The sequence below is a fragment of the Bacillus sp. PK6-026 genome, from assembly GCF_054161455.1.
The window spans coordinates 3,082,084-3,139,754 of record NZ_CP096418.1 but is presented as its reverse complement, the minus strand read 5'-3'; the positions used below and the strand labels follow the sequence as shown (position 1 = coordinate 3,139,754).

Here is a 57,671-nt window from a genome sequence, read left to right as displayed (position 1 = left end):
AAGCTGGGAAAAGATATCGGTATCCTTCTTGATACGAAAGGTCCGGAAATCCGCACGCACACAATGGAAGGCGGTTCAATCGAACTGGAAGCGGGTTCTCAGCTGATCGTGTCAATGGAAGAAGTCATCGGTACGCCTGAAAAAATCTCAGTTACATATGATGGGTTGATTCACGATGTATCAATTGGTTCAACGATTTTGCTTGACGATGGATTGATCGGACTTGAAGTCACAGATGTCAACAAGGACAAGCGTGAAATCGTCACGAAAGTAATGAACAGCGGAACGCTGAAAAACAAAAAAGGCGTGAATGTGCCGGGCGTCAGCGTCAATCTTCCGGGAATTACGGAAAAAGACGCTAACGACATTGTGTTCGGTATCGAGCAGGGTGTTGATTTTATCGCGGCATCTTTTGTGCGCCGTCCGTCGGATGTTCTTGAAATCCGCGAACTTCTTGAAGAGCACAATGCGGCAGATATTCAAATCATTCCAAAAATCGAAAACCAGGAAGGCGTTGACAATATCGATGCCATTCTTGAAGTATCAGACGGTCTGATGGTCGCACGTGGAGACCTTGGTGTTGAAATCCCTGCTGAAGAAGTGCCGCTCGTTCAAAAAGAACTGATCAAAAAATGCAATGCGCTTGGCAAGCCTGTTATCACGGCTACCCAAATGCTCGACAGCATGCAGCGCAATCCGCGTCCGACACGCGCGGAAGCGAGCGACGTTGCCAATGCGATCTTTGACGGAACTGACGCGATTATGCTTTCAGGTGAAACTGCTGCGGGAAATTACCCTGTTGAAGCCGTTCAGACGATGCACAATATCGCTTCCCGTTCAGAAGAAGCGCTCAACCATAAAAAGATCCTTTCTGCACGAAGCAAGCAAGTCAGCATGTCAATTACAGATGCCATCGGCCAGTCTGTGGCGCATACGGCAATCAACCTTGACGTGAATGCCATCGTCACACCGACAGAAAGCGGTCATACGGCGAGAATGATTTCCAAATATCGCCCGCAGGCGCCGATTGTCGCAGTTACGGTAAATGATGCGGTTTCAAGAAAGCTGTCTCTTGTCTTCGGTGTTTTCGCAACAAGCGGACAAAACCACAGCTCGACTGACGAAATGCTTGAAAAAGCAGTGCAAAAATCTCTCGACACAGGCATCGTACGCCACGGCGACTTGATCGTTATCACGGCCGGAGCTGTCGGTGAAGCCGGCACAACAAACTTGATGAAAGTGTATGTTGTCGGAGACGTGGTCGCAAAAGGCCAGGGAATCGGACGCAAATCCGCGTTTGGTGAAGTGGTCATCGCTCAAAATGCACAAGAAGCGGATAAAAAAATGAAAGATGGCGCCGTTTTGGTTACAAAAAGCACGGATCGTGACATGATGGCGTCCCTTGAAAAAGCGGCTGCGCTGATTACTGAAGAAGGCGGTTTAACCAGCCACGCGGCAGTCGTAGGCTTGAGCCTCGGCATCCCTGTCATCGTCGGAATGGAAAATGCGACTTCCATTCTCAAAGAGGGAGAAGACATTACGGTCGACTCCGCCCGCGGAGCTGTTTACAAAGGACGTGCAAGCGTACTTTAATCGCTTATTGAAGAAGAAGGGAAGCTTTCCCTTCTTTTTTTGCAGGCGACAGGGCGGCCGTTCGCTTCCATATTAGAATTATGAGGTGAAGACAATGAAGTTTTTCTTATTATTTCTCGTCATTTTTCCAGCGAGTGAAATCGGTCTGTTCCTCTTGTCCGCTAATTGGATCGGTGTCTTGCCGACCGTTTTGCTGATCATCTTGACGGGATTTCTCGGGGCCGCTCTCGCCAAAAAACAAGGAATCGAAGTTTACTACAAAGTTCAGCGCGATCTTCAGTATGGAAAAATGCCTGGGGATGCGATTTTGGACGGGCTTTGTATTTTCATAGGCGGCATGCTGCTTTTGCTGCCCGGCTTTTTATCGGATATCATCGGTTTACTGCTGCTGCTGCCGGCAACGCGCAGCCGTTTCAAACCGTTCATATCCCGCAAGCTGAAGAGGATGTCTGAAGGCAGGCGGATTAACATCATCAAATAACCCGATAAGCGGCGGCCCGCATTGGAAAAAGCAGGCTGCCGCTTATTTTTCATTTCCTTTAATAAACTGCCATACGTCTTTAAAAATACCTGTTGTAAAGAGAGCCTGAATGAGAACGAGAAGGGCGGGACCCATGATCAATCCGAGAAAGCCAAACAATTTGAAACCGGCAAACAGCGCGATCAATGTTCCCAAAGGGTGAAGTCCGATTGACCGGCTCAAAATCTTCGGTTCGGCCAGCTGCCTGAAGACGAGCACGACGATGTACAGGACTCCGAGGCCGATCGCGAGCGGCAGCTGCTTGGATGCTGCTAAATAGACGATCCACGGCACAAATACAGACCCCGCTCCCAAATACGGCAGCAGGTCGACCAGCCCGATGAGAAAAGCGATGGCGACAGCATGATTAACCTTCAACACAGAAAGCCCGATCAACACCAGCACCATCGTCATCGCCACAAGGGTAAGCTGGGCCTTCACAAAGCCTGCCAGCGCTCTTTTCAATTCCGCATAGACAGCCGCTGCACCCGAGATCAGCCGATCAGGAAGAACAGACCGCGCCTTGTTTTGTATTTTATGCAAATCTTTGCTGATAAAAAAAGTGGCTAGGAGCGAAAAGATCAGCACGGCCGCCATATTCGGCAGAAAGGCGAAAAAGAGGGGCACCATCTCAAGAATTTTTGAAAGAAACAAAGCGGTGCCTGATGCGAGTTCACTGCCCAAATTTTGGACCTGTGTAATGATCGATTCCTGCTGGGCGGCTTCGAGCCCGTCAAAAAAAGCGGCAAGCTGATTATACAGCGGCATGATTTGATTCGTAAAAAAAGATTCGATATAAAGAGCGGCTTTATTAAACTGGACGGGGAGTATTTTAGCCAAATGAGCCGTTCCAGAGACAATCTCGGCAACGACCAGGGTCAAAAAGCCGGCTCCGGCGATCAAAAAGCCGCATAGCACGATGCCGACATTAACGCCTCTCGGGAGCCCGGTCCGCTTATCGAGCCATTCCACAAAAGGGTTGATCATGATGGCGAGAATAAGCGCAATCACAAAAGGATAGGTTAACGGAAAAGAGTAGTAGCCGACCGCTCCGCAAGCAGCGGTCAAAAACAGCACATACACTGCCCGAAGCGCAGCTGTGAGATAGGATTGATTCAATTCTGCATCCTCCTGATATTAGAAAGCATGTCCTTATTTCATTTTATTCTTGAGTCCTGTTATTATGAGAAAGGTCATAAAAAAATGGAGTTGAATACAGCATGTTTACTCAAGCTAATTTATTTTTGATCCTGCTTTTGGCCATCGCATTAATCGCGAAAAATCAGTCGTTGATCATCGCGGTATCCGTCCTGCTTTTGATCAAGCTGACCGGCCTCGATCAAAAGCTGTTTCCGGCCATCCAATCCAAAGGGATTAACTGGGGAGTTACCGTTATTACAATAGCGGTCCTTGTGCCGATTGCCACTGGAGAGATCGGCTTTAAACAGCTTGGCGAAGCGATGAAATCATATTACGCATGGATCGCACTCGGGGCGGGTATTCTCGTAGCATTGATCGCCAAAAACGGGATCACATTGCTCGCGGAAGACCCGCATATCACCACCGCTCTTGTATTTGGAACGATTTTAGCGGTCGCTTTATTCAAAGGTGTTGCCGTCGGCCCGCTCATCGGTGCCGGGATCGCCTATCTTGTCATGCAGGCCGTCCAGCATTTTACATCTTAGAAATGCGGGCCAGCTCCCCCTGTTTCAGGGGGTTTTTTAGTTTAAAAAAAACGTTCGCAACTAAAAATAAACATACATAACGCAGTTAAAACTCCTGAAAATTTGTAAATAGAAGTCAGCTGGTGCAAAAAAATAAGGCCCTCTATAAAAGAGGGCTCAGTTTGTCAAAAACCTGTGTGGGGAAATATGACCGTTTATTTCGAATTTGTGGGTTTTTATTTGTGGAGTCTTCAGCAGGTAAGCTTGGATAAAAAGAAAAAATGATCTATCGTCTCTTTCGGGCTGAAACGCTTGCATCAGTTATCGCATCCTTTATTATGATGGCTGTCGAATTGGGAGTTCTGTTCAGTGCCGGAGAGTTTATTTTTTCTGCTAACTGAGACGTCGGATATGATTGCGGCGCGGACGGCAGCAAGTGATTTTAGTGAACGAAAGAGAAAAATTGCTAGAAAACAGAAAGAAATTGAAGAAACCATCAAAAAATTGAAGGATATGAAGATGTCATTTTCACAAAAGAAAGAGAACTAAAGAAGCAAAAAAAGCAAACCCAGAAAGAGGGCTGTCATCATCTCGATAAGATTGTATAAAAGACTAATCATGCCAACAACTTCTCATTACAATCATAAGAGCCTGCTTAGGTTGAGGCTGCAGGCTCTTATCATTTTTGACATTATTTTTTTGTATAACGCACCCAGTCGTAATGAGCGTATAGAGGTGTTACACCGTTGTAGGAACCGAGCCAGTCATCGACACCAATACCATTCCACAAGTTCATCATGATCTTTCCTGGCGTAGTCGGAATTTGGCTCGTCGCGGTATGTTTTAATTGCCCATCGACATACCATTTAATCGAGTTTGGCTGCCAATCGAACGCATACGTATGATAGGAATTGGATGCATCAAATCCGAGATCCACAAGCTTCTCATGGTTTCCTACACCATTCGTATAGTAGTTAAACTGAACCTTTGTTGTGTCTTTTCCTAAAAATTCGATATCAATCTCATCCCAAGGAGTTCCATCCGTTGGACCTGTGTAAGTGAAGAACGATGAAACGATCCCTACGTTTTTAGCTGGTTTCATTCTGACTTCATAAAGTCCATATCCATATGTTTGAACAGAGCGATTTTCCCCGCAGTCAAACTTGTTATAAGATGGACTTGTTAGCCCCAAACGCATTTCACCTAATGATGTCATTGATACGTTATTTGCACGCCAAGTGCAGTTGAACACACCTCCATTCGAATAACCATTTGCTTTCTGCCATACACCGGAGTTATAGCTGTTAAAAGGGTCAAAAAACGATCCGCCTGCTTGAGCCGAGGCAGTAGAAGTGACTGCAGACAAACTCAAAAACAATCCGGTGACAAGAAGCAGCAACACTCGTTTCATACGATAAGGCATGTGGCATTCCCCTTTCTTTGAAAACGTTTTCTTTATCGATCATACCTGATTCTTTTAAAAGGGAACATCAGTCAAAATAATGATAATAACTTTTCATTCATAAAAACTCCCCCCGTTTGTTTTAAAACGGATGAAGGGGATTTGCTGTAAAGTAACAAGTAAAAGATTTTATCTCTTTTTCTTTTGTTTATAAATTTATTATAGGTGAAAATCATAAACCGATTAGTATGAAAGAACTGGAGGAATACGTCTGTCCACTTTTAATAAAAATCCCTTCCCAAAACCTCCCTCAAATAGATACAGAAGAATACATGATTCTACAAAGCTGTCGATTGATAATAAATAACTACGAACCCTTGATTTATAAGGCTTTGAAAGCATTTTTGATCAAAAACCTACAAATTTATCAGATTATTGTTTATAATATAAATATGCTTAATCTTTATTAAGCATATCGGAGTATCGAACGGTATATAGAAACGCACGATTGTTTTATTTGAAAAACGATTTAATGTAAGCATTTTCTTTTTGGGTTGAAGAAGATGTATACAACATGCGTTGTTTTTGCTCCTAGGTTTTGGTTTAATTTTAAAAGGGGAAATTTTTAAAAAAAGGGAGAGATGAGTATGACAGCAACACGCGGCCTTGAAGGGGTAGTCGCCACTACATCATCAGTAAGTTCAATTATTGATGATACTCTTACATATGTAGGGTATAACATCGATGATTTGACAGAAAAAGCTAGCTTTGAAGAAGTTGTTTATCTGCTTTGGCATTTAAAGCTGCCGAACAAAGAGGAGCTCGCAGAGCTTAAAAAACAGCTTTCTGAAAATGCCGGTATCCCCAAAGAAGTGATTGACCATTTCAAATCCTACTCGAATGGAAAAGTCCACCCGATGGCAGCTCTTCGGACAGCCGTTTCTTTACTCGGACTGTTTGACGAAGAAGCAGATCAAATGGATGCGGAAGCAAACTACAGAAAAGCGGTGCGTCTCCAAGCGAAGATGCCTGCGCTTGTCGCTGCTTTTTCAAGAATCCGCAAAGGGCTCGAGCCGATTGAGCCGAATCCGGAACTCGGTTTTGCCGCCAACTTTCTCTACATGCTGAATGGAAAAGAACCTTCACCTGTTGAAGTGGAAGCGTTTGACAAAGCCTTGATTCTGCATGCGGATCATGAGCTGAACGCATCTACGTTCACAGCCAGAGTATGCGTCGCGACGCTTTCAGACGTCTACTCAGGGATCACGGCCGCAATCGGGGCCTTGAAAGGTCCGCTTCACGGCGGAGCAAACGAAGCAGTTATGAAAATGCTTTCAGAGATTGGCGAGGTTGAAAACGTAGATTCATATATTCACGCCAAGCTTGAAAAGAAAGAAAAGATCATGGGGTTCGGCCACCGCGTATACCGCCAGGGCGATCCCCGCGCAAAACATTTGAAGGAAATGAGCAGACGTTTGACGAATTTAACGGGTGAAAGCAAATGGTATGAGATTTCAGAGCGGACTGAGGAAATCGTCACGTCTCAGAAAAAACTGCCGCCAAACGTAGACTTTTATTCTGCGTCGGTTTATCATAGCTTAGGAATCGACCATGATCTGTTCACGCCGATTTTTGCGATCAGCAGGGTATCAGGCTGGCTCGCTCACATTCTCGAACAGTATGAAAATAACCGACTGATTCGTCCGCGGGCTGATTACACCGGCCCTGACATGCAGACGTTCATTCCGATTGAAGACAGAAGCTGACCGTTTGAAAGGAGGCTGTTCGAGCTTTGTTCGGCCGGCCTCTTAACGGCTTTCTTAGGAAACAACGATTTCATGAATCTATGAAAAAACATGTTTGTCCCCCGCCAAACGGGGGAAACAAATGTTTTTCTATATTGAAGAATTACATATTATGGGAGGTTTTATTGTGGCACAAGGCGAAAAAATTACAGTCTCCGGCGGAGTATTAAACGTTCCAAACAACCCGGTCATCCCGTTTATTGAAGGGGACGGAACAGGTCCTGATATTTGGAGAGCGGCTTCAAGGGTTCTTGAAGCGGCTGTGGAGAAAGCGTATAACGGCGAAAAGGAAATCACTTGGAAAGAAGTCTACGCCGGGGAAAAAGCGTACAACAAAACAGGCGAATGGCTTCCTGAAGAAACGCTTGATACGATCCGCGAATACCTGATCGCGATTAAAGGTCCTTTAACAACTCCTGTAGGCGGCGGAATCCGCTCATTAAACGTAGCGCTAAGACAAGAGCTTGACCTGTTTACATGCCTGCGTCCTGTCCGCTATTTCACAGGCGTTCCTTCACCGGTTAAGCGCCCTGAAGATACGGATATGGTCATCTTCCGCGAAAATACTGAAGATATCTATGCCGGCATCGAATACGCGAAAGGCTCTGAAGAAGTTCAAAAGCTGATTTCATTCCTGAAAAACGAGCTTGGCGTTAACAAAATCCGTTTCCCTGAAACATCAGGCATCGGTATCAAGCCGGTTTCTGAAGAAGGAACGTCAAGGCTTGTCAGAGCTGCGATCGAGTATGCAATCGAGCACGGCCGCAAATCTGTAACGCTCGTCCATAAAGGAAACATCATGAAATTCACGGAAGGCGCCTTTAAAAACTGGGGCTATGAAGTGGCTGAAAAAGAATTCGGCGATAAAGTATTCACATGGGCCGAATACGACCGCATCGCTGAAAAAGACGGCAAAGACGCTGCAAACAAAGCGCAAAGCGAAGCTGAAGCGGCCGGCAAAGTCATCATCAAAGACAGCATCGCTGACATCTTCCTTCAGCAGATCCTGACCCGCCCTGCCGAGTTTGATGTTGTGGCGACAATGAACCTGAACGGGGACTACATTTCAGATGCGCTTGCTGCCCAAGTCGGCGGAATCGGCATCGCTCCTGGAGCAAACATCAACTATGAGACAGGACACGCCATCTTTGAAGCGACACATGGTACAGCTCCAAAATATGCTGGCCTAGACAAAGTAAACCCGTCTTCAGTCATCCTATCCGGCGTGCTGCTTCTTGAGCATTTGGGCTGGAATGAAGCTGCCGACCTTGTGATTAAATCTATGGAGAAAACAATCGCATCCAAAGTCGTCACATACGATTTCGCTCGTTTGATGGACGGCGCGACTGAAGTTAAATGCTCTGAATTCGGTGATGAGCTTATCAAAAATATGTCTTAAACGGCTGTTTTGGGGTAAAACAACAACAATTAAAAGGGGTAGAAAACATGGGAAAGAAGCGAAATAAAGTATCTGTCATCGGAGCGGGCTTTACAGGTGCAACAACTGCGTTTTTAACGGCTCAAAAAGAATTGGCTGACGTCGTGCTAGTCGACATTCCGCAGCTTGAAAACCCTACAAAAGGGAAAGCGCTCGATATGCTGGAAGCGAGCCCTGTCCAAGGATTTGACGCGAATATTACAGGAACGGCAAACTACGAAGATACGGCCGGCTCAGATATCGTCGTCATCACGGCGGGAATCGCAAGAAAGCCGGGAATGAGCCGGGACGACCTCGTGGCTACAAATGAAAAGATCATGAGGAGCGTAACGAAGGAAGTTGTTAAATACTCACCTGATTGTATCATCGTCGTTCTGACAAACCCTGTGGATGCGATGACATACGCCGTCTATAAAGAATCGGGCTTCCCGAAAGAGCGGGTCATCGGCCAGTCGGGAGTTTTGGATACGGCAAGATTCAGAACGTTTGTCGCTCAGGAGCTCAACCTTTCCGTCAAAGACATTACAGGTTTTGTACTGGGCGGACACGGGGACGATATGGTTCCGCTCGTTCGCTACTCTTATGCAGGCGGCATTCCGCTTGAAACGCTTCTTCCGAAAGACCGGATCGATGCGATTGTTGAAAGAACGAGAAAAGGCGGGGGAGAAATTGTCAACCTGTTAGGAAACGGAAGTGCGTATTATGCGCCTGCCGCTTCCCTGACAGAAATGGTTGAAGCAATCTTAAAAGACCAGCGCCGCGTGCTGCCGACTATTGCCTACCTTGAAGGCGAATACGGCTATGAAGGCATTTACCTCGGCGTTCCGACGATTATCGGCGGAAACGGTCTTGAACAGATCATTGAACTTGAACTGACTGAAACAGAAAGAAGTCAGCTTGATCGATCCGTTGAATCAGTCAAAAACGTCATGAAAGTATTATCATAATGAAAACAGCAGGAAGGCTTTATACAAGCCTTCCTGTTTTTGAATGCGATCTTTTTTTACATAAAACCATATGAAAATCAAGACATAAACACGGGCTGTCAGCATATACCTAATCATAATCATCTGCCCGGACATTTTCATTCTTTTTTCTGGAAGCATTCCATCGCTTAAAACAGCGGTTTATTGCCGAAAAAGAGAGATTTTATGCAAAACACTGAAAAATCAAATTGTCGAACGGATAGGCTTTCGTTAAAATAGGAGTGAAAACGTTTATTTAACAAAAGATAGAGAAAGAGATGTCGGGGAAATCTGAAGCCTGGAGGCATGTCATGAGCAAAAAGATATTAGTTGTAGATGATGAGGAATCGATTGTTACCCTTCTAAAATATAACCTTGAACGGTCGGGCTATCATGTGGTGACGGCCATGGACGGAGAGGCCGGCTTATTAAAGGCGATTGAAGAGAAGCCGGATCTGATCGTGCTCGATCTGATGCTTCCTAAAATGGACGGCATTGAAGTATGCAAGGAACTCAGACAGAAGAAGCTGATGTATCCGATTTTGATGCTGACCGCTAAGGATGATGAATTTGATAAGGTGCTCGGTCTCGAGCTGGGTGCCGATGACTATATGACGAAGCCGTTCAGCCCGAGAGAGGTGACGGCAAGGGTCAAAGCGATTTTAAGAAGAACACAGACGCTGTCCGTTCATCCGGAGGAGACGGAAGAACCGGATGCAGGCGAGCTGATCATAGGCGAATTGAAAATACTGCCAGAACATTATGAGGTTTACTTTCAAAACGAACGCCTCGAGCTAACGCCTAAGGAATTCGAACTCCTTTTATATTTGGGAAGGCATAAAGGGAGGGTGCTGACGAGAGACCTTCTCCTCAACGCTGTCTGGAACTACGACTTCGCGGGCGATACGCGCATCGTCGATGTCCATATCAGCCATCTTCGCGATAAGATCGAAAAAAATACGAAAAAACCGGAATACATTAAAACAATCAGAGGTCTTGGCTACAAAATGGAGGAGCCGAAGCTGAATGATTAAATTCCGGACCCGGCTTTTAGCTGCCCTGCTGACGCTTTTGATTCTCGTATTTGCTTCACTCGGTTTTCTGCTCGTTCACTTGTTTCACTCCTCATACGATGCCAAACTGAGCAGCCATATTGAAAAAGAAGCCGCTTTGGTCGCTTCATTGGCAAATCGTGAAAACATGAAGTCTTCGGAGCAAGGAGCCATTTTAGAGAAGGCAAGCCGTGAACTGGACAGTCATGTATCGCTGGTTGATACAAAAGGTCAGGTTCTTTTTCATTTTGGGGGCCGTGCAGAAGATCAATCCGTTATCAAAGAAGCGCTTGAGTCGGATTTAAACGGTGAAGGAGGAGGCTTCAGAATCAATCCAGATGACGAGTCCGTTTACCGTTACGTGCAGCCGCTGAAAGAAGACGGGAATGTGAATGGATATATTCTGATCAGCACTCCTGTCGATTCATTGCAAGATATCAATCAAAAGATCTGGATTCTCCTCGGCGTGAGCCTTGGAACGGCCTTTTTAATCATCGCCGGGCTTGGGGCGAGAATAACCTCTCAATATACGAATCCGATTGAGTCTGCGACACAAGTAGCGATTGAGCTTGCCAAAGGAAACTATAAAGCAAGAACTTTCAACGAAGATGAAACGATGCTGAGCCAGTCCATCAATATGCTGGCGCAGAACCTGCAGGACATGACAAGAGCACAGGAAATGCAGCGCGACCGTCTGCAAACCGTCATCGAAAATATCGACTCCGGTCTGATCTTAATCGATGGAAAGGGTTATATTCACCTTGTGAACCGCGCTTATCAAAAGCAATTTCACGTAGAAGCCGATCAGCTTCTTTACCATTTCTATCACGAAGTGCTCGAACACGAAGAAATCATTAATCTCATCGAAGAAATTTTTATGACGGAAACAAAGGTCCGCAAAATGTTTAAACTGCCGATCAAAATTGAAAGAAGGTATTTTGAAGTCGACGGAGTTCCAATTATCGGCATCAATGATGAGTGGAAAGGCATCGTTCTCGTGTTCCATGATATGACGGAAAGAAAGCAGCTTGAAGAAATGAGGAAGGACTTTGTCGCCAATGTCTCCCACGAGCTGAAAACGCCGATTACATCGATCAAAGGGTTCACCGAGACGCTTTTAGACGGAGCGATGAACGAAAGGGAGACGCTGCTGCAATTTCTATCGATCATCTTAAAAGAGAGCAGCCGTCTGCAAACGTTGATCCAGGACCTGTTGGATCTGTCGAAAATCGAACAGCAGAACTTCACCTTGAATATTCAAAATTGCAATATAGGTGAAATCCTCGCTGAAATTGGGATGCTTTTGAAGAATAAAGCGGAGGAAAAAGGAATCACCTTGACACTGGAAAAGCCGGAGAAGCCAGCCGTTGCTTCCGGGGATCCTCACAGACTAAAGCAGATCTTTTTAAATTTGGTGAACAATGCCCTCACATATACGCCTGAAGATGGAAACGTAACGATTTCGGCTGATGTACTGGAAAATGCAGTGCAAGTCAAAGTGAAGGATACGGGCATCGGGATCAAGCGGTCCGAAATCCCGAGAATATTCGAACGCTTCTACCGGATCGATAAAGACAGGAGCAGAAATTCAGGAGGAACCGGTCTCGGCCTTGCGATCGTCAAGCATTTAGTCGAAGCCCACGACGGTGAAATCGACGTCGAAAGCGAGCGGGGGAAAGGCACCGAATTCACGGTCCGCTTAAAACGCGCATCCGAGTAGCTTCATTTAGCAAACTTTACAAAGGCTTAACAACTTTTATATATATGGTTAAAACTTGGCTGATAGGATCATTAGTGAACCCCTTCATCCAAGGAGCCATATGGACGGACGCGATCAACAGCGCGTCCCTTTTTTTATTTTTCTGCGAAATCACTCTCATTTTCCTTTCAAAATGAACTTTGCTAAAATAAAATAAGCAAATATGATCACGAAGTTGAATGGAAGCTGACGAATCGGCTCCTTAGGAGGATAAAGATGACTGAAAGAAAAAAACTAGTATTGGTTGACGGAAACAGCCTGGCTTACCGCGCGTTTTTCGCTCTGCCTCTTCTCAGCAATGAAAAAGGGATACATACAAACGCTGTGTACGGTTTTACTACGATCTTAATGAAGATGCTTGAAGAAGAAAAACCGACCCACATGCTCGTTGCTTTTGATGCGGGGAAAACGACATTCAGACATAAAACGTTTAAAGAATATAAAGGCGGCAGACAAAAAACGCCGCCCGAGCTGTCCGAGCAGCTGCCGTTTATCCGCGAGCTCCTCGACGCCTATCAAATCTCAAGGTATGAGCTTGAAAACTACGAGGCCGATGATATTATCGGCACCCTTGCCAAGTCAGCGGAAAAAGACGGATTTGAAGTGAAGATTTTTTCAGGCGACAAAGACCTGACACAGCTGGCTACAGAAGGAACGACGGTCGCCATCACGAAAAAGGGCATTACAGATGTTGAATACTATACGCCGGAACATGTCCGGGAAAAGTACGGACTTACACCTGAACAAATCATTGACATGAAAGGGCTGATGGGAGACTCATCAGACAACATTCCAGGTGTGCCGGGCGTCGGCGAAAAGACGGCGATCAAGCTTTTGAAACAGTTCCATACAGTAGAGGAGCTGCTGTCGTCAATAGACGAAGTCAGCGGAAAAAAACTGAAAGAAAAGCTTGAAGAATTTAAAGAACAGGCATTGATGAGCAAAGAGCTTGCAACAATTACGACAGAAGCGCCGCTTGAAGTCACCCTCGATTCCCTCGGATACGAAGGTTTTGACAGGGAAGCGGTCGTCAAGATTTTTAAAGATCTCGGTTTTAACTCTTTGCTCGAAAGGATTGGCGAAGAGCCGGGAGAAAAAGAAGAAGAACAGTTTGAAGAGATCAACGTCACGATCAAAACAGACATCACGGATGATTTGTTTGCGTCACCGGCTTCACTCGTTGTCGAACAGCTCGGCGACAATTATCATGAGGCGCCGATCCTCGGTTTTTCGATCGTCAACGAACATGGCGCTTTCTTCATCCCGGAAGAGACAGCCGTTCAGTCGGACCGTTTTAAAGAGTGGGCCGAAGACGAGTCGAAAAAGAAATGGGTGTTTGATGCAAAACGCGCGGCGGTCGCTTTGCGCTGGCGGGGCATCGAACTGAAAGGCGCAGAATTTGACGTTCTCCTTGCGGCCTATATCATCAATCCGGGACACTCTTACGACGATGTTGCAAGCGTTGCGAAAGAACACCAATTACACATTGTCGCGGCAGATGAAGCGGTCTACGGAAAAGGCGCGAAACAGGCGGTGCCGGATGAGAAGGAGCTTGCCGACCATTTAGCCAGAAAAGCGAAGGCGATATCGCTGCTCCGCGAAAAGCTCCTTGATGAATTGGAGAAAAACGAGCAGCTCGATCTGTTTGAAGCGCTCGAAATGCCCCTCGCCCACATTCTCGGTGAGATGGAATCGATCGGTGTCCAAGTCGATGTCGACAGATTGAAAAAAATGGGGGAAGAACTGTCCGCCAAATTAGCGGAATACGAGAAGAAAATCCACGAGTCAGCAGGTGAAACGTTCAATATCAATTCACCAAAGCAGCTCGGTGTGATTTTGTTTGAAAAACTCGGGCTGCCTGCCGTCAAAAAAACAAAAACGGGCTATTCGACTTCAGCCGATGTGCTTGAAAAACTGCGCGACAAACACGTCATTATCGAAGATATTCTGCACTACAGACAGATCGGCAAGCTCCAGTCCACATACGTCGAAGGACTTTTAAAAGTAATCAAAAAAGACAGCCATAAAGTGCATACCCGCTTTAATCAAGCTTTAACACAGACGGGAAGGCTCAGCTCAACCGATCCCAATCTGCAAAATATACCGATCCGTCTTGAGGAAGGCCGCAAAATCCGGCAGGCGTTTGTCCCTTCGCAAAAAGGCTGGCTCATATTCGCTGCGGATTACTCCCAAATCGAATTGAGGGTTCTCGCCCACATTTCAAAGGATAAAAATTTGATTGAAGCGTTCACGAACGATATGGACGTTCACACGAAAACGGCGATGGATGTTTTTCATGTATCAGAAGAAGAAGTCACCCCTGCGATGAGGAGGCAGGCGAAAGCCGTCAATTTCGGAATCGTCTACGGAATCAGCGACTACGGCTTGTCGCAAAACCTGGGAATTACAAGAAAGGAAGCGGCCGCGTTTATTGAGCGCTATTTCCACAGCTTCCAGGGAGTTAAAGAATACATGGAAGAAACCGTTCAAGAAGCGAAACAGAGGGGCTATGTGACGACTCTTTTAAGCCGGAGGCGGTATATACCGGAATTGACGAGTCGGAATTTCAATCTGCGCAGCTTTGCCGAACGGACGGCAATGAACACGCCGATCCAGGGAAGCGCAGCAGATATCATTAAAAAAGCGATGATCGACATGGCGGACAAGCTGAAAGAAAAAAATCTCCAGGCCAAACTGCTGCTGCAGGTTCATGACGAATTGATTTTTGAAGCGCCTGAAGATGAAATCAAAGTGCTTGAACAACTGGTTCCGGAAGTAATGGAACATGCATTGGAGCTCGATGTTCCGCTGAAAGTGGACTGCGCTTCAGGGCCTTCATGGTACGATGCAAAATAGAGAAAAGGAAGTGATGATGTGCCGGAATTACCAGAAGTCGAAACGGTCCGGCGCACTCTTGCCGGGCTTGTAAGAGGGAAAACGATCGATGCGGTTGATGTCAGATGGACAAAAATCATAAAACGTCCGGAGGAGCCTGAGGAATTCGCAAGGCTCCTGGCCGGTCAGACGATTCAGTCGATCGGAAGAAGGGGAAAATTCCTGTTGTTTCATCTTGATGATTGTGTCATGGTTTCCCATTTGAGAATGGAAGGAAAGTACGGGCTTCATCAAAACGATGAACCCCTTGATAAACATGTGCACGTCATTTTCAGGTTTACGGACGGAAGCGAGCTGCGCTACCGGGATGTCAGAAAGTTCGGCACGATGCATTTGTTTAAGCCGGGAGAAGAACTGACGGAGCTGCCTCTCAGGCAGCTCGGTCCCGAACCTTTCAGCGAGGAATTTACAGCCGGTTACTTAAGAGAGCGCCTGAAGAAAACAAACCGCTCAGTGAAAACCGCACTGCTCGATCAGCGGACAGTGGTCGGGCTGGGCAATATTTATGTCGATGAGGCTTTGTTCAGAGCCGGTATCCATCCCGAGACAACAGCGAACAAGCTCACAAAAAAACAGACGGTTCTTCTTCATGAAGAGATCGTTCAAACGTTAAAGGAAGCTGTTGAAGCAGGGGGAAGCACAGTCAGATCTTACATCAATTCACAAGGTGAAATCGGCATGTTCCAGCTCAAACTTTTCGTTTACGGCCGGAAAGATGAACCTTGTAAAAAGTGCGGATCTCCAATTGAAAAAACAGTCGTTGGCGGAAGGGGCACGCATTTTTGCATAAAGTGCCAGAAAAAATGACAATCGCATAAAAGGGACAACAGCAAGCCGTATCATGGTTCAAGCTGTCGATGCATACGCTCCATATAGCTGTTAAAAGCAAGCTTTAAGGTGTGATGTTTCTTTTTCGGGTAAACAACACACGGATGGTTTTCTTCTTTCATATATATAAGAAGCCTAGAAAGCTGCCTTTAGGCTGCATGACTTAACCGCTCGCATCAACAGAAAGGAAGAGCCTGATATGATGTTTGCATCTTTCTTGCTGCTGGCATTTGCCGTCAGCTTGGACAGTTTTTCAGTCGGATTTACTTACGGATTGCGAAAGTTGAAAATCCCATTTAAAGCGATTTTGATTATTGCTTTTTGCTCTGGTGCCGTGATGTATATTGCCATGATGATCGGAACCCTTTTGGCGAAATTCCTGCCCGTTGTCGTAACAGAAAGGCTCGGAGCCGTCATATTAATGGGGATCGGCGCATGGGTGCTGTATCAGTTTTTCAGGCCGGAGAAAGAACAGGATCTCGTCTTCTCTGAAAAAACGCTCATCAACCTTGAATTGAAATCGCTCGGAATCGTGATACACATTTTAAGAAAACCGACAAGCGCCGACATTGATAAATCAGGAATCATTACCGGTATAGAAGCTTTCCTTCTCGGTTTCGCCCTCTCTATTGACGCGTTCGGAGCAGGGATCGGCGCGGCTGCGCTCGGCTTTTCCCCTGTACCGATGAGCATTACGGTAGGCATCATGAGCTCATTGTTCGTATTTTGCGGAATACAGGCGGGGCGATTTTTATCGAAATGGAACTGGATGGATAAACTGACCTTTCTTCCCGGTATATTGCTGATTATGATCGGCATCTGGAAACTGTAAGAAGGAGGTGCAGGCCTTTGACATTGGTCATCGGGTTGACCGGAGGGATTGCCAGCGGCAAAAGTACTGTCGCGCAAATGTTCCAGCAGTGCGGCATCACAGTCGTCGATGCGGACGTGATCGCGAAAGAGGCCGTTGAACAAGGGATGCCCGCTTATCAGAAAATCGCAGAGACATTTGGTCAAGGCGTGCTGCTTGAAACAGGCGGTATCGACCGGAGAAAACTTGGAGAAATTGTTTTTACTAACGAAGAAAAGAGGATGCAGTTAAATGCGATCGTCCATCCGGAAGTGAGAAAAATGATGATCAAACAGCGCGACGAAGCCATCCGGGCCGGTGAACGGTTTGTTGTTCTCGATATTCCGCTTTTATATGAAAGCGGGCTTGAACATTTGACAGATAAAGTGATCGTCGTCTGGGTGCCGATGGAGCTTCAGCTTGAGCGGCTGATGAAAAGAAACCGGCTCACTGAAGACGAGGCGCTGAACAGAATTCACGCCCAGCATTCTCTTGACGAAAAAAAGAAAAAGGCAGACGCGGTGATCGATAACAGCGGCAGTCTGAAAGATACAGAAGGGCAGCTTCATCAGCTGCTTGATACATGGTCAAATATTGAAAAGTGAGCGCGAAATTGCGCTCACTTTTTTATTAGTCGTTGTTAAACTGGCTGTAATTCGCATAATACAGCGCGGTGCGTTGTGCACCTGCATACCGTTCGGCAAAAGCTTTGGCATTGCCTGCCTTCATCGTCCGATAGCTGTAGTTGGATGAAGGTTTCCAGCTTGTTTCAGGCGATTTCTGTCCTTTTATCGCCGGATATGATCCGACATCTTTAAATGAGCCGTCTCCGTAATCATCAAGTATGCCTTTCTCGCTGCCCGTACCGAAGTAATTGGCTTCAGAATAAATTTTGGCCAATGTCGTTATCGTGAAGCCTAGATGGTAATTGTTGATATAATTGTTTTTCACATGAAAATGGCCGTAACGCATCAACCCGGGCGCCCTGACATAGAGATTCTCAAAGCGGTTGTGGCTGATTGTCATCCGCGGATATCCATTATATATACTGTGGTATTGCTTGTCATCTTGAGGCCAGCCGAGAATCAAGCCGTACCTGTGGTCTGTGAATGTGCTGTGAGACAGTGTGACGTAATCGGCTTTAGCGCCGATGTATAAGAGCTTGTCGAGATCGTGACCGTTTGCTGAATAGCTGTGGCCCTGGAATGTGACATGGTCAATCCAGTAATTCCTCGAATCGGTAATGTAAACAGGGATGTCGTTGTTTTCATTTATGAATGCATCATGTGCAATGATCAGATTTTTGAAAATCACGTTGCCTGAGTCCGCTTTTGTTTTAAAGTAAATGTTGTTCAGCTTATGTTTTTCATACGAGCCGATGATTGTTTTATTGGCACCCACCGTCAATACCGTTTTGGCTGAAGCGCCGATATTGCTGGAGACGACAATGGTGCGGGGCGTTGAACCTCCAATATTGGCTTTCAGTTCGCCCAGATTGTTGACATAGACGACTTTTCCAAGCAGGCCGCCGGTTGTGCCTGTTTTCTGCTTGCCATTCGTTTCCTTTGCATAGCCCGCGAAACCTTCGAGACCGTCGCTTGGAAGCTTCCACTTTTGGACGGAGCTGCCTGTATATTTGGCAAGCTTCACTCCGCTGCCGTCCAGTGTCAGGGCAAGGCTGTTGTTTTGCGCACTGACGATTTTATACGTGATAAAGTCTCCGTTTCCGTCTTTGTCAGCCCCGATAATATTCCACAACTCTTCTTTTCGTGAATTGTCATAGTAGACTACAGCGGAATTATTGTCTGATAATGCGTAATGGGCAGGGATGATAATTTTGCCGTTATCCATATTTCTGATTTTGAACTGTTTGCCGTCAGACGTATCCAGCCTCCATCTTTCTGCTTTTTCCCCGCTCGTCTGTTTTGCTGTTAGCGGTGCATTATCTTGATTCCCGGCGGGCGTGATGTTTATGCCTGATAAGCTTTCCAGCCTGATCATCTGTTTCGGATAATCTTCGTTCGCCGCGGAAGCGGCTGCTGCTCCTATAAAAAAATAAATGCCGGCCGCAGCCAAAAAAGAAATGATAAAATATATGTTTTTGGTCAGTTTCATGGTTGTCCTTTCTTGAAGACTCTGCCTTCTGTCGTGTGAAAATTTGGCGCCGTTGGAAATTGTAGCACTAAAGATGTATTTGAAATATATGCTTTAATGCCGATTTTTTCTAGTTCTTTGTTCACTGTTTCACAAAAACCGCGTAAATTTGCTGTAAAAGAAACAAATGGTATGGCTAATTAAAAATAATGTGTTATACTTATTTTGAATAAATCATGATGTGGAATGACATAAAATAAGGGGTGCATATTTGATGAAAGTGAAAGTTGCGATAAACGGATTCGGCCGGATCGGCAGAATGGTGTTTAGAAAAGCGATGCTTGATGAACAGATTGACATTGCAGTGATCAATGCGAGCTACCCTCCGGAAACGCTCGCTCATTTAATAAAGTATGACACAAATCATGGCCGATATGAGCTTGATGTAAACGCTGGAGACGATTGCCTGTTCGTTAACGGTAAAAAGGTCATGCTGACCAATCAGAGGGACCCTAAACTTCTTCCGTGGGCGCAATACGGGATCGACATCGTCGTAGAAGCGACGGGGAAATTTAACGCGAAGGAAAAAGCGGAAGCTCATATTGAAGCCGGCGCGAAAAAAGTTATTTTGACAGCGCCGGGGAAAAATGAAGACATCACAATCGTGATGGGCGTCAATGAACGCGAATTTGATGCGGAGCGTCATACGATTATTTCAAACGCTTCCTGTACGACGAATTGTCTCGCTCCTGTCGCAAAAGTGCTTGATGATGCATTTGGCATTGAAAACGGCCTGGTGACCACTGTTCACGCATTTACAAATGATCAAAAAAATATTGATAATCCGCACAAAGACTTGAGAAGGGCGCGCGCCTGCGGTTCTTCGATCATTCCGACAACGACAGGCGCCGCGAAAGCGCTGTCACTTGTCATGCCACATTTAAAAGGAAGAATGCACGGCCTGGCCCTGCGCGTTCCCGTCTCAAATGTGTCACTCGTTGACCTTGTGGCTGATTTAAAAAGCGATGCGACGGCAGAAGATATTAATGAAGCGTTCCGAATGGCGGCGGCAGGCTCGATGTCCGGGATCCTCGATGTATGCGATGAACCGCTTGTCTCATCCGATTTTAATACGAATCCATACTCGGCGGTGATCGACAGCCTTTCAACAATGGTGCTTGAGAACAGAAAGGTGAAAGTGCTCGCATGGTATGACAACGAATGGGGATATTCGTGCAGGGTTGTCGATTTAATCAGATACGTGGCTTCAAGAATGAAACACCCTTCGGCTGTATAAAATAAGAGCATGGACGGATAAAAAATAAATACCCCTTAACCATCAAATGATAAAACCGCCTTGCAAAAAATATTCAAACAAAGTATACTATTTTTCGTGAACTTCTAGTTCGTGAGCGCTTCGGCATTACTTAAAGGGTTAGGACCTCTCCGGACTAACTTTCCCCCGTGGTAAATGACCGGTTCAGTTGCTTGGAAATTCACTTTTCTAATTCTTGTTAAGGGGGGTCCATGCTATGGAAACAATGGGGCGTCACGTTATCTCCGAACTGTGGGGATGCGATTTTGATAAGCTGAATGACATGGATTTTATTGAAAAAACGTTTGTAAATGCGGCACTGAAGTCAGGTGCTGAGGTACGTGAGGTAGCCTTTCATAAGTTTGCACCTCAAGGTGTAAGCGGGGTTGTGATCATTTCTGAATCTCACTTGACCATTCACAGTTTTCCTGAACACGGATATGCCAGCATTGATGTTTATACTTGCGGAGATTTAGATCCGAACGTAGCTGCCGATTATATCGCAGAAGAATTAAGAGCAGAAACAAGAGAGAACATTGAAATACCGAGAGGCATGGGACCTGTTCAGGTGAAACAGGCCAACGCCAAAGCACAGGCACTTTAATGCCCATAGAGGAGCTGGATGAAAAAGCGGACACCGCTTTTAAAATCCGCTCCTTTTTCTTTCCTCTCGCGACAATCCCCGAAACATATTCTCCCCGGCATTCTCTTGCCCTAATTTGTTTTCCCTTGGAAATCAACCATTTTTTTAATAAAATATAGAGAAGAAAGACAAAGGGGACAGGGGATATGAGTCTTTTTCAAAACATTCACCGGTTTTTTTCTACACACGCCGAAACGTCTGACCGCCATCCTTCGGACAAGCTGAAGAGCCGCTATTATAAAGCGGCGTCAAAAGAAGCGCTCAATGCTGTAAAGGAAGTGCTGGAAGGCCTTGACGGCTGTAAGGTGACATCGGTGTCGGAAGAAAGAGGAGAAATCAGCGCCGAGGTGAAAAAAACGAGAAAAGCTTTTGTGGTGGCGACAGTCGTGTCGATTCGCCCTTTTGATACAGCGGTGGATTTTAATGTGTCAACGGAAACGTTTTTGCCGACCGATTTTGGCTACAGCCGCGGGCTTGTCTCGACGCTATACAGCGAACTGGACGGAAAGCTGCAGAAATCTGTACATTCAAACAATTGAATAGGGAGCTGAAAAAATGAAATGTCCAGCATGTCAGCATAACGGGACGAGGGTTTTGGACTCCCGTCCCGTTGACGAAGGCAGATCGATTCGCAGAAGACGCGAATGCGAATCATGCAACTATCGATTTACTACATTTGAAAAAGTGGAAGAAATTCCGCTCATCGTCGTAAAAAAAGAAGGAATCCGGGAAGAATTCAGCCGCGAGAAGATGCTCCGCGGTTTGATCAAAGCGTGCGAAAAACGCCCTGTCGCCTTAAAGCAACTTGAGGATATTTGCTTTGAAATTGAAAAAGAGCTTAGAAATCAAGGCGTTGCTGAAGTGAAAAGCGATATGATCGGAGAAATGGTGATGGACCGGCTTGCGAAAATCGACGAAGTCGCATACGTCCGGTTTGCTTCAGTATACCGCCAATTTAAAGATATTAACGTATTTATCGACGAGCTGAAAGACTTAATAAAGAAAGAACGGTAAAGAGCTGTAAATTAATCCAGCTCTTTTCTCATGATAAAACCACGGTCGTGTGACATGAAGGCCTGAAAAAGGTGTAAAATGAGGACAAGAAACAAAGTGGAAGGTTGACAAAAGATATGAGTAATTATTGGAAAGACTTGCTTCCTGTCGATCCGTACGTTGTCAAAAGCTGCGGATTGCTTCAGGATTTGGACCGGCAAATTGTCACGCTATTGTATCAGCCTCTAATCGGCTCTTTTTCATTCAGCTTGTTTCTCACGCTGTGGGGGGAACTGGAGCAAAACAGAGTCTGGGGGAAAAGCTCGACTCACAGACAGCTGATGGCGGCGATGCAGACCAACCTGAAGACGATTCACTCAGAGAAGGAAAAGCTTGAGGGAATCGGACTGTTGAAAACTTATATGAAAGAAACGGAAGACGAGCGTTTGTTTATATATGAATTGATTCCGCCGCTCAGACCGGATGAGTTCTTTCAGGACGGCATGCTGAATGTCTTCTTGTACAACCGCGTCGGAAAAGCGAGGTTTCAGCAGCTGAAAGAATACTTTTCCCACCCGTCTGTTCCCGAAGAAGCACGGGATATCACCCGTTCTTTCAACGAAGTTTTTGCATCTGTCCAGCCGAGCGAATGGAAGATGTCTGACGATATGATCGAAGCGATGGAGCTTCGCGAAGATCGTGAATGGATGAAAGAAGGGAATGGCAAACCGGCGGCGGTCACAGGCGACGCCTTTGACTTTCAACTGTTTCTCGCCGGTTTATCCGACACGCTTATTCCGAGAAAAGCGCTGTCAGACCAAGTGAAGGAAACGATTAAAAAGCTCGCCTTTCTCTACGGGATCGAACCGCTTCAGATGCAAAACGTCGTCATGTCAGCCGTTGATGAGCACGATACGATCACGACAGAAGCGCTCAGAAAAGCGGCGAGCGACTGGTATCAGATCGAGCGCAGCGGCCCGCTTCCGGAACTCGTCGACAAAGTGCAGCCGATGAATCTCCGCGAACAGCCGAATCAACAGTCGTCAACGAATGCCAAGGAAGACAATTTGATTGCTTTGCTTGAGCAGGTATCGCCGAAAAAGCTGCTGCAGGATATCGGCGGCGGAGCGGAACCATCCAAAGCCGATCTGAAAATTATAGAAGAAATAATGCTTGACCAAAAATTAGAGCCCGGCGTCATCAATGTTCTGATTTATTATGTCATGCTGAAAACCGATATGAAGCTTTCGAAAAATTACACCCAAAAAATAGCTTCTCACTGGGCCAGAAAAAACGTTCGCACGGTTAGAGAGGCCATGAAGCTTGCGAAAGAAGAAAACCGCCAATATCTTGAATGGGCGGAAGGGAAGAAAAAGCCTTCCCGGAACAAGAAAGTCATCAGGGAAGAAAAGCTGCCTGACTGGCTTCGGGAAAGTGACGAAGCCGACAGCAAACCGCTCGAAACAGAGCCGGCCGGTTCCGTAACGAGAGAAGGCTTTGACCAACAGAAGCAGAAGCTGCTCGAAGAAATAAAAAAACTGAAAAACCATTCCGCTCTTTAATGTGAGGTGAAGATGATGGAGCCGATTAAACGCGCTTTGCAAGGCGTGACGACGAGACCCGATTTTCAAAAACGCCTTGAAGATATGAAAGAAAAAGTGCTCTCTGACAAGGATGTTCAGGAGTTTTTAAACAGCCGCCAGTCAGAAGTGGATCAAGGAATGATCGACAGGAGCCTAAACAAGCTTTATGAATTTACACAGCAAAGCAAAGCATGCCAAGACTGCCCGAGTCTGAAAGAGTGCAAAAACCTGATTCAAGGTTATCATCCAAAGCTTGTGATGAACGGAAAAACGATCGATGTTCAATATGACAGGTGTCCGGAAAAAAAGGCAGCGGACGAGAGGGAAAGACAGCGGTCGCTGATTAAAAGCATCTATATTCAACAGGATCTCTTGAATGCTACGTTTGCCGATATTGACGGAGATGATCCGAGCAGATTAAAGGTCCTTCAGCTTGTGACAGGCTTTTTGCATGACTATAACGAAACGGGAAAGGGAAAAGGCATCTACGTCTACGGGAAGTTCGGGGTCGGAAAAACCTTTATGCTGGCCGCCATCGCCAACGAGCTTGCGGCAAAGGACCATCCATCCATTCTCGTCTATGTCCCCGAATTTGTCAGGGAACTGAAAAATGCGATACACGATCAGTCGCTTGAAGAAAAGCTTGAGATGGTCAAGTCTACGCCGATTCTAATGCTCGATGATATCGGTGCGGAGTCCATGTCAAGCTGGGTGAGGGATGAGGTGCTTGGCGCCATCCTTCAGCACAGAATGTCTCATCAGCTGCCGACGTTTTTCTCTTCCAACTTTGACCCTGATGAACTGAAACACCATTTCACCTATTCGCAAAGGGGCGAAAAAGAAGAGGTGAAAGCGGCAAGGCTGATGGAGAGGGTGCTGTATTTAGCGACACCTGTCCGGCTGGACGGGAAAAACCGACGTCAGTAATCACATGATCCCGAGCTTCAATTACGGAGATGAAGAAGATGCAAAAAAGAACCTTGGCCAAATGGACGGTTATCGCCGTAATCGCGGCGGCCGGACTATGGTTGAATGCGAAATATCTGAATCTGAGCCCCGCTCATATAAGAGAAGGCGTCTTATCCTTCGGGATTTTCGCCCCGCTCATCTATATCGGATTATTGATGATCCGGCCGTTTTTGCTGCTACCTGCTTCCGTTTTCGCCGTCAGCGGGGGCCTCGCATTCGGTCCGCTGTTTGGCTCTTTGTATTCTTTTATCGGTGCGGCGGGCGGTGCATTTTTGTCATTCGCTGTTGCATACAGGCTCGGCGGAAACCTTCAGCACATGCCGCTGAAGCTTGACAGCCTGCGGACGCTTTTGCGGAAAAACGGCTTTTTCTGCATTCTGCTCTTGAGGCTCGCGCCGATTCATTTTGACGCGGTTAGCTATGCGGCAGGCGTGTCAAAAGTGAAGCCCCTGTCGTTTGCCCTGGCGACGGCTGCGGGCATCATTCCGGGCACCGTTATTTTAAATGTGCTCGGGTCAAGCCTCTTGACCGGCGACATCATAGCAATTGCAGCTACAGCGGCAATTTACTTGATATTCATTACCGTGCCTCTTTTGTTCAGAAAAAAAGTGCAGGCGCTCCTCGATTAAGGGCTCATCCTTTTTTTACGTCTATTTTATTTGTCACCCCCATATACATGTATCAGATGTTGTTAGGGGGGACAAACATGCTTGAAATTACATTTGAAGATGATTATGATACAGCCGCGTTTTTGCATCTCCTTCGCAATGCGGATGCGAACCGGCATATCAAGATTCACGAAGCACCAGGGAAGATCGGAATTGAAAAGACCCATTCCTCTGTCAGTATTCAGGCCTATATTGAGCCGGTTCTGACGAGATTTTTTACAGAATGCAAAGAAGACGAATACATGCTTTCGGTTATTGAAGGCGATTATTACTTTTTGGACCGGGATGAACAGCAGCAGATTCTTCAACTGGCCCACAGCATTATGGAGGGCGAACTTGAAGGGCTTCCTCTCAACAAGGACGACACCCCTCGCGAACATTACATCATTCAGGAGCTCCAAACGATTTGTCTTGAGGAAAACGTCTTTTCCATTCGGTCCTTTATGACATTTCGCCTCGGGAGGTATTATGAACGCCTCAGGTCTTATGTGGAGGCGGCAATTGACGAGTATAAAATGGAACAGGAATATCAGACATTCATTCAATCGCTGAGAGACTACGTCATGTCGAAAGAGCCGATGCTTGACCATGTCCGCATTGTGCACGACGGTTATTTTGTATTGTGGGAATTAAAGTATATTTCTGAACGGGAACAAAAAAAATACATAGACAGGCGGTTCGTAAGAGAACACCCGATGTATATTGATTCCCATCTCCTGGCTCCGCTCGTATCGATTGCGCCGGAAAAAATAGACCTCTATACAGAAGACCGGGAACACGCCATGGTTCAGACCATTCAAAATATTTTTCAGGAGCGCGTACGGATTCTTTCGCTTGACGCCTTTCATCCGCGAGAAAACATTTTGGAAGAGCATTCTTGATTTTGTGTGAAAAACGATTTATAATACGATGTAAACTTAAAGATATTATGTATCGATAAGGACATGAAAAGATGAACACCGGTTTGACAGAGAGGGAGACCACGGCTGAAAGTCTCTTAAGCCAAGGAGCATTTTTTTACCGCCTTTGAACATCAGTTGTGAACGGCAATGTGTCTAGTAATGACTGACGGGACTTCCCGTTACAGAACCGAAAGCCGAGAGCGCGACGGGTTTTTTGCGTTTTCGGGAAAAAGGGTGGAACCACGAATTCCGTTTATTAATCCTCGTCCCTTTCATAGGGGGACGGGGATTTTTTATTTTGTAAAAAAAAGGAGTGACTAGGATGTCAGATATGGTAAAAATCAAATTTCCTGACGGAGCGGTTAAGGAGTTTGCAAAAACGACGACAACAGAAGATATCGCGGCATCAATCAGTCCCGGCTTAAAGAAAAAATCAATAGCGGGGAAATTAAACGGCAAAGAAATCGATCTGCGCGCACCGATCCTTGAGGACGGCGCCATCGAAATCATTACAGAAGGTAGCGAAGAAGCGCTTGAAATCATGCGCCACAGTACTGCACACTTAATGGCCCAGGCGATCAAGCGCCTGTATAAAAACGTGAAGCTTGGCGTGGGTCCGGTCATTGAAAACGGCTTCTACTACGATGTGGATATGGAAGAAGCGCTGACTCCGGAAGACCTTCCGAAGATTGAGAAGGAAATGAAAAAAATCGTTGGCGAAAATCTGCCGATCGTAAGAAAAGAAGTCAGCCGTGAGGAAGCCAGAGCCCGGTTTGCCGAAATCGGCGATGATTTGAAATTGGAACTGCTTGATGCGATTCCGGAAGGTGAAACGGTATCGATCTATGAGCAGGGCGAATTCTTCGATCTGTGCCGCGGTGTTCACGTTCCTTCGACAGGAAAAATCAAGGAGTTCAAACTGCTGAGCCTTGCGGGAGCATACTGGCGCGGAGACAGCAACAACAAGATGCTCCAGCGCATTTATGGTACGGCTTTCTTCAAAAAAGCGGAGCTTGATGAGCATCTTCGCCTCCTTGAGGAAGCAAAAGAACGCGACCACAGAAAGCTCGGAAAAGAACTGAAGCTGTTTGCGATTTCGCAAAAGGTAGGGCAAGGGCTGCCGCTTTGGCTGCCAAAGGGTGCAACCATCAGACGCGTCATCGAGCGCTATATCGTTGACAAAGAGCTTGCGCTCGGCTATGAGCACGTGTATACACCTGTCCTTGGCAGCAAAGAACTTTACGAAACGTCAGGGCATTGGGATCATTATCAAGACACAATGTTCCCTCCGATTGAAATGGACAATGAAACATTGACGCTTCGACCGATGAACTGTCCGCATCATATGATGATTTATAAAAACGACATTCACAGCTACCGTGAACTGCCGATCCGGATCGCGGAGCTCGGAACGATGCACCGCTACGAAATGTCAGGCGCTCTCTCAGGTCTGCAGCGTGTTCGCGGGATGACTTTGAATGACGCGCACATTTTCGTCCGTCCCGATCAAATTAAGGAAGAGTTCATCCGCACTGTCCGCCTGATTCAGGAAGTGTATGAAGACTTTGGCCTTGAGCAGTACTCATTCCGCTTGTCTTACCGCGACCCTGAAGATACAGAGAAATATTACGATGACGATGAAATGTGGAACAGAGCGCAATCGATGCTGAAGGAAGCGATGGACGAGATCGGACACGATTATTACGAAGCCGAAGGGGAAGCGGCGTTCTACGGACCGAAGCTTGACGTTCAGGTCAAAACAGCAATCGGAAAAGAGGAAACACTGTCAACTGTACAGCTGGACTTCCTTCTTCCTGAAAAATTTGATCTGACATATGTCGGAGAAGACGGAAAACCTCATCGTCCGGTCGTCATTCACAGAGGTGTCGTTTCCACAATGGAACGGTTTGTCGCTTTCTTAATTGAGGAGCATAAAGGCGCATTGCCGACATGGCTTGCCCCTGTTCAGTTCCAGGTCATCCCTGTATCGCCGTCCGTGCATCTTGACTACGCCAAAAAAGTTCAAGAGCGCCTGCAGCGTGAAGGACTTCGCGTTGAAGTCGATATCCGTGACGAGAAAATCGGCTATAAAATCCGTGAAGCACAGATGCAAAAAATCCCGTACATGCTTGTCGTCGGCGACCAGGAAGTTGAAAACGAAGCCGTCAACGTCCGCAAATACGGAGAGCAAAAATCAGAAACAGTTGCCTTTGCAGACTTCATTAAAAAAGCCGTTGCAGAAGCAAAGAAATAAACGAGAAAAAAGCATGATTCCCGCTCGGGAGTCATGCTTTTTTGCTTAGTTTGTCGGCTGTTTTTCCGCGGAGGATATCGAACAGTTCGCTCAAATGGCTGATTTCGTGATCGGGTGTAAGGTCAGTTTCATTCTTTTTGCCTTTGCGGTTGACCCAGACGGTTTGAATGCCCGCTCTGGAAGCCCCGAGAATGTCGGTGTTCAAGTTGTCTCCGACCATCACGGCATCATCCTTTGTCATGCCGAGGAGGCTGAGGCAGTGTTCAAATATGCTTGGATCAGGCTTTCCTTTTCCGAATTCACCAGAAATGACGATTTCATTAAAATAAGGAGCAAGTTCCGGTACGCCTGCCAACTTTTCTTTCTGCAGGCTCGGATCGCCGTTTGTCAGCAAAAGAAGCTCTACTTTTCCTTTCAGTTCATCTAAAACGGCAAATGTTTCTTCATACACGAAAGGGCTCTTTCGGCGCACTGCGGCGAAATATTCGCCGAGTTCTTCCCCGAAGGCGGGATCGTCGATGCCAAACGCCTTCAATCCGTTTGTCCATGCGTTTTTTTCTGTATTCAGGAACAATTTTGTTCAGTTTTTGAAAGCCTTCGCTGATCGGCTCGCTGAAGTTTGACCACAGGCCTTCAAATGGGTTGATGCCGATCATGACGGTGTATGGATATGTTTCATAAGACGTGTAAAGCTTTCGCGCTGCTTCGCGGACCGCTGCTTCAAATTCTTCCGCATGGATTCCGTATTTTTCTTCAGCTTTAAGACACGTTTTGGAAAATGCTGTGCTGACGCTTTTTTCATCCCAGAGCAATGTATCGTCTAAATCAAAAAATACGGCTTTCATGATCTTCTCCTCTGCCATTAATTTATAGAATTCTCTTATTTATTTTACAATAGATTAAATGGATGTGAAAGAAATGAATTTAAGAATGTGATGTAATGCAGTGTCAAAGTGTGAAAGCTTCTCGAATATGATAGAATGAAACGGGTTTCTATTGTTTGGAAATGCAGGGGATTTTTAAGATGCATCTTATGTTCGTGATAACGGGCTCACATGCGGACAGAAGAAGCAGATACAGTGTAGAAATGGAAGGAATGGTTTTGTGAAAAAACGATGGATATTTTGGTGGATTTGCAACATATTTTGGATGGCCGTTTTTGTAATGGGAACGGCTCTAGTGTGGCTGAGAGATGTTGATGGCGCCGGTGTTACTCAAACGCCTGAGCTTAAATTAATAGCGTTTATCGTTTTATTGATTGCATTTATATTTCCATTCATTATTCAAGTTGTGTGGCTGATTGTTAATTTGAAAACGGGTAGCAGCAAATAAGGTAAAGGCAGCAATTGTTTGCTACCTTCAGCGTGTCGCCAAACCCTCGCATTCGTTGTCAGGCCTGCGCGTCGGTGCTCACGAATAGAGGAAGGATCGGCGGCTAACCACCCAGGCGTCCTGCCTGAACACCGCCGTCATCACCTCCTGTGAAAGTCCGCTCCGATGCTCGGCCTTCCTAGACTGCAAGGGTTTTCAATCACGCTGAAAGGATGACAAAATCCCAAAACAAAAAGTCGTTTTGGGATTTTGTCAACAATCTGAAGGCAGCAATTGTTTGCTGCCTTTTTTATTTTGTAAAGCATGCCGCGTCAAAGTGTGAATAAAAAGAGGTATGATAGAATAAGAGCAAATTCCGATACAGAAAGAAAGCAAGGGGAAGTACATGATTCAACTCATGATCATGATGCTGGAGAGAGTGGGGATCATCGTTATCCTGGGCTTTATCTTGGCCCATATGAAGGTGTTCCGTCAGCACCTCCAGCATCCGGAAGGGTATAAGGGAAAAGGGGTTCTCATCTTCATTTTTTCCCTGTTCAGCATCATCAGCAACTATACAGGCATTGAAATCCGGGAACATAAGATTTTGAACAATGATTGGATTTTTGCGATCGATCCATCAAGCTCGATTGCCAATACGAGAATTCTCGGTGTCGAAATCGGCGGTCTGATCGGAGGGCCGTTTGTCGGAGCGGGTGTCGGGCTATTGTCAGGCATTCACCGTTTTTCACTGGGAGGGACGACAGCTTTGAGCTGTGCGGTTTCTTCACTGCTGGCTGGCGTCATCGCCGGTTATATCGGCAGCTTTTTCAGGAAACGGCATCAGATGGTGACACCAAGGGTAGCCGCTCTGGCGGGTATTTGTATGGAGGGTCTGCAGATGCTGATGATTCTCGTACTTGCAAAACCGCAGGCTGAGGCTATTGCGCTTGTTCAGATGATCGGCATTCCGATGATGATTGTCAACGGGACGGGCAGCTTTATTTTTCTATCGATCATTCAGTCTATTATCCGCAAAGAGGAACAGGCGCGGGCCGTTCAGACCCATAAGGTGTTTTCGATAGCGGATCAGACGCTTCCTTTTTTCCGCCGGGGACTGAATGAGGATTCCTGCAAAAGCGCCGCTCTCATTATTCACCGGATGACGGGGACGGATGCCGTATCGATTACGGACAGAGAGAACATTCTCGCTCATGTCGGAGATGGAGCAGATCATCATATTCCTTCGAAAAATCTGATCACCGGTTTATCGAAAAAAGTCATTCAAACCGGAAAGGTCATGAAAGTGAAGTCGCGCGATGAAATCGAGTGTGCGCACCGTTCCTGTCCGCTGCAGGCGGCGATCGTACTGCCGCTCTTCTCCAACCGCGAAACAATCGGCACGCTGAAGCTGTACTTTAAGCATCCATCCGGTCTTAACCGTGTGACGGAAGAGCTCGCCGAAGGGCTTGCCATGCTTTTTTCCACTCAGCTAGAACTCGGTGAGGCTGAGCTGCAAAGCAAGCTTTTGAAAGATGCCGAAATCAAGGCGCTTCAAGCGCAGGTCAATCCGCACTTTTTATTTAATGCCATCCATACGATTTCTGCTCTGTGCAGGACAGATCCCGAAAAAACGCGGAAACTCCTCCTGCAGTTGAGCGTTTATTTTCGTTCCAATCTGCAGGGAGCCAGGCAGCTGATGATTCCGCTCTCAAAAGAGCTGAACCACCTGGAAGCCTATTTATCATTGGAGCAGGCCCGGTTCCCTGGCAAGTATCATATTGATTTTCATATCGAGGACGGTCTTGAAAGCATGGAAATTCCTCCATTTATATTGCAGCTGCTTGTTGAAAACGCGCTTCGCCATGCATTCCCGAGAAAACAAAAGGTATGCACGGTAAAAGTATGCGCTGTGAGAGAGCAGGACGGCGTTTTGATGAAGGTGTCAGACAACGGCAGGGGAATTGATCCCGAGCTGCTTGGACAGCTGGGACAGGCGCCCGCACCTTCAAAAGAAGGGAACGGGACGGCGCTTTACAATGTGAATCAGCGGCTTACCGGTTTGTTCGGGCACCAGGCTGCCCTCGAGCTTGCCAGCGAACCTGATAGAGGAACAGAGATATCCTTTAAGATTCCTTTTCAAACCGAAAGAGAGGGGAACAGAGATGCTCAAGGTATTAATCGTGGATGATGAAATGTTTGCGCGAGACGAGCTGAAATATTTATTAGAGCAGACCGAAGAAGTGGTTGCGGTCGATGAAGCTGAACATATCGAAGAAGCGTTTGACAAAATGGCGGATCACAAACCCGATATTCTTTTCTTGGACATCGATTTGTCTGGGGAGAACGGTTTTGACATTGCGAAGCGGCTGAAAAAAATGTCGGCGCCTCCGGCTGTCGTTTTTGCGACCGCTTATGATGAATATGCGCTGAAAGCATTTGAAGTGGATGCGGTCGATTATTTGACAAAGCCGTTTGATGAGGAGCGAATCAGACAGACGATTCAAAAATATAAAAGGATGCGTCCCGGCCATCAGGAGGGGCAGCAGCTTGCGGGCCGCCACAGGCTGGCTCTCAGCATTGACGAAGCGATCGTCATTCTCGATCCGGACGAAATCGTATACGCCGGGTTAGAAGACGGACACGTCACAGTGAAAACCTTTGATCAGGCATACACGGTTCACGATACATTAGTCGTTCTCGAACAAAAGCTTTCACAGACGGCGTTGATCAGGGTGCATAGAAGCTTTCTCGCAAATATGGATCATATTAAAGAAGTCAAACCCTGGTTCAATTCGACATACAACCTCCTGATGAAAGACGGCTCCACGATTCCTGTCAGCCGTACATACGCGAAAGAGCTGAAAAAAACGGCTGCATATGGTGTAAAAAATGATCAGCGGCGGTGAAAGACTGAATTCGTCATTCACCGCCGTTTTTTAGCGCTGAAGCCCGGGCCGTCCCGCTTCTATGGAGAATGTGGCATAAGTTGAGACTGGGGCGCCGGGCCGTGTGATATAAGGAAGAACCTGAAAGTCGGCTTCAAGCTGCCGGGGCGTCAAGCGGCAGCGAACGTAGCCGCGCTGCGCATTGTACAGTTTGACATGCGGGTTTCCGAGCCAGATCGGCGCCAATGAATCGGTCTCGCTGCCGTCAGCGTCTGAAGATATCGAAGTTGTGATCAGCTCGGTTCCGATTGTCGCTGAGCCCGCATCGTCGAAGTTCTCCTTTAAGTCGGCAGCGGCATGTCTGTGAATATCTCCTGTCAGCACAACGGGGTTTTGGATGCCGTATGCCTTGTATGCGGAAAAAAGCCTGTCGCGGCAAGCGGGAAAACCGTCCCACTGGTCTGTGCTGTACTCAACTCCGGGGCCTGTATCGCGGTCGATTTGAGCCAGGACGACTTGCTGGACTAAAAAGTTCCACACCGTGTCAGACCGGCTCAAGCCGTTAAAAAGCCAGCGCTCCTGGTCAAATCCGAGTATGGAGCGTGACGGCTCAAGCCGTTCGGCCTCATTTGCCGGAAAATTATTGCGGTACTGCCGGGTGTCCAGAACATTGAATTCAGCCAGGTTTCCATAGCGGAACCGCCTGTACATCAGCATGTCAGGCCCATTTGGAATCGATGTGCTGCGGATCGGGATATTTTCGTAGAAAGCTTGGTACGCCGCTGCGCGCTGCCGGAGAAAATCGTCCGGAGATGTGTTGTATTGGGAATGGATGCCGGCATAATTGTTTTCGACCTCATGGTCATCCATCGTCACAACCCAGGGAGCCAGCGCATGAATGGCCTGGAGGTCCGGGTCTGTCTTAAAAAGAGAATATCTGAGTCTGTATTGGCTGAGCGTGACGGTTTTTGCGTTATGGGCAGCAGATAAAGTCACATCGCGGAAAAGATTTTTAGCATTAATGGCATATTCGTAAATATAGTCTCCGAGGAAAAAAACAACGTCCGGATGGTCTTCGGCCATATGCCGGTAAGCTGTAAAATATCCGTGGTACCAAGCTTGGCACGAGGCGAGAGCGAACGACATTCCCTTGATGTCGGCGTGCGGGGAAGGCGCTGTTTTTGTACGGCCTGTCCGGCTGATTTCCCGTCCCGCTTTAAACCGGTACCAATAATAGCTTCCCGGCTTTAAGCCGTTCACTTCAACATGAACGGAGTGGGCGAGCTCAGCGAGCGCTGAGACGGTCCCGCGCTTCACCACTTTGCGGAAATGTTCATCTTCGGCTACTTCCCACTGAACAGGGACGGCTCTGCCGGGCATTCCCCCTAAACCGTCTTCGGCAAGCGGATCGGGGGCAAGCCTCGTCCAAATGACAACCCCGTCGGGATGCGGGTCACCTGAAGCCACTCCAAGCTTGAATGGATAATCTGCAAATCGGGGCGCGCCGGCGGCGATCGAAGCGTCTTCAGGCATCAGGCCGCGTCTTGCTAAAGATGCGAATTCGCCAGCCGGAACAAAGCGCCCTCCTCTTGAATGGTTCATGAGTCAGAGCCTCCTCATCAATCGTTTTCTCATTAACCACTATACGATCTGTTTTGCTCCATTAGCACATTCTGGAATTTAAATAATTGTGAAGAATGTGCAAAGCCGGAAGAATAATTTGCATTTCAGCGTCCCGTTTCTGCAATTGAAGGGCGGTATCCGGCAAGTTATTTTGAAAACGCTTTTTTGGCCGGGGCCTTTTTATATAATGAACCCAACACAGCCAAAGAGGTGAACGAAATGAAGGGGAAAAAAGAATATGGCTTTTTAACTCAGGCATTTATTTTTGCTGTTATTATGTTTGTTTCAAACGGAATCGCCGCGATTCTGCCCATCCCGATTCCTCCGTCTGTCATCGGCTTGGTGATGTTGTTTGCATTGCTGTGTGCGAACGTGTTGAAGCTGGAACAAGTCGAATCGCTTGGCACGGCGCTCACTTCGCTGATCGGTTTTTTATTCGTTCCGTCGGGTATATCAGTGATGAACTCGCTCGGTGTCATGGAGAAATACGGGCTGCCGATCGTCCTCGTGATTTTCCTGGCCACCGTCATTCTGCTTGCAGCGACAGGCTTGTTTTCACAGTTCATCCTGTCTGCAACAAAGGACCGTCAGGACAACCGGGTTGAATCAGCCAAAAAAACAGCTTCTTGAATCGATAGGAGGTTATTAACGCTATGACACCTTATTTCGGTATTGTCGTTTCACTGGCCGCATTTGGCATCGGCACTTTTTTATTTAAAAAATCAAATGGTTTTTTCTTGTTCACGCCTCTGTTTGTCGCGATGATTCTTGGGATTGCATTTTTAAAAATCGGCGGTTTTTCATATGAGGACTACAAGAGCGGCGGAGACATCATTAAGTTCTTTTTGGAGCCCGCCACGATTGCGTTTGCCATTCCTTTATACAAACAGGTGGAAAGCCTGAAAAAATATTGGCTGCAAATCCTTGGCGCCATTATTGCGGGCTCTGTCTGCTCGGTTGCTGTCGTCTATCTGATCGCAAACGCGCTCCATCTTGACGGAGCCGTCATGAAAAGCATGCTGCCTCAGGCCGCCACGACGGCGATTGCGCTTCCTTTATCAAAAGGAATCGGCGGCATTCAAGATATCACGGCCTTCGCCGTCATCTTTAACGCAGTGATCGTCTATGCGCTTGGCGCGCTTTTTTTGAAGATCTTCAAAGTGCAGCATCCGATCGCCAAAGGGTTGGCGCTCGGAACATCAGGACATGCCCTCGGCGTCGCCGTCGGAATTGAAATGGGGGAAGTCGAAGCGGCAATGGCGAGTATTGCAGTTGTCGTCGTCGGCGTCGTGACCGTGTTTGTCGTTCCGTTATGTGTCCAAATGATCGGCGGATAGAGCCGGTGAAAGAAAAATAAAAAAATAGCATTGCTATTTCAAATGTGTCCTGATATAATAGCAAATGTTGTGATAAATTTTATATCTTGACTTGCAGGATTTGTTTATGTAAGATGGATAATGAATTGAATATATATCAACAAGCAGAAGCACCCGCTTCTCACCTGATTGACACATTCTTGTAGTTGGCAGGTTAAACGTACATTTCTTATTTTTCTATGCAATGTTCGCAGTGTGGGTGTTTCGATGCCCGCACTTTTTGTTTGCCTGTGGAATGCAAAGAAACGGTCAAAATGAGTTGTGAAATCAATTCAAAGATTCTATGGAGGTGGCTCATTATTAGCAAAGATCAATTGGTTAATGAGGGTATCCGTGCGCGTGAAGTTCGTTTGATCGGACAAAATGGCGATCAGCTTGGGATCAAATCCCGCCAGGAAGCACTGGAAATTGCGGGTCGCGCAAATCTTGACCTTGTGTTGGTTGCAGCAAATGCAAAACCGCCTGTATGCCGGATCATGGACTACGGAAAGTACAGATTCGAGCAGCAGAAGAAGGAAAAGGAAGCACGCAAAAATCAAAAAATCATTAACTTAAAAGAAGTTCGGCTGAGCCCTGGTATTGAAGAACATGATTTCAATACAAAGCTTCGCAACGCCATCAAGTTCCTGGAAAAAGGGGACAAAGTGAAAGCGTCTATCCGCTTTAAAGGCCGTGCGATCACGCACAAAGAAATCGGACAGCGCGTGCTGGACCGTTTCTCAGAAGCCTGCGCGGAAGTGGCGACTGTTGAAACGAAGCCGAAAATGGACGGCCGCAGCATGTTCTTGGTGCTCGCGCCTAAAACTGAAAAGTAATTAAGGAGGAAACATCCATGCCAAAAATGAAAACTCACCGCGGATCTGCGAAACGTTTTAAAAAGACAGGTTCCGGGAAACTGAAACGTTCTCATGCATATACAAGTCACTTGTTCGCAAATAAATCTCAAAAACAAAAGCGCAAGCTTCGCAAAAGCGCAGTCGTAAGCGCCGGCGATTTCAAACGCATCAAGCAGCAGCTTGCCAACATTAAGTAATTCGGAAAAGGTATAATTAGGAGGGAAATCTAATGCCAAGAGTAAAAGGCGGAACTGTTACACGCAAACGTCGTAAAAAGGTTCTCAAATTAGCAAAAGGTTATTTTGGTTCAAAACATACATTATATAAAGTAGCTAACCAGCAGGTTATGAAATCAGGAAACTACGCTTTCCGTGACCGTCGTCAGAAAAAACGCGATTTCCGCAAACTGTGGATCACTCGTATCAATGCTGCAGCACGCATGAACGGTCTTTCTTACAGCCGTTTGATGCACGGTCTTAAGCTTTCCGGTATCGAAGTAAACCGCAAAATGCTTGCTGACCTTGCTGTAAATGATTTGAACGCATTCAATCAGCTTGCAGACGCTGCTAAAGCGCAATTGAATAAATAATTGAAAAAGGCCGGAACCCGGCCTTTTTCTTTTGTTGTTAGAAGCTACTCGTGCGGGATGTGAAACGGTTCGTGAGACCGGCCGCCGCAAGCCCCAACCGCGAAACAAGGAGAAATGAACAATATGACTCTCATATGGATTTACGCGATCCTCATAAACGGATACGGCTTTTTCTTAATGAAAGCAGACAAGCAAAAAGCGGTCACTGGGAAATGGAGGGTATCTGAGCGCCGCATCTGGCTCGTTGCGGCCGCTTTCGGATCCGCAGGCGTCTGGTTCGGGATGATGCGGTTCAGACATAAGACAAAACACCTTTCCTTCAGGCTTGGCATTCCTTTTTTGCTGGCCGTGCAAGCCGTTTTGACCTATTTTTATATGATGAATTAAAAAAGCAGATGAGGCTTATTGCTCTTCTGCTTTTTTGTTTCTCCACTTTTGAATGTTCGAATCCCAGTCGATTTTGCAATCGGGATAGTGGGCTTTAATGTTTTCTTCCAATTCTGCGAAGTCTTCTTCCATGAAAGAGCTGAGCTTTTCTTCAGGCGCTTCCGTCCATACAAAAATCGTATGGATGAACAGCGGATGGTCTTTTGAAGGAATGTGTTTTTCTCCTTCGAAAAGCACGCCTTTAAATGTCAGCTTGAGATTTTTGCGTGCATTTTTCTGTTCGTCCAAAAAATAAAAGTGTTTTTTGGCCTGTGCTGATTTCAGCCTTCTGTCCGGACTCCCCAAAAATTGAACGGCCCTGTACACGACGTAAACCAAAAGCGCCAGCAAAGCCAGTCTCAATATGATGACAATCATGTTAAAACAGAACCTCCCTTGAACGTAATTTTGAGTATATCCCAATATATACGAACCAGTTCCCGCGAGGTTTCATTTTTTAACCAAAAAAGCTGTACAGAATATTGGTCGTATTGAAAAGGGATGTTTCTGTATAATAGTAAATGAGGGTTAATTAAGGAGGCTGTATAGAGATGGCAAAGCTTGATGAAACATTGACGATGCTAAAGGAATTAACAGATGCAAAAGGAATTCCTGCAAATGAAAAAGAACCCAGACAAGTCATGAAATCGTACATAGAACCGTTTGCCGACGAGGTTACGACAGACAGACTGGGAAGCTTAATCGCTAAAAAGACCGGACAGGCTGACGGACCGAAGATTATGATTGCCGGCCATCTTGATGAGGTCGGTTTTATGGTTACGCGGATCGATGACAGGGGTTATCTCCGCTTTCAGACGGTTGGAGGCTGGTGGAGCCAGGTCATGCTGGCGCAGCGTGTGACGGTCGTGACGAAGAAAGGCGACATCACCGGTATCATCGGTTCAAAACCTCCTCATGTCCTGTCTCAGGAGGCAAGAAAAAAATCGGTGGATATTAAAGATATGTTTATCGATATCGGAGCGTCGAACAGAGAGGAAGCGATGGAGTGGGGCGTTCTTCCGGGAGACCAGGTCGTTCCTTACTTTGAATTTACGGTGATGAATAATGAAAAAATGCTGCTTGCCAAAGCATGGGACAACCGTATCGGCTGCGCGATCGCGATCGATGTGCTGAAAAACCTGAAAGGAGCGGATCACCCGAATGTCGTCTACGGTGTCGGAACCGTACAGGAAGAAGTCGGACTGAGAGGCGCGAAAACCGCCGCGCATACGATCAAGCCTGATATTGCTTTCGGTGTTGACGTGGGAATCGCGGGTGATACGCCGGGTATTACGGAAAAAGAGTCGACAAGCAAAATGGGAAAAGGCCCGCAGATCATCCTTTATGACGCTTCAATGGTGTCTCATAAAGGGCTTCGCGACTTTGTCACGAATGTTGCAGATGAAGCCGGCATTCCGTATCAATTTGACGCCCTCTCAGGTGGAGGAACAGATTCGGGCTCGATCCACCTTACCGCGAACGGAGTGCCTGCTCTGTCGATCACGATCGCGACAAGGTATATCCATACGCACGCAGCCATGCTTCACCGGGATGACTATGAACATGCGGTAAAATTAATTACCGAAGTGATTAAGCGATTGGATAAAGAGACGGTTCAAAATATTACGTTTGACTGATGAAAGATGTGGCTGACAGGCTTATTTTATAAGCTGTCAGCTTTTTTTGTAATGTCAAAGACAGCGTTTACATATATAAACATTGTTCGAAAAATTGACAAAGAAAGGGAGGCATTGTTTTTTCATTTACAAGAACAGGGGAGTGTGATTTGAATGAAAAATGTGTTGCGGAGAATCTCTTTGACAGGATTGATGTTCGGACTGCTGCTGGCTTTTTTGATGCCTGAATCAGGCAAGGCTGCGTTTTGGGACACAAAGGGGGACAATTTCATCCATGACCCTTCCATCATTAAAGAGGGAAATACGTGGTATACATTTGGAACCGGGCTCGGTACAGGGCTGCGTGTCATTAAGTCAACCGACGGCAGAAACTGGAGTGCTGCCCCGAGTATTTTTCCAGCTCCATTGTCCTGGTGGAAGATGTACGTACCAAATCATGAACCGCATCAGTGGGCGCCGGATATCAGCTACTATAACGGCCGGTATTGGCTGTATTACTCTGTATCGTCTTTCGGTTCAAACACATCAGCGATAGGACTCGCATCGACAGACCGGATTTCATCCGGCAAATGGCGGGATGACGGGCTGGTCATCAGATCGACATCCGGTGATCAGTTTAATGCCATTGACCCTGATCTGGTTATTGACAAAGACGGGAATCCATGGCTCTCATTCGGTTCCTTTTGGACCGGCATCAAGCTGACAAGGCTTGATAAAAACACGATGAAGCCGACGGGAAGTCTGTATTCGATCGCCTCAAGGCCGAATAACGGCGGAGCGGTTGAAGCGCCGAACATTACCTACAAAGACGGCTACTATTACTTATTTGTCTCGTTTGACAGCTGCTGTAAAGGGGTGAACAGCACATATAAAATAGCGTACGGCCGTTCAACGAGCATTACGGGACCCTATTATGATAAAAGCGGCAAAAATATGATGAACGGCGGAGGGACGATCCTGGATTCCGGCAATGACCGCTGGAAAGGGCCGGGACATCAGGATGTTCTGAACAACTCGATCCTTGTCAGACACGCTTATGACGCGTTGGACAATGGTGTATCGAAGCTGCTCATCAACGACTTGTACTGGGATTCCCAAGGGTGGCCGACTTATTAACAGATGACGGGCGATTTTTCCGCCCGTTTTTTTGTTCTGAAATCTGTCAAAAAAAATAAAAAACACACTGGAAATTAAATTGACAGTTTTTTTCAAAATGATATAATGAAGTTGTTCGTACAAATATGTTTTTGAGTTTAGTTGTACGTACATATAGTCGTGATAAGTTTGAGAATAAGGTATATCCATATTTTTTTGTAAGCGTTTTAATAGTTTGCTAATCTTTACACAGAAACCTTAAAGAAGAGGAGGAAGCTATTTGATTCAAACAAAGACGCATGTATTTTGGTTTGTGACAGGCAGCCAGCATTTATATGGAGAAAAGGCCGTACAAGAGGTGGAAGAGCATTCCAAAATAATCTGCAACGGATTAAATGACGGACATTTAAGGTTTCAAGTCAAGTACAAAGCGGTGGCCACTTCGCTGGACGGCGTCAGAAAACTGTTTGAAGAGGCGAACCGGGACGAGGAGTGCGCGGGCATCATTACCTGGATGCATACGTTTTCACCGGCGAAAATGTGGATTCCGGGCCTGTCCGAGCTGAATAAGCCGCTGCTCCATTTTCATACCCAATTTAACCGGGACATTCCGTGGGATAGAATCGACATGGATTTCATGAATATTAATCAGTCTGCACACGGCGACCGCGAATACGGCTTTATCGGAGCGAGATTGGGCATTCCGCGAAAAGTCATTGCCGGGTATTGGGAAGATAGAGACGTCAAACACTCGATCGACAAATGGATGAGCGCAGCGGTCGCATATATTGAGAGCCGTCATATCAAAGTCGCCCGATTTGGGGACAACATGCGCAATGTGGCGGTAACAGAAGGAGATAAGATTGAAGCGCAGATTCAGCTTGGCTGGTCTGTCGACGGATATGGAATCGGCGACCTCGTCACAGAGATCAATACTGTATCAGAACAAAGTCTGAACGAGCTCATCTCCGAATATGAGGAGCTTTATGAGTGGCCGGAAGGCGAAGAGGCAAGGGAATCCGTCAAAGAGCAGGCGCGGATCGAGCTTGGATTAAAGCGCTTTCTTTCGAATGGGGGCTATACGGCCTTTACGACAACCTTTGAAGACCTCCACGGTATGAAGCAGCTTCCAGGTTTGGCCGTTCAGCGCCTGATGGCCGAAGGCTACGGTTTCGGAGGAGAAGGAGATTGGAAAACGGCTGCGCTCGTCAGGATGATGAAAGTGATGGCCGGCGGAAAAGAAACGTCATTTATGGAGGATTACACGTACCATTTTGAACCGGGCAATGAAATGATTCTCGGCTCCCACATGCTTGAAGTGTGCCCGTCGATTGCCGATCACAAACCGAGAATTGAAGTCCATCCGTTGTCAATGGGTGCAAAGGACGATCCGGCGCGGCTCGTGTTCGACGGAATTGCAGGCCCTGCGGTCAATGTCTCTCTCATCGATTTGGGCGGCCGTTTCAGGCTTGTCATCAATGAAGTGGAAGCTGAGAAGGTTCCGCATGATATGCCGAATCTTCCGGTGGCGCGCGTACTTTGGAAGCCGCAGCCGTCTTTGAGAACATCGGCTGAAGCGTGGATTTTGGCTGGCGGTGCGCACCATACATGCCTTTCGTATCAGCTGACAGCCGAGCAGATGCTCGATTGGGCCGAAATGTCAGGCATTGAAGCGGTGTTGATCAATCGCGATACGACGATTTTAAATCTTCGCAATGAACTTAAATGGAGTGAAGCTGCATATCGGCTTCGCAAGTTTTAAGGGGGTGAAGGCTTATCCCTTACACAATCGGAGTTGACTTTGGAACATTGTCAGGACGCGCTGTTCTCGTCGATGTCCGGACAGGTGAGGAAATCGCGACAGCTGTCAAAGAGTACACACACGGGGTGATAGACCGGGAGCTCCCCGTCTCAAAGCGGAAACTTCCGCGGGACTGGGCGCTCCAGCATCCGGCTGATTACATTGAAGTGCTGGAGGAAACGATTCCGAGCCTTTTAAAGCAGTCGAAAGCGGATCCGAAAGAAATCATCGGCATCGGAATCGATTTCACGGCTTGCACGATTTTGCCCGTTGACGAGAACGGCACTCCTCTTTGCATGAGGGAAGAGTATGCGTCAGAACCGCACAGCTATGTCAAGCTTTGGAAGCACCATGCTGCACAGGAGCAGGCGAATCGCTTGAATCAAATCGCGGAAGAAAGAAATGAACCTTTTCTTCAAACATACGGCGGGAAAATTTCTTCCGAGTGGCTCGTTCCAAAAGTGATGCAAATCGCGGAAGAAGCGCCTGTTATTTATGATGCTGCAGCCGAGATTATGGAAGCGGCCGACTGGATCGTCTATATGCTGTGCGGAACTAGAAAGCGCAACAATTGTACAGCGGGTTATAAAGCGATTTGGAACAATAAAAGCGGCTATCCTTCTGATGATTTCTTCGCAAGCCTGCATCCGAAGCTGAAAAATATCGTTCGCGAAAAATTAACAGAGGATATTTATTCTGTAGGTGAAAAAGCGGGCGGACTGACTGAAGAAATGGCCGGGAAGACAGGGCTTCTGGCTGGTACGGCGGTCGCTGTCGCAAATGTTGATGCGCATGTGTCAGTTCCGGCGGTCGGCATCACAGAGCCGGGCAAGATGCTGATGATCATGGGAACGTCTACCTGCCATATGCTGCTCGGTGAAGATGTCAGAATGGTGCCGGGAATGTGCGGTGTTGTTGAAAACGGGATTCTCCCGGGCTATGTCGGCTATGAAGCAGGCCAATCGTGCGTCGGCGACCATTTTCATTGGCTGATTCAACACTTTGTACCAGAAGCGTATATGAAAGAAGCTAAAGCCGAAGGGATTTCCATTTTCGAACTGCTGTCTCAAAAAGCTGACCGTCTCCAAATCGGCGAAAGCGGTTTGCTTGCATTGGATTGGTGGAACGGAAACCGTTCAACACTCGTTGATGCCGATCTGACAGGCATGCTGCTCGGTATGACGCTTGCCACTAAGCCTGAAGAGATATACCGTGCATTGGTTGAAGCGACTGCTTACGGGACGAGGATCATTATTGAAACGTTTAGACAAAGCGGCGTGCCGATCGAGGAGCTGTATGCCGCAGGAGGAATCGCCGAAAAAAATCCGTTTATCATGCAGATTTACGCGGATGTCACCAACATGGAAATCAAAATATCCGGATCTCCGCAGGCGCCGGCTTTAGGTTCCGCGATATTCGGAGCGCTCGCGGCCGGAAGCGTGAACGGCGGTTATGACCATATCGAAGAAGCAGTCGCACATATGGGCAAGATCAAGGATCAAACGTACAAACCAATTCCTGAAAACGTTGCCTTATACGATCGGCTTTATACGGAATACAAGGAGCTTTACACGTACTTCGGAAAGCAAAACAACGTGATGAAACGCCTTAAAAAATTGAAAAACATCCAGTCCATTAGTTCTGACACCGGTAAAGCGATGGCTTAAAGGGAGGAGAAAACTGTGCTGGAATCTTTGAAAGAACAAGTATTAAAAGCGAATTTGCAACTTGAAGAATACCGTCTTGTCACCTTTACATGGGGAAATGTCAGCGGTATTGACCGGGAGAATGAGCTGGTCGTCATCAAACCGAGCGGTGTCAAATACAGCGATTTGAAAGCCGAAGATTTAGTGGTTCTGAATATGGACGGCGAGATTGTAGAAGGGGATCTGAAGCCGTCTTCCGATACGCCGACACACCTCTATCTTTACCGGCAGTTTCAGTCGATCGGCGGGATCGTCCATACGCATTCTCCGTGGGCGACAAGCTGGGCGCAGTCAGGGAAGGATATTCCGTCACTCGGAACGACTCATGCCGACTACTACCACGGTGACATTCCGTGTACAAGAGAAATGAATCCTGAGGAGATCAGAGGTCAATACGAGTTGAATACAGGAAAAGTGATTGCCGAGACGTTCCGGCATCTGGACCCCCTGGCGATGCCCGGCGTTCTCGTGAACAATCACGGGCCGTTTTGCTGGGGGAAAGACGCCTTGGCGGCCGTACACAATGCTGTCGTCTTGGAAGAAGTCGCGAAGATGGCGTACCGCTCCCTGATGCTGAATCCGTCTCTTGAGCCGATTAAGAGCGCTTTGCAGGATAAGCACTATTTTCGCAAGCACGGGGCAGACGCGTATTACGGCCAATAGAGGAGGGAAGCTGTCAATGAAAGATTTGATCTCTTATGTGAAAGACACTTTGGGTGTATGCGAATGCGGAGCTGTTCATCATCCGCTTACAGTCGAAAAAATCGCGATCGGCGGCAAAGCTGTTGAGCAAGAATTGCCCGCTTTCGTGAAATATGCTTCCTATAAAAAAGCCGCTGTCATTTATGATGAAACGACCGGACGGATAGCCGGTAAGCGGATTGCGGCTCTTCTTGAAGAAACGGCTGAAACGGTTCATGTTCTGCTGGAAGCTAATGAAGCGGGCGATGTGACGGCGGATGAGCAAACATTAGTGAGTGCATTGATCGGTGTACCGATTGATGCGGATGTACTAATTGCGGCCGGAGCGGGCACGATTCACGACATCGTCAGGTTTTGCGCCTATCAGCGCGGCATCCCGTTTATTTCAGTTCCTACGGCTCCGTCGGTTGACGGTTTTACTTCAGCCGGAGCACCGCTGATTTTAAAAGGAAAGAAACAGACGGTTCAAACGACAGCGCCGATCGCGCTTTTTGCCGATTTGGAGCTCTTGTGTCAAGCGCCGCAGAACATGATAGCCGCAGGTTTTGGCGATATGCTCGGCAAGGAGACGTCGCTTGCGGATTGGGAAATTTCCCGCCTGATTGCCGATGAGCCGTATTGCCCGGCCGCCAGCCGGCTCACGAGGGAAGCGCTTGATCAATGCCTTGACCGAAAAGATGACATCGCCGCCAAGACGCGCGATGGGATTAAGAAATTGATGGAATCACTGATCCTTTCTGGTCTTGTCATGCTGGTTCTCGACCATTCAAGGCCGGCTTCCGGCGGCGAGCATCATCTTTCCCACTACCTTGAAATGAAAGCGTTGGAGAACAATAAGCGGCAAGTGCTCCACGGTGCTAAAGTCGGCTGCAGCGCCATCATGCTGACTGACATTTACCGATCTCTTATCGGTACAAGCCTGGGTGATCAACACGCTGAGCAAGCGATTCGCTCCGTTTATGAAAAGCTTCCTGACGGTAAGAAAATGGCAGAGTGGATGAGGCGTATCGGCGGGCCTGTATCTTTCAAAGAACTCGATGTTGAAGAAGAGCTGGTGAGAGAAGCGCTCGCATACGCCCATCAGCTCAGAGACCGGTATACAGGACTGAAAATCATCAATCAATACGGCCTTTTGCCGGGGCTTTTAGGCAAAGGACCAGGCGTGAAAGGGGTTAAAATGTGAAAAGGTTCCTTTCATCTATCTTTATGGTCACGGTCGCTGCATGTCTGCTTTTATCGGGGTGCAAGGCAAGTCCAGCCTCTGATCAAGCGGACGGCACCGAATTGACATTTTGGACATTCAACGGCCTTCATGAACAGTTTTATGCTGAGATGGTGAAAGAATGGAACAAAAAGTATCCCGAGCGAAAAATCAAATTAAATACAGTGGTGTATCCGTATGGACAGATGCATGACAATTTATCAATCTCGCTTTTAGCCGGGAAAGGGGTTCCAGATATTGCCGATGTTGAGCTGGGGCGCTATTCGAACTTTTTGAAGGGCTCTGACATTCCTCTTACAGATTTAACGCCGCTTGTGGATGGCGACCGCGACAAGTTTGTTGAAGCGAGGCTGACGCTCTACAGCAAGAACGGCAAGCTTTACGGACTTGACACACATGTCGGAACAACCGTGATGTATTACAACATGGAAATGATGAATAAAGCAGGCGTTGATCCGGACGACATCAAAACGTGGGAAGATTACAGGGAAGCGGGCAAAAAGGTCGTCAAAGCTCTCGGAAAGCCGATGACAACGATTGAAACGACCGATCCGAATTCATTTCTGCCGCTGGTTTCCCAGCAGGGATCCGGTTACTTTGATGAGCAGGGGCGTTTGACATTAAACAATGAGACAAACGTAAAAACGCTCGAATTTTTAAAGACTTTAATTGAGAAAGACAAAATTGCCGTCACAACGCCCGGAGGTAATCATCACAGTGAAGAATACTACGGGTTTATGAACCAAGGCGGCGCGGCGTCTGTCTTAATGCCGATCTGGTATATGGGCCGTTTTTTGGATTATATGCCTGACTTGAAAGGGAAAATCGCGATCAGACCGTTGCCGGCATGGGAAGAAGGGGGAGACCGTTCAGCGGGAATGGGCGGAACGGCCACCGTGATTCCAAAACAGGCGAAAGAGGTCGATCTGGCCAAGGATTTCTTGAAATTTGCCAAAGCATCGAAAGAAGGCAACATCAAGCTGTGGACCGTGCTCGGATTCGATCCGCTCAGATGGGATGTGTGGGACTCGGACGAATTGAAAAAACCAAATCAATATACAGAATACTTTCAAAACGGACAACACATCTTTTCCGTGCTTCTTGACATAAAAGATGAGATCAATCCGCTTTACCTTACTGAGGATTATGCGAAGACATCTGATCTCGTCAACAGAAACGTCCTGTACGAAGCGCTCAAAACGAAGAGCAAAACACCGAAAGAAGCATTGGACAAAGCAGCAGCTGAAGTGAAAGGGCAATAGTCTTTCATTACTGTAAAGCGAGGCGATAACTTGAAGACTGTTAAAACAGATACAGTGCATTCGTTTCCGCCGGTGAGCAGAAAAAGAAAGATCAGACGATTATTATATTCAGCAAAAGCCGCACCCTACATTTTCACAGCACCTTTTGTACTCTCCTTCTGCATATTTTTTCTTTATCCGCTTATCAGCGTCGTCATCATGAGCTTTCAAAGCATTCTCCCCGGGGAAGTCCGCTTCATCGGGACGGAGAACTATCAAGCATTAAACAATCCTACATTTTATACCGCACTATTCAACACCGTAAAATACACCTTTTGGACATTGCTGATTTTAATACCTGTTCCTCTTATTCTGGCAGTCTTTTTAGATTCTAAACTCGTAAAGTTTAAAAACGTGTTCAAATCGGCTTTATTCATCCCGGCTCTGACGTCAACCATTGTGGCGGGGATTATTTTCAGGCTGATTTTTGGAGAAATGGATACATCGCTGGCGAATTCGATATTGGCTAAGTTTGGAGCTTCGCCGTACAACTGGCTGAACAACGAACATACCGGCATGTTTTTAATGGTGATGCTCGCATCCTGGAGATGGATGGGAATCAATGTCCTGTACTTTTTGGCGGGCTTGCAGAACGTTCCGAAAGAATTATATGAAGCTGCCGAAATCGACGGCGCAGGCACGTTCAAGAAGTTTTACCATATTACGCTTCCGTTTTTAAAGCCCGTCAGCGTCTACGTGCTGACGATCAGCATCATCGGCGGCTTCCGGATGTTTGAAGAAAGCTATGTGCTGTGGCAAAACAACTCTCCGGGCAACATCGGCCTGACGATGGTCGGATACATTTATCAGCAGGGGCTTGCCTACAACAACATGGGCTACGGCTCGGCGCTCGGCATCGTGCTCTTGATCATCATTTTCATCTGCAGCCTCATTTCATTAAAGCTGTCTGGATCTTTTAAAAAGGAGGGCTATTAATGCGTCCTGCCAGAGGCCTCAACATTGCGAAAGTTGCTCTGTTTCTGCTGTTTGCGATACTAAGCTTTTTGTTTGTGTTTCCGCTTTTCTGCCTTGTGCTCGGCTCGCTCAAACCATCTTCGGAATTGCTGCGCTTCGGCTTGAATTTAAAGCTGAGCCCTGAAATCCTGAGCCTTGACAATTACACATACTTGTTTAACGGAGGAAGCATTTATTTTCAATGGTTTTCGAACAGCTTGATTCTCGTGGTGATATCCACCGTGCTGACGCTCTTGTTTTCTTCAATGGTCGGATACGGGCTTGCCGTCTACGACTTTAAAGGAAAAAATCTCTTGTTTGTAGCTGTGCTCCTGATCATGATGGTGCCGATCGAAATTCTCATGCTGCCTTTATTTAAAATGACGGTTTCTCTTCATATTGTCGACACATACGCCGGTGTGATTCTGCCGTTTATCGTCTCGCCTGTCGCCGTGTTTTTCTTTAGACAGTATGCGCTCGGCCTGCCGAGAGATTTGCTTGATTCCGCGAGAATGGACGGCTGCACAGAGTTCGGCATTTACTTCAGGATTATGGCGCCCTTGATGAAGCCGGCATTTGGAGCGATGATCATTCTTCAATCCTTGAACAGCTGGAACAACTTCTTATGGCCACTGATCGTTTTGCGATCGAAAGAAATGTTTACGCTCCCCATCGGACTGTCCGCTTTGCTCAGTCCGTACGGGAACAATTATGACATGTTGATTTCGGGTTCTGTGCTGGCGATTCTGCCCGTGATTCTCATTTTCCTGTTCTTCCAGAAGTACTTTATATCAGGTTTGACGGCGGGCGGAATTAAAGGCTGATCCACTATATATCATCTTGAAAGGAATGATTTAACATGACTGCACACAAAGCGAAGATGACGATTGACAAGGAATATAAGGTGGCAAAGGTTGATAAGCGAATTTACGGATCCTTTATCGAGCATCTCGGCAGAGCCGTTTACGAAGGCATTTATGAGCCCGATCATCCTGAAGCTGACGAATCTGGCTTTCGGAAAGACGTTATTAAATTGGTCAGTGAACTGAAGGTTCCGTTTATCAGGTATCCGGGCGGAAATTTTGTCTCAGGTTATAACTGGGAGGACGGGGTCGGTCCTGTCGAACAGCGGCCGACAAGACTTGATTTGGCGTGGGCGACAACCGAGCCGAACTTAATCGGTACGAACGAATTTATGGATTGGGCAAAGCTTGTCGGGGCAGAGGTGAATATGGCCGTCAACCTCGGAACGAGAGGAATTGATGCCGCACGCAACCTGGTAGAATATTGCAACCATCCGTCAGGATCGTACTACAGCGACTTGAGAAAATCCCACGGATATAAGGAACCGCATAAAATTAAAACATGGTGCCTCGGCAATGAAATGGACGGTCCATGGCAAATCGGCCATAAAACTGCAGCCGAATACGGAAGACTTGCCGCTGAAGCCGCGAAGGTGATGAAATGGACGGACCCGTCGATCGAGCTCGTCGCCTGCGGAAGTTCGGGAAGCGGAATGCCGACATTCATCGACTGGGAAACGACCGTGCTTGACCATACGTACGAACACGTCGAGTACATCTCGCTTCACTCGTATTACGGCAACCGTGACAATGACCTTCCAAACTATTTGGCGAGATCGCTGGACATGGATCACTTTATCAAAACGGTCATCTCAGTCTGCGACTATATGAAAGCGAAAAAGAAAAGCAAGAAAACGATTCACCTTTCATATGATGAGTGGAATGTCTGGTATCACTCGAATGAAAAAGACAAAGAAGCTGAACGCTGGGCGAAAGCGCCGCACCTTCTTGAAGACATCTACAACTTTGAGGATGCGCTTCTCGTCGGCTGTATGCTGATTACGATGCTCAAGCATGCCGACCGCGTGAAAATCGCCTGTCTGGCTCAGCTTGTCAATGTCATCGCGCCGATTATGACAGACAAAGGGGGAGAAGCGTGGCGTCAGACCATTTTCTATCCGTTTATGCACGCTTCCGTCTACGGCAGAGGAACGGTATTGCAGACGGCGGTATCGTCTCCGAAGTATGATGCGAAAGACTTTACGGATGTGCCGTACCTGGAGTCTGTGTCTGTTTTCAATGAAGAAGCCGAAGAATTAACCGTTTTTGCCGTCAACCGCGCAACTGACGCCGGCCTTGAAATGGAAGCCGATATGAGAAGCTTTGAAGGGTACAGTGTCTCTGAGCACATCGTTCTGGAACACGAAGATCATAAAGCGACGAATGAAAAAGACCGCAACAACGTCGTTCCGCACAGCGGCGGAGACGCCAAAGTATGTGACGGCAGGCTGACGGCTCACCTTCCGAAACTTTCCTGGAATGTGATCAGAATGAAAAAAAGATGATCTAAAAAATCCGGCCGCTGTGCCGGTTTTTTTAGGTGTGAAAAGGTGTGCGCATTTATGTCGGAGAATACTATAAAACAGGAGGGGGGATATGATGAAGTCGTTTTTTTCGGCTGCATATTGCTTTTTGATGTACGCATTTATAGCATACCTTTGGCTTCTGTTTATCACGGCGGTCCTTGATCGGACCCGGTTTCTCAATCACTCATTTTTAGAGGCGGGCGTCATCTTGATCGGCACCATTTTGTTTTTTTCGCTGTCTCACCATCTCTCAGCTTCACTTGTCAAAACAAACATCAATCGAATCGGAGGGATCGCCGCTTTCTGTCTAGTCATGGCCGTTCATTTTTTTATTGTTCCGTTATGCTGACAGAAAAAAGGCGGATATCCGATGATACCCGCCAATTACGCCTTAAAAAAGGCAGCAGATGAAGCATGTGTCTATTTTATTCTTATTATTCCTATTAGTCAACTGGGTTTTGGGTGGTTTTGAAAATTATTCCTTTGTTTTAAGGACATGTTGATAAAGATCTGCTGCACTCTCTATTGGAATGTGGCTGATCGAAAACTTCATATTTTCTTTTCCTGAGGCAACGGCCAGCTTAATTGACGCTAAGTTTTTTCTCTCTTGCATAAATGTTTGGCTCAATGATGCCCATTGAATGCGTCCGCGTTTCATAATTGCCGTTTTCCGGGATAAAATTCCGTATTGCAAAGTTAAAAAACGGCTGCTTTGATTCCAGCCAATCATCCGATACCCTATCCACCCCAGGCTGAATAATCCGAGCGGCAGAACTGCAGCTAGATTGTGATAGTCGGAAGGTACAAACAGCCATATCGGTATGGCAAAAAGACAGCCGGCTATAAATGGCATAACCATATAGTGAATTTTCGCTCCCTTTGTGAGCGTTTGCAGATGGCCTCCTTTGCGGTAACCGGTAAACGGTTCAAGCATGGATTCGGCCTTTTCTTTTTTAACAAAAGGAAGTAGGGTGACGGTTTTACTGCTTTGCTCATTTGAACGATTGCGAATCACAACAGCTTTGATTGCTGCATACCCCAAGAATCGGTGAATCGGACGCTCAATGATGAGAATGGCCTGTATCCGGTCTTGTCCGATCATTCGTTTTTTCTTTTCAAACAGGCCCTGCTCAATCTCAATTTCTCCTTTGCTATTTTTCCTTAATGTGAATTGAAAATCACTTGCAAATGTGAGTAATAGCGAAAGCGCGAATGATAGAATAGCCATCAAGACCACCGTGATCATGATCCAGTTGGGGCCGAACCAGCCGGATAAGGAGGTGAACAAAGTGTCCCTGTCTCCTTCTTTCGATATATCCATATATTTTAGCAATCCCAATAATAACAGCGTAAATACAATCCCGACTTTAGGCGATAGCAGACTGTGTAAAATGAGGTTACTTTTAGATAATTGAAACATTGAGTCTTCAGCATGTTCGCTCGGCCTGTCTTTTGCTTCTGCTTTTAAAGCCGTCCGAATGCGCTGTTCTTCTTCTTTTGAAATGCAGCTGAGTGTGATGCCGGATTCTTCTCCTCCGGCAAGTTCAATTGTCAAAGTCCGGGTGGAAAATAAATGATCATATACACGAATCGCAGAATCAATTGATTGTATACGATCCGGCTGCACCCATCTTTTCTTGACGACAAGCAAACCGGATTCAACATATATCGCTTTCTCATGTATTTGGTAGGTAAATGACCGCCATTTTAATACACCAATCACGAAAAACGACATGATAAGGCATGAGCCTAAAGTGATATTGATGAGGAAAGCGGGAATGTCACCGCCCAGTTTATGAATACATAATACGAGCAGTGGAAATAACCAAATAAAGGAAAATGATTCTTTGATCGCTGTAGCGATAAAGTAAAGGACGGAAACCGGATGGAGACGATGTTTGATCAATGTGTCAGACTTGTTCATCGCATAACCTCGCATAGGCTTCAATTTCTTTGCGGATCGAATCGGCTGTTCCTTCGGCCAATCCCAGAATGTCGTGGCTGCCGGCTGCCGTTGATAAAGTCACTGTATATAAATTGTACTTTTTTAAAATAGGACCTTGTTTTGCTTCGACATGCTGGACTTTCCCCATAGGAATTAATACTTTTCGTCTGAAAATGATCCCTTTATGGATTTGAATACTTACTTCACTTAGGCGGTATCGCCACAAGTGACATTTCCACTTCGGCAAAAGATAAAGTTCAAACGGTACCGAGGCAACAGCTAAACATAATGTGACAGCCAATATCCATTTTGGCCAGCCGAATGTGATAGTAAAGTATAGCAATGCCAGAATCATGGCTGCATACACACATAAAGTGATCACACCTTCAAGCTTCCGTACGGCAACAATTTTCCCGTCCAATTTTTTAAATTCACCAGTGTTCACGATAGCCCCCCTATTTAGTTATTTTTCTTGTTGCATAATCGAACGTATCGACAATTTCTGATATCATGTCTTCCTTATCTGATATATCTTGATTTGCGATTTTGGTCCCAAGAGAATCGATGACGCTTCGGACGGTTCTGGCCATAATGTGCGGGGAAAACTGCCTGAAACTCCCTTCTGTTTCCTGTCCCCACTTAAAAATTTCAACTAATGGCTCATATATTGATTCATCTTCATTCTGGTAAAACAGCTCGCCGGTTTCTGTTCGTAGGTTGGATACCACCTCAATGATTGCGGTCACGTAAGCTCGGTGTTCATACATGAATCTGAGATTTGATTCAATGTATGCGCGCAGTGTCGCCGGCGCACTGTCTGAACCATCCATGAATTTTTCCATATAAGGTGCTGCAAGTCCGTAGCAATACTCAACAACAGCCTTCATAAGCTGCATTTTATTTCGAAAATGATACGTAACGACTCCTTTGCTGATTCCCCCCTTTTTCGCGATATTGCCGATCGAGGCATTCGCATAGCCTTCTTCCACAAGCACTTGAATAGCGTCTTCAATAATTTGCAGTCGTCTTTTTTGTGATTTCGTATTCATGGCTCAATTTTAGTACGATCGTGCTAAAGTGTCAATAAGAATATGAAATCAAACTGAGAGGTCCGGGTGCTCGTCTATAACAAAAGGAAGCTGTCATAAAAAGCGAAGATGGAGGCCGTGTCTTTTTTCGAAAAAAGATGATTGCGCTTACAAAAAATATGAGATATGTTAAAAAAGAAACAAAGGGGGGAGGAATTGGATGAATGCAATAACAATTGTGATCGCTTCCATCTGTATTTTGGCGATCGCCTATCGTTTGTACGGAACATTTATGATGGTGAAAGTGTTGAAGGTTGATGATGACAAGCCGACTCCTGCCCATCTCCAGAAAGACGGCAAAGATTATGTGCCGACGAACAAATGGGTGTCTTTCGGCCACCACTTTGCGGCCATCGCAGCCGCGGGGCCGCTTGTCGGGCCGATCTTGGCGGCGCAGTTCGGCTACTTGCCGGGACTGTTGTGGCTCTTGATCGGAGCGGTGATCGGGGGAGCCGTGCATGATATTGTCGTTTTATTTGCGTCCATGCGGAGGAAGGGAAAGTCGCTCTCAGAAGTGGCGAAAGAAGAGCTCGGGCCTGTTGCGGGATTTTGCACGGGGCTTGCGATGCTGTTTATTATTACGATCACGATGGCGGGGCTGTCGATGGTTGTGCTTCATGCGCTTGAACGCAATCCCTGGGGGACGTTCGCCGTTGCGATTACAATTCCGATCGCGATGGGGGTTGGTTTATTTTATAAAAAGACAGGCAACTTAAAATTAGCGTCAACCGGCGGATTTATTTTACTGATGGCCGGTGTCTTCATCGGACCGTCCATCGCGGAAACGCCGCTTGGAGACGCCTTGACGCTTGATACGAAAACGCTTGCTGTCGCACTTCCTGTCTATGCATTTTTTGCAGCTGCGCTCCCTGTATGGCTGCTGCTTGCGCCGCGCGATTATTTGAGCAGCTTCATGAAGATCGGGGTGTTTATCGCTTTGATTGCCGGGGTGTTCGTCGTCAATCCGGCGATTCCGTTTCCGGCGTTTACCGAGTTTACGGGCGGAGGGGGACCTGTATCACCTGGTCCGGTTTGGCCGTTTATTTCAATTACGATCGCCTGCGGTGCGATTTCCGGCTTCCATGCGTTTGTCGGTTCAGGCACGACGCCGAAAATGCTTGATAAGTGGAGCGATATGAAATTCGTCGGCTTTGGGGCGATGCTCGTTGAGTGTCTTGTCGGCATCATGGCGCTGATCGCGGCAACGGCATTGCAGCCGGGCGATTATTTTGCCATCAACAGTTCGCCTGAAGTCTTTCGGACGCTTGGCATGAATGTCGTCCACCTGCCTGAACTCAGCCGCGAAATCGGTCTCGATCTTGAAGGAAGAACAGGCGGAGCTGTTACCCTTGCCGTCGGCATGGCTTATATTTTTACGGATATTCCGTTTTTCAGCCATTTGGCCTCTTACTTTTTTCAATTTGTCATCATGTTTGAAGCCGTCTTTATTTTAACGGCGATTGATGCCGGTACAAGGGTGGCGCGTTATTTGATTCAAGACTTTTTCGGAGAAGTGTACAAACCGCTGAAAAAAACGGACTGGCTTCCGGGTTCGGTCGCAGCGAGCGCCGTTGCCTGTTTCATGTGGGGGTATTTGCTGTATTCAGGCGACATCAGCTCGATTTGGGCGCTGTTTGGCGTATCCAACCAGCTGATGGCATCCGTCGGTTTAATTATCGGCGCGACGGTCATTTTAAAAATAGCGGACAAACGGCGTTATATGCTGACATGTCTCATTCCGCTCGCTTATTTGTACGTAACGGTCAACTATGCGGGATACTGGATGATCAAAAACGTTTATTTTAATGCGGAAGCTGCCGGTTTCAGCGTTTTAAACGGCATTTTATCAATTATTATGCTGCTGCTGGGGCTGATGATCATGGCGGCTGCCATTAAAAAGTGGACGGAGATTTGGCGCGATCCGGCATTGCGGATGGAGCCTTCTATTCCAGGATGAAAATAAACCGGGGCCGTTTCAGGCCGCCGGTTTATTTCGTTTTTAATCCTTGTTCCAATGTCTCAAGCATTTCAGTTTTATCCGATTCAGTTGCGTGCTGCCAGATGACCTCGAACAACACACCTAATCCCGGAAGCATTTTTTCTTCACCGCTTTGGATCGCATCGACGATCGTGTGCTCAAGCTCTTCTTGCGAGTTTCCTGATACATTGGCAATAACGGCATGGCGCAAATTCAAATCCATCTTTTTTCACTCCATTTCATCAAATCTGATTTTCTATATTCTGCCTCGCTTTCGGGTTTATTATGTATCATTGATGAGATATAATGTGACTATTGCGAGACAAAGGAGTCAAAACGATTTGAAACGAATTGAATCAGCCAAAAATCAAAAAGTGAAGGATTGGAAAAAACTTCATACGAAAAAAGAGCGGACAAAAACCAATACTTTCTTAATAGAAGGCGAGCATCTCGTTGAGGAAGCGCTGAAGACACCGGGTGTTGTGAAAGAAATCATGGTCCGAGACGAAGCGGATTTCCCGGCCGCGCTTGATGAGTCTGTTGCCCGCTATATTTTGAGCGACGATGCTTTCTCGGCGATTGCCGAAACAGAGACACCCCAGGCTGTCGCCGCTGTATGCCGAATGCCTGAAAGCGGACCTTTTCAATACGAAAAGCTGCTGCTTGCGGATGCTGTGCAAGATCCGGGCAATTTAGGGACGATCATCCGGACGGCAGACGCGGCGGGGATCGATGCCGTTGTGATCGGACAAGGCACTGTCGACCCCTACAATGCCAAAACGCTCAGATCGGCTCAAGGTTCGCATTTTCACATTCCGATTTTAAAACGCGAGCTTTCGGAGCTGATTGAAGAGCTAAAGGGAAAAAGCGTCCCGGTATACGGCACAGCGCTGCAAGATGCCGTGCCATTTAGAGAAGCGGAGCCGTCGCAGTCATTTGCGCTATTGATCGGAAACGAAGGATCGGGGGTCGATCCGGCTCTCCTCGCACAGACCGACCAAAATCTGTACGTTCCGATCTACGGAAAAGCGGAGTCGCTGAATGTAGCGGCCGCAACCGCGGTCCTTCTTTATCATCTCCACGGATAACCGGTTGCACAGGATCATGTAATTCACTATAATGAATGTAATATGTTTAAAAACAGTGATAGAGGCTCCGTTTTTTCACATGTCGCCATTTAGGGAGAAAATGCCTTAGACTGCAAGCATTTTTATGGCAGGCCGGAAAAACGCTTCACCTCTTGAGTTGTCACCGGGACCGCGTCTCTCGAGGGATGTGTAAAGGTGAACCGGATTCATTCCGTTATGCCAATGAAGTAAGCAGCAAAGCTTTTTTGCTTTGTTTTAAAAAAGGGTGGTACCACGGCCACGATTCGTCCCTTTCATTATGAAAGGGGCTTTTTTTATTGCCTAAAATAACAGGTTGCTACATAAAAGGAGGAGTTTTTAAGATGCAGGAAGAGCTGAAACGGCTTGAGAAAGAAGCGGTTGAAAAAGTGGAAGCCGCTGGTTCATTAAAAGAAGTCAACGATGTCCGCGTTGCGTACCTGGGAAAAAAGGGACCGATCACGGAAGTGCTTCGGGGAATGGGAAAGCTGTCCGCTGAAGAAAGGCCGAAAATGGGCGCCTTGGCGAACGAAGTAAGAGAAAAAATCGCCGCGGCGATTGCTGAAAAAAATGCCCGCCTAGAGGAAGAAGAGGTGAAAAGGAAGCTGAAAGAACAGACGATTGACGTGACGCTTCCGGGAAGCCCTGTAAAAACAGGAGCGCGGCATCCGCTGACGATCGTTATTGAAGAAATCGAAGACTTGTTTATCAGCATGGGATATTCGGTGGAAGAGGGTCCTGAAGTAGAAACCGACTACTATAACTTCGAAGCGCTCAACCTTCCGAAAGAGCATCCGGCCCGCGATATGCAAGACAGCTTTTATATTACGGAAGATACGCTGATGAGAACGCAGACGTCTCCCGTCCAGACGCGCACGATGGAAAAGCATAAAGGCAAAGGCCCTGTCAAAATCATCTGCCCCGGCAAAGTATACCGCCGCGACAACGATGATGCGACACACTCCCATCAGTTTATGCAAATTGAAGGTCTCTGCGTTGACCGCGATATCAGCATGAGCGACTTAAAAGGAACGCTTGAAACGGTCGCGAAAAAGATGTTCGGCGAAGAGCGCGAAATCAGACTGCGTCCAAGCTTCTTCCCGTTTACAGAGCCGTCTGTCGAAGTCGATGTTTCCTGCTTTAAATGCGGAGGCAAAGGCTGCTCCGTTTGTAAACAAACGGGCTGGATCGAAATTCTCGGCGCCGGAATGGTGCATCCGAACGTGCTCGAAATGGCCGGATTCGATTCCAAACAATATCAGGGATTTGCATTTGGAATGGGTGTTGAACGGATCGCGATGCTGAAATACGGCATTGACGACATACGTCATTTCTATACGAACGATGTCAGATTTTTATCTCAATTTAAACAGGCTTAAAGAGGAGGACGCGTGATGTTTGTTTCATATAAATGGCTGCAGGAATACGTGGATTTAGATGGGATGACTCCCGAGATTCTCGCTGAAAAGATTACGAGAAGCGGAATTGAAGTGGAAGGCATCGAAT

54 protein-coding genes, 2 pseudogenes and 1 other annotated feature (2 of these 57 only partly in view) are annotated in these 57,671 nt (G+C 46.9%); of the genes and pseudogenes, 46 read left to right on the top strand and 10 right to left on the bottom strand.

Features of this window, described 5'->3' with window-relative positions:
* Positions 1-1,593: the 3' portion of a pyruvate kinase gene (gene pyk, locus M1D59_RS15940; RefSeq protein WP_020452560.1), read on the top strand. Its footprint begins 165 nt before the window's first position; the window shows 1,593 of its 1,758 coding nt (coding positions 166-1,758); the start codon falls outside the window, past its left edge; the stop codon is at positions 1,591-1,593.
* A gap of 94 nt (positions 1,594-1,687) precedes the next feature.
* Positions 1,688-2,074, top strand: coding sequence for an FxsA family protein (locus tag M1D59_RS15935; protein WP_020452559.1), 387 nt, complete (start codon positions 1,688-1,690; stop codon positions 2,072-2,074).
* A 42-nt stretch (positions 2,075-2,116) separates the two neighbouring features.
* Here the strand turns inward: M1D59_RS15935 and ytvI are convergent, their stop codons facing one another.
* Entirely contained in the window at positions 2,117-3,232 is a 1,116-nt protein-coding gene (ytvI, locus tag M1D59_RS15930) for a sporulation integral membrane protein YtvI (protein WP_020452558.1), read from the bottom strand.
* A gap of 101 nt (positions 3,233-3,333) precedes the next feature.
* Between ytvI and M1D59_RS15925 the strand changes: the two genes are divergently transcribed.
* Both M1D59_RS15925 and M1D59_RS15920 read left to right on the top strand, forming a co-directional pair.
* Positions 3,334-3,798 (top strand): DUF441 domain-containing protein, encoded by a 465-nt coding sequence (locus M1D59_RS15925; protein ID WP_020452557.1) that lies wholly within the window; start codon positions 3,334-3,336, stop codon positions 3,796-3,798.
* 266 nt (positions 3,799-4,064) lie between these two features.
* A pseudogene (locus M1D59_RS15920) lies at positions 4,065-4,212 on the top strand (transporter); the annotation flags it as partial.
* Between the two features lie 256 nt (positions 4,213-4,468).
* On the opposite strand, the gene bglS reads toward M1D59_RS15920, so the two are convergent.
* On the bottom strand, positions 4,469-5,200 hold the full coding sequence (gene bglS, locus M1D59_RS15915; protein ID WP_023855487.1) for a beta-glucanase: 732 nt from the start codon (positions 5,198-5,200) through the stop codon (positions 4,469-4,471).
* Positions 5,201-5,826: 626 nt separating this feature from the next.
* On the opposite strand from bglS, the gene citZ reads away from it, so the two are divergent.
* The 9 genes from citZ to coaE all read left to right on the top strand — a co-directional run bounded on the left by citZ (position 5,827) and on the right by coaE (position 17,376).
* Entirely contained in the window at positions 5,827-6,945 is a 1,119-nt protein-coding gene (citZ, locus tag M1D59_RS15910; RefSeq protein WP_020452555.1) for a citrate synthase, read from the top strand.
* A gap of 166 nt (positions 6,946-7,111) precedes the next feature.
* Complete coding sequence (icd, locus tag M1D59_RS15905; RefSeq protein WP_144499094.1) at positions 7,112-8,383, top strand: NADP-dependent isocitrate dehydrogenase; 1,272 nt, start codon at positions 7,112-7,114, stop codon at positions 8,381-8,383.
* Positions 8,384-8,430: 47 nt separating this feature from the next.
* Positions 8,431-9,369 carry a malate dehydrogenase gene (gene mdh, locus M1D59_RS15900; protein ID WP_020452553.1) on the top strand — a complete coding sequence of 313 codons (939 nt, stop codon included), beginning with the start codon at positions 8,431-8,433 and terminating at the stop codon, positions 9,367-9,369.
* 329 nt (positions 9,370-9,698) lie between these two features.
* Positions 9,699-10,421, top strand: a complete 723-nt coding sequence (locus M1D59_RS15895) for a response regulator transcription factor (protein ID WP_020452552.1) — start codon at positions 9,699-9,701, stop codon at positions 10,419-10,421.
* Positions 10,414-12,159, top strand: a complete 1,746-nt coding sequence (pnpS, locus tag M1D59_RS15890) for a two-component system histidine kinase PnpS (protein WP_059231763.1) — start codon at positions 10,414-10,416, stop codon at positions 12,157-12,159. Before M1D59_RS15895 ends, pnpS begins: the two co-directional genes overlap by 8 nt.
* A gap of 255 nt (positions 12,160-12,414) precedes the next feature.
* A complete protein-coding gene (polA, locus tag M1D59_RS15885; RefSeq protein ID WP_149169247.1) occupies positions 12,415-15,054 on the top strand; it encodes a DNA polymerase I in 2,640 nt (879 codons plus the stop codon).
* Between the two features lie 18 nt (positions 15,055-15,072).
* On the top strand, positions 15,073-15,900 hold the full coding sequence (gene mutM / locus M1D59_RS15880; RefSeq protein WP_023855481.1) for a DNA-formamidopyrimidine glycosylase: 828 nt from the start codon (positions 15,073-15,075) through the stop codon (positions 15,898-15,900).
* A gap of 220 nt (positions 15,901-16,120) precedes the next feature.
* Positions 16,121-16,753, top strand: coding sequence for a sporulation membrane protein YtaF (gene ytaF / locus M1D59_RS15875; RefSeq protein WP_009329359.1), 633 nt, complete (start codon positions 16,121-16,123; stop codon positions 16,751-16,753).
* A gap of 17 nt (positions 16,754-16,770) precedes the next feature.
* Positions 16,771-17,376, top strand: coding sequence for a dephospho-CoA kinase (gene coaE / locus M1D59_RS15870; RefSeq protein ID WP_035338188.1), 606 nt, complete (start codon positions 16,771-16,773; stop codon positions 17,374-17,376).
* Between the two features lie 25 nt (positions 17,377-17,401).
* Here the strand turns inward: coaE and M1D59_RS15865 are convergent, their stop codons facing one another.
* Entirely contained in the window at positions 17,402-18,622 is a 1,221-nt protein-coding gene (locus M1D59_RS15865; RefSeq protein ID WP_458118053.1) for a pectate lyase family protein, read from the bottom strand.
* A gap of 517 nt (positions 18,623-19,139) precedes the next feature.
* Here M1D59_RS15865 and M1D59_RS15860 point away from each other — a divergent pair.
* The 9 genes from M1D59_RS15860 to thrS all read left to right on the top strand — a co-directional run bounded on the left by M1D59_RS15860 (position 19,140) and on the right by thrS (position 28,192).
* On the top strand, positions 19,140-20,162 hold the full coding sequence (locus M1D59_RS15860) for a glyceraldehyde-3-phosphate dehydrogenase (protein WP_020452546.1): 1,023 nt from the start codon (positions 19,140-19,142) through the stop codon (positions 20,160-20,162).
* Positions 20,163-20,397: 235 nt separating this feature from the next.
* On the top strand, positions 20,398-20,784 hold the full coding sequence (gene speD, locus M1D59_RS15855; protein WP_020452545.1) for an adenosylmethionine decarboxylase: 387 nt from the start codon (positions 20,398-20,400) through the stop codon (positions 20,782-20,784).
* Between the two features lie 185 nt (positions 20,785-20,969).
* The gene (locus M1D59_RS15850; protein ID WP_020452544.1) at positions 20,970-21,362 is read left to right on the top strand and encodes a hypothetical protein; all 393 of its coding nucleotides are present in this window, start codon (positions 20,970-20,972) and stop codon (positions 21,360-21,362) included.
* Between the two features lie 16 nt (positions 21,363-21,378).
* On the top strand, positions 21,379-21,837 hold the full coding sequence (nrdR, locus tag M1D59_RS15845) for a transcriptional regulator NrdR (protein ID WP_020452543.1): 459 nt from the start codon (positions 21,379-21,381) through the stop codon (positions 21,835-21,837).
* A 116-nt stretch (positions 21,838-21,953) separates the two neighbouring features.
* Positions 21,954-23,378 carry a replication initiation and membrane attachment family protein gene (locus M1D59_RS15840; RefSeq protein WP_101561178.1) on the top strand — a complete coding sequence of 475 codons (1,425 nt, stop codon included), beginning with the start codon at positions 21,954-21,956 and terminating at the stop codon, positions 23,376-23,378.
* A 15-nt stretch (positions 23,379-23,393) separates the two neighbouring features.
* Entirely contained in the window at positions 23,394-24,326 is a 933-nt protein-coding gene (dnaI, locus tag M1D59_RS15835) for a primosomal protein DnaI (RefSeq protein WP_020452541.1), read from the top strand.
* A 38-nt stretch (positions 24,327-24,364) separates the two neighbouring features.
* Complete coding sequence (locus M1D59_RS15830; protein WP_026579089.1) at positions 24,365-24,997, top strand: TVP38/TMEM64 family protein; 633 nt, start codon at positions 24,365-24,367, stop codon at positions 24,995-24,997.
* Between the two features lie 77 nt (positions 24,998-25,074).
* Positions 25,075-25,917, top strand: a complete 843-nt coding sequence (gene ytxC, locus M1D59_RS15825) for a putative sporulation protein YtxC (RefSeq protein ID WP_020452539.1) — start codon at positions 25,075-25,077, stop codon at positions 25,915-25,917.
* Between the two features lie 343 nt (positions 25,918-26,260).
* Positions 26,261-28,192, top strand: a complete 1,932-nt coding sequence (gene thrS, locus M1D59_RS15820; RefSeq protein WP_020452538.1) for a threonine--tRNA ligase — start codon at positions 26,261-26,263, stop codon at positions 28,190-28,192.
* Positions 28,193-28,223: 31 nt separating this feature from the next.
* On the opposite strand, the pseudogene M1D59_RS15815 reads toward thrS, so the two are convergent.
* Positions 28,224-29,037, bottom strand: a pseudogene (locus M1D59_RS15815) (HAD family hydrolase).
* 259 nt (positions 29,038-29,296) lie between these two features.
* Here M1D59_RS15815 and M1D59_RS15810 point away from each other — a divergent pair.
* The 3 genes from M1D59_RS15810 (at position 29,297) to M1D59_RS15800 (ending at position 32,412) form a co-directional block, all read left to right on the top strand.
* Positions 29,297-29,524 carry a DUF3923 family protein gene (locus M1D59_RS15810; RefSeq protein WP_020452536.1) on the top strand — a complete coding sequence of 76 codons (228 nt, stop codon included), beginning with the start codon at positions 29,297-29,299 and terminating at the stop codon, positions 29,522-29,524.
* Between the two features lie 385 nt (positions 29,525-29,909).
* Positions 29,910-31,694 (top strand): sensor histidine kinase, encoded by a 1,785-nt coding sequence (locus tag M1D59_RS15805; protein WP_101561176.1) that lies wholly within the window; start codon positions 29,910-29,912, stop codon positions 31,692-31,694.
* Positions 31,669-32,412, top strand: a complete 744-nt coding sequence (locus tag M1D59_RS15800; protein ID WP_458117520.1) for a LytR/AlgR family response regulator transcription factor — start codon at positions 31,669-31,671, stop codon at positions 32,410-32,412. The genes M1D59_RS15805 and M1D59_RS15800 overlap by 26 nt, the downstream gene beginning before the upstream one ends.
* A 30-nt stretch (positions 32,413-32,442) precedes the next feature.
* On the opposite strand, the gene M1D59_RS15795 is transcribed toward M1D59_RS15800, so the two are convergent.
* Positions 32,443-33,993 carry an alkaline phosphatase D family protein gene (locus M1D59_RS15795; RefSeq protein ID WP_026579093.1) on the bottom strand — a complete coding sequence of 517 codons (1,551 nt, stop codon included), beginning with the start codon at positions 33,991-33,993 and terminating at the stop codon, positions 32,443-32,445.
* Between the two features lie 240 nt (positions 33,994-34,233).
* On the opposite strand from M1D59_RS15795, the gene lrgA reads away from it, so the two are divergent.
* The 6 genes from lrgA to M1D59_RS15765 all read left to right on the top strand — a co-directional run bounded on the left by lrgA (position 34,234) and on the right by M1D59_RS15765 (position 37,202).
* Positions 34,234-34,644, top strand: a complete 411-nt coding sequence (gene lrgA / locus M1D59_RS15790; protein ID WP_026579094.1) for an antiholin-like murein hydrolase modulator LrgA — start codon at positions 34,234-34,236, stop codon at positions 34,642-34,644.
* Positions 34,645-34,667: 23 nt separating this feature from the next.
* Entirely contained in the window at positions 34,668-35,351 is a 684-nt protein-coding gene (gene lrgB, locus M1D59_RS15785) for an antiholin-like protein LrgB (protein ID WP_075212766.1), read from the top strand.
* A 135-nt stretch (positions 35,352-35,486) separates the two neighbouring features.
* Positions 35,487-35,619: a sequence feature (ribosomal protein L20 leader region), on the top strand.
* 67 nt (positions 35,620-35,686) lie between these two features.
* Complete coding sequence (gene infC, locus M1D59_RS15780) at positions 35,687-36,205, top strand: translation initiation factor IF-3 (protein ID WP_116523372.1); 519 nt, start codon at positions 35,687-35,689, stop codon at positions 36,203-36,205.
* A gap of 17 nt (positions 36,206-36,222) precedes the next feature.
* A complete protein-coding gene (gene rpmI, locus M1D59_RS15775) occupies positions 36,223-36,423 on the top strand; it encodes a 50S ribosomal protein L35 (RefSeq protein WP_003184267.1) in 201 nt (66 codons plus the stop codon).
* Between the two features lie 32 nt (positions 36,424-36,455).
* Complete coding sequence (gene rplT, locus M1D59_RS15770; RefSeq protein ID WP_003184266.1) at positions 36,456-36,815, top strand: 50S ribosomal protein L20; 360 nt, start codon at positions 36,456-36,458, stop codon at positions 36,813-36,815.
* Between the two features lie 123 nt (positions 36,816-36,938).
* Positions 36,939-37,202, top strand: coding sequence for a DUF1294 domain-containing protein (locus tag M1D59_RS15765; protein WP_020452529.1), 264 nt, complete (start codon positions 36,939-36,941; stop codon positions 37,200-37,202).
* 15 nt (positions 37,203-37,217) lie between these two features.
* Here the strand turns inward: M1D59_RS15765 and M1D59_RS15760 are convergent, their stop codons facing one another.
* The gene (locus tag M1D59_RS15760; protein ID WP_026579096.1) at positions 37,218-37,619 is read right to left on the bottom strand and encodes a hypothetical protein; all 402 of its coding nucleotides are present in this window, start codon (positions 37,617-37,619) and stop codon (positions 37,218-37,220) included.
* 173 nt (positions 37,620-37,792) lie between these two features.
* Here M1D59_RS15760 and M1D59_RS15755 point away from each other — a divergent pair, with 173 nt between their 5' ends.
* The 11 genes from M1D59_RS15755 (at position 37,793) to M1D59_RS15705 (ending at position 50,397) form a co-directional block, all read left to right on the top strand.
* A complete protein-coding gene (locus M1D59_RS15755) occupies positions 37,793-38,878 on the top strand; it encodes a M42 family metallopeptidase (protein WP_020452527.1) in 1,086 nt (361 codons plus the stop codon).
* 153 nt (positions 38,879-39,031) lie between these two features.
* Complete coding sequence (locus tag M1D59_RS15750) at positions 39,032-39,994, top strand: glycoside hydrolase family 43 protein (protein WP_026579097.1); 963 nt, start codon at positions 39,032-39,034, stop codon at positions 39,992-39,994.
* Positions 39,995-40,253: 259 nt separating this feature from the next.
* Positions 40,254-41,735 (top strand): L-arabinose isomerase, encoded by a 1,482-nt coding sequence (gene araA / locus M1D59_RS15745; RefSeq protein ID WP_101561174.1) that lies wholly within the window; start codon positions 40,254-40,256, stop codon positions 41,733-41,735.
* 14 nt (positions 41,736-41,749) lie between these two features.
* Entirely contained in the window at positions 41,750-43,441 is a 1,692-nt protein-coding gene (araB, locus tag M1D59_RS15740; protein WP_105980083.1) for a ribulokinase, read from the top strand.
* A gap of 15 nt (positions 43,442-43,456) precedes the next feature.
* Positions 43,457-44,143 carry an L-ribulose-5-phosphate 4-epimerase gene (araD, locus tag M1D59_RS15735; protein ID WP_020452523.1) on the top strand — a complete coding sequence of 229 codons (687 nt, stop codon included), beginning with the start codon at positions 43,457-43,459 and terminating at the stop codon, positions 44,141-44,143.
* Between the two features lie 16 nt (positions 44,144-44,159).
* Complete coding sequence (locus tag M1D59_RS15730; RefSeq protein ID WP_256164703.1) at positions 44,160-45,365, top strand: sn-glycerol-1-phosphate dehydrogenase; 1,206 nt, start codon at positions 44,160-44,162, stop codon at positions 45,363-45,365.
* Between the two features lie 23 nt (positions 45,366-45,388).
* Positions 45,389-46,666: an ABC transporter substrate-binding protein gene (locus tag M1D59_RS15725; protein ID WP_095291053.1), complete on the top strand. Its 1,278-nt coding sequence runs from the start codon at positions 45,389-45,391 to the stop codon at positions 46,664-46,666.
* A 30-nt stretch (positions 46,667-46,696) separates the two neighbouring features.
* Positions 46,697-47,641, top strand: a complete 945-nt coding sequence (locus tag M1D59_RS15720) for a carbohydrate ABC transporter permease (protein WP_020452520.1) — start codon at positions 46,697-46,699, stop codon at positions 47,639-47,641.
* Complete coding sequence (locus tag M1D59_RS15715; protein ID WP_020452519.1) at positions 47,641-48,483, top strand: carbohydrate ABC transporter permease; 843 nt, start codon at positions 47,641-47,643, stop codon at positions 48,481-48,483. Before M1D59_RS15720 ends, M1D59_RS15715 begins: the two co-directional genes overlap by 1 nt.
* 35 nt (positions 48,484-48,518) lie before the next feature.
* Positions 48,519-50,027 (top strand): arabinosylfuranosidase ArfA, encoded by a 1,509-nt coding sequence (gene arfA / locus M1D59_RS15710; RefSeq protein ID WP_458117519.1) that lies wholly within the window; start codon positions 48,519-48,521, stop codon positions 50,025-50,027.
* Positions 50,028-50,121: 94 nt separating this feature from the next.
* On the top strand, positions 50,122-50,397 hold the full coding sequence (locus M1D59_RS15705; protein WP_031304793.1) for a hypothetical protein: 276 nt from the start codon (positions 50,122-50,124) through the stop codon (positions 50,395-50,397).
* A 126-nt stretch (positions 50,398-50,523) separates the two neighbouring features.
* Here M1D59_RS15705 and M1D59_RS15700 read toward each other — a convergent pair whose 3' ends face one another.
* From M1D59_RS15700 to M1D59_RS15690, 3 genes are read right to left on the bottom strand one after another with little or no spacing between them, the layout of a single operon-like run.
* Positions 50,524-51,972, bottom strand: a complete 1,449-nt coding sequence (locus M1D59_RS15700) for a PH domain-containing protein (protein WP_458117518.1) — start codon at positions 51,970-51,972, stop codon at positions 50,524-50,526.
* On the bottom strand, positions 51,959-52,438 hold the full coding sequence (locus M1D59_RS15695; protein ID WP_065643643.1) for a PH domain-containing protein: 480 nt from the start codon (positions 52,436-52,438) through the stop codon (positions 51,959-51,961). Before M1D59_RS15695 ends, M1D59_RS15700 begins: the two co-directional genes overlap by 14 nt.
* 10 nt (positions 52,439-52,448) lie before the next feature.
* Positions 52,449-53,042: a TetR/AcrR family transcriptional regulator gene (locus M1D59_RS15690; protein WP_035338206.1), complete on the bottom strand. Its 594-nt coding sequence runs from the start codon at positions 53,040-53,042 to the stop codon at positions 52,449-52,451.
* A 199-nt stretch (positions 53,043-53,241) separates the two neighbouring features.
* Here M1D59_RS15690 and cstA point away from each other — a divergent pair, with 199 nt between their 5' ends.
* Entirely contained in the window at positions 53,242-55,038 is a 1,797-nt protein-coding gene (gene cstA / locus M1D59_RS15685; RefSeq protein ID WP_458117517.1) for a carbon starvation protein CstA, read from the top strand.
* Between the two features lie 31 nt (positions 55,039-55,069).
* Here the strand turns inward: cstA and sspI are convergent, their stop codons facing one another.
* On the bottom strand, positions 55,070-55,282 hold the full coding sequence (gene sspI, locus M1D59_RS15680) for a small acid-soluble spore protein SspI (RefSeq protein ID WP_023855460.1): 213 nt from the start codon (positions 55,280-55,282) through the stop codon (positions 55,070-55,072).
* A 118-nt stretch (positions 55,283-55,400) separates the two neighbouring features.
* Between sspI and M1D59_RS15675 the strand changes: the two genes are divergently transcribed.
* From M1D59_RS15675 to pheT, 3 genes are all read left to right on the top strand, one after another.
* Positions 55,401-56,147: a TrmH family RNA methyltransferase gene (locus M1D59_RS15675; RefSeq protein ID WP_023855459.1), complete on the top strand. Its 747-nt coding sequence runs from the start codon at positions 55,401-55,403 to the stop codon at positions 56,145-56,147.
* Positions 56,148-56,509: 362 nt separating this feature from the next.
* The gene (pheS, locus tag M1D59_RS15670) at positions 56,510-57,544 is read left to right on the top strand and encodes a phenylalanine--tRNA ligase subunit alpha (RefSeq protein ID WP_003184229.1); all 1,035 of its coding nucleotides are present in this window, start codon (positions 56,510-56,512) and stop codon (positions 57,542-57,544) included.
* Positions 57,545-57,559: 15 nt separating this feature from the next.
* Positions 57,560-57,671, top strand: partial view of a phenylalanine--tRNA ligase subunit beta gene (gene pheT, locus M1D59_RS15665; RefSeq protein WP_458117516.1) — the 5' portion only. It continues 2,303 nt past the right edge of the window; the window shows 112 of its 2,415 coding nt (coding positions 1-112); it begins with the start codon at positions 57,560-57,562; its stop codon lies off the right edge, out of view.

Bases quoted from the DNA above. Each gene is read 5' to 3' on its own strand.
- M1D59_RS15830 (WP_026579089.1), top strand. From the start codon at position 24,365: ATGCAAAAAAGAACCTTGGCCAAATGGACGGTTATCGCCGTAATCGCG.
- citZ (WP_020452555.1), top strand. From the start codon at position 5,827: ATGACAGCAACACGCGGCCTTGAAGGGGTAGTCGCCACTACATCATCA.
- M1D59_RS15705 (WP_031304793.1), top strand. From the start codon at position 50,122: ATGAAGTCGTTTTTTTCGGCTGCATATTGCTTTTTGATGTACGCATTT.
- arfA (WP_458117519.1), top strand. From the start codon at position 48,519: ATGACTGCACACAAAGCGAAGATGACGATTGACAAGGAATATAAGGTG.
- polA (WP_149169247.1), top strand. From the start codon at position 12,415: ATGACTGAAAGAAAAAAACTAGTATTGGTTGACGGAAACAGCCTGGCT.
- sspI (WP_023855460.1), bottom strand. From the start codon at position 55,282: ATGGATTTGAATTTGCGCCATGCCGTTATTGCCAATGTATCAGGAAAC.
- M1D59_RS15805 (WP_101561176.1), top strand. From the start codon at position 29,910: ATGATTCAACTCATGATCATGATGCTGGAGAGAGTGGGGATCATCGTT.
- M1D59_RS15795 (WP_026579093.1), bottom strand. From the start codon at position 33,993: ATGAACCATTCAAGAGGAGGGCGCTTTGTTCCGGCTGGCGAATTCGCA.
- M1D59_RS15935 (WP_020452559.1), top strand. From the start codon at position 1,688: ATGAAGTTTTTCTTATTATTTCTCGTCATTTTTCCAGCGAGTGAAATC.
- pnpS (WP_059231763.1), top strand. From the start codon at position 10,414: ATGATTAAATTCCGGACCCGGCTTTTAGCTGCCCTGCTGACGCTTTTG.
- rpmI (WP_003184267.1), top strand. From the start codon at position 36,223: ATGCCAAAAATGAAAACTCACCGCGGATCTGCGAAACGTTTTAAAAAG.
- M1D59_RS15755 (WP_020452527.1), top strand. From the start codon at position 37,793: ATGGCAAAGCTTGATGAAACATTGACGATGCTAAAGGAATTAACAGAT.
- cstA (WP_458117517.1), top strand. From the start codon at position 53,242: ATGAATGCAATAACAATTGTGATCGCTTCCATCTGTATTTTGGCGATC.
- M1D59_RS15840 (WP_101561178.1), top strand. From the start codon at position 21,954: ATGAGTAATTATTGGAAAGACTTGCTTCCTGTCGATCCGTACGTTGTC.
- pheS (WP_003184229.1), top strand. From the start codon at position 56,510: ATGCAGGAAGAGCTGAAACGGCTTGAGAAAGAAGCGGTTGAAAAAGTG.
- M1D59_RS15895 (WP_020452552.1), top strand. From the start codon at position 9,699: ATGAGCAAAAAGATATTAGTTGTAGATGATGAGGAATCGATTGTTACC.
- thrS (WP_020452538.1), top strand. From the start codon at position 26,261: ATGTCAGATATGGTAAAAATCAAATTTCCTGACGGAGCGGTTAAGGAG.
- nrdR (WP_020452543.1), top strand. From the start codon at position 21,379: ATGAAATGTCCAGCATGTCAGCATAACGGGACGAGGGTTTTGGACTCC.
- dnaI (WP_020452541.1), top strand. From the start codon at position 23,394: ATGGAGCCGATTAAACGCGCTTTGCAAGGCGTGACGACGAGACCCGAT.
- M1D59_RS15750 (WP_026579097.1), top strand. From the start codon at position 39,032: ATGAAAAATGTGTTGCGGAGAATCTCTTTGACAGGATTGATGTTCGGA.
- mdh (WP_020452553.1), top strand. From the start codon at position 8,431: ATGGGAAAGAAGCGAAATAAAGTATCTGTCATCGGAGCGGGCTTTACA.
- M1D59_RS15690 (WP_035338206.1), bottom strand. From the start codon at position 53,042: ATGAATACGAAATCACAAAAAAGACGACTGCAAATTATTGAAGACGCT.
- lrgB (WP_075212766.1), top strand. From the start codon at position 34,668: ATGACACCTTATTTCGGTATTGTCGTTTCACTGGCCGCATTTGGCATC.
- M1D59_RS15700 (WP_458117518.1), bottom strand. From the start codon at position 51,972: ATGAACAAGTCTGACACATTGATCAAACATCGTCTCCATCCGGTTTCC.
- lrgA (WP_026579094.1), top strand. From the start codon at position 34,234: ATGAAGGGGAAAAAAGAATATGGCTTTTTAACTCAGGCATTTATTTTT.
- M1D59_RS15800 (WP_458117520.1), top strand. From the start codon at position 31,669: ATGCTCAAGGTATTAATCGTGGATGATGAAATGTTTGCGCGAGACGAG.
- M1D59_RS15715 (WP_020452519.1), top strand. From the start codon at position 47,641: ATGCGTCCTGCCAGAGGCCTCAACATTGCGAAAGTTGCTCTGTTTCTG.
- M1D59_RS15925 (WP_020452557.1), top strand. From the start codon at position 3,334: ATGTTTACTCAAGCTAATTTATTTTTGATCCTGCTTTTGGCCATCGCA.
- ytaF (WP_009329359.1), top strand. From the start codon at position 16,121: ATGATGTTTGCATCTTTCTTGCTGCTGGCATTTGCCGTCAGCTTGGAC.
- M1D59_RS15730 (WP_256164703.1), top strand. From the start codon at position 44,160: ATGAAAGATTTGATCTCTTATGTGAAAGACACTTTGGGTGTATGCGAA.
- speD (WP_020452545.1), top strand. From the start codon at position 20,398: ATGGAAACAATGGGGCGTCACGTTATCTCCGAACTGTGGGGATGCGAT.
- rplT (WP_003184266.1), top strand. From the start codon at position 36,456: ATGCCAAGAGTAAAAGGCGGAACTGTTACACGCAAACGTCGTAAAAAG.
- M1D59_RS15850 (WP_020452544.1), top strand. From the start codon at position 20,970: ATGAGTCTTTTTCAAAACATTCACCGGTTTTTTTCTACACACGCCGAA.
- M1D59_RS15760 (WP_026579096.1), bottom strand. From the start codon at position 37,619: ATGATTGTCATCATATTGAGACTGGCTTTGCTGGCGCTTTTGGTTTAC.
- M1D59_RS15865 (WP_458118053.1), bottom strand. From the start codon at position 18,622: ATGGATAACGGCAAAATTATCATCCCTGCCCATTACGCATTATCAGAC.
- bglS (WP_023855487.1), bottom strand. From the start codon at position 5,200: ATGCCTTATCGTATGAAACGAGTGTTGCTGCTTCTTGTCACCGGATTG.
- M1D59_RS15765 (WP_020452529.1), top strand. From the start codon at position 36,939: ATGACTCTCATATGGATTTACGCGATCCTCATAAACGGATACGGCTTT.
- M1D59_RS15860 (WP_020452546.1), top strand. From the start codon at position 19,140: ATGAAAGTGAAAGTTGCGATAAACGGATTCGGCCGGATCGGCAGAATG.
- ytxC (WP_020452539.1), top strand. From the start codon at position 25,075: ATGCTTGAAATTACATTTGAAGATGATTATGATACAGCCGCGTTTTTG.
- M1D59_RS15725 (WP_095291053.1), top strand. From the start codon at position 45,389: ATGGTCACGGTCGCTGCATGTCTGCTTTTATCGGGGTGCAAGGCAAGT.